The sequence below is a fragment of the Bacteroides sp. HPS0048 genome (assembly GCF_964240755.1).
Taxonomy (GTDB): Bacteria; Bacteroidota; Bacteroidia; order Bacteroidales; family Bacteroidaceae; genus Bacteroides; species Bacteroides nordii.
The window spans coordinates 1-49,012 of record NZ_CAXSVC010000038.1; the positions used below are offsets into that span (position 1 = coordinate 1).

At 38.9% G+C, this 49,012-nt stretch carries 39 protein-coding genes; 6 read left to right on the forward strand and 33 right to left on the reverse strand.

All coding sequences use genetic code 11. From position 1 onward, the window contains the following. Positions 1-254 precede the first annotated feature (254 nt). The 19 genes from ACESQI_RS20785 to ACESQI_RS20875 form a co-directional block, all read right to left on the reverse strand. The gene (locus tag ACESQI_RS20785) at positions 255-3,503 is read right to left on the reverse strand and encodes an efflux RND transporter permease subunit (RefSeq protein ID WP_373127008.1); all 3,249 of its coding nucleotides are present in this window, start codon (positions 3,501-3,503) and stop codon (positions 255-257) included. Between the two features lie 127 nt (positions 3,504-3,630). Further along, positions 3,631-5,070, reverse strand: a complete 1,440-nt coding sequence (locus ACESQI_RS20790; RefSeq protein WP_373127032.1) for a TolC family protein — start codon at positions 5,068-5,070, stop codon at positions 3,631-3,633. A 47-nt stretch (positions 5,071-5,117) separates the two neighbouring features. Next, the gene (locus ACESQI_RS20795) at positions 5,118-8,195 is read right to left on the reverse strand and encodes an efflux RND transporter permease subunit (protein WP_373127010.1); all 3,078 of its coding nucleotides are present in this window, start codon (positions 8,193-8,195) and stop codon (positions 5,118-5,120) included. An 82-nt stretch (positions 8,196-8,277) separates the two neighbouring features. Continuing rightward, positions 8,278-9,378 carry an efflux RND transporter periplasmic adaptor subunit gene (locus ACESQI_RS20800; RefSeq protein WP_373127012.1) on the reverse strand — a complete coding sequence of 367 codons (1,101 nt, stop codon included), beginning with the start codon at positions 9,376-9,378 and terminating at the stop codon, positions 8,278-8,280. A gap of 393 nt (positions 9,379-9,771) precedes the next feature. Further along, on the reverse strand, positions 9,772-10,491 hold the full coding sequence (lepB, locus tag ACESQI_RS20805; protein ID WP_320935186.1) for a signal peptidase I: 720 nt from the start codon (positions 10,489-10,491) through the stop codon (positions 9,772-9,774). A gap of 46 nt (positions 10,492-10,537) precedes the next feature. After that, positions 10,538-11,410 carry a DUF1573 domain-containing protein gene (locus tag ACESQI_RS20810; RefSeq protein WP_373127014.1) on the reverse strand — a complete coding sequence of 291 codons (873 nt, stop codon included), beginning with the start codon at positions 11,408-11,410 and terminating at the stop codon, positions 10,538-10,540. Continuing rightward, on the reverse strand, positions 11,407-12,588 hold the full coding sequence (locus ACESQI_RS20815) for a 6-bladed beta-propeller (RefSeq protein WP_373127016.1): 1,182 nt from the start codon (positions 12,586-12,588) through the stop codon (positions 11,407-11,409). The genes ACESQI_RS20810 and ACESQI_RS20815 overlap by 4 nt, the downstream gene beginning before the upstream one ends. Before the next feature lie 96 nt (positions 12,589-12,684). Next, a complete protein-coding gene (locus ACESQI_RS20820; protein WP_320908457.1) occupies positions 12,685-13,188 on the reverse strand; it encodes a hypothetical protein in 504 nt (167 codons plus the stop codon). A 189-nt stretch (positions 13,189-13,377) separates the two neighbouring features. Beyond that, entirely contained in the window at positions 13,378-13,698 is a 321-nt protein-coding gene (locus ACESQI_RS20825; protein ID WP_373127033.1) for a 6-bladed beta-propeller, read from the reverse strand. Positions 13,699-13,817: 119 nt separating this feature from the next. After that, positions 13,818-15,473, reverse strand: a complete 1,656-nt coding sequence (locus ACESQI_RS20830; RefSeq protein ID WP_320908481.1) for an O-antigen ligase family protein — start codon at positions 15,471-15,473, stop codon at positions 13,818-13,820. A 155-nt stretch (positions 15,474-15,628) separates the two neighbouring features. Beyond that, positions 15,629-16,522: a signal peptidase I gene (lepB, locus tag ACESQI_RS20835; protein ID WP_368107073.1), complete on the reverse strand. Its 894-nt coding sequence runs from the start codon at positions 16,520-16,522 to the stop codon at positions 15,629-15,631. A 35-nt stretch (positions 16,523-16,557) separates the two neighbouring features. Further along, entirely contained in the window at positions 16,558-17,190 is a 633-nt protein-coding gene (locus tag ACESQI_RS20840) for a hypothetical protein (RefSeq protein WP_320908454.1), read from the reverse strand. Between the two features lies 1 nt (position 17,191). Beyond that, positions 17,192-18,382, reverse strand: a complete 1,191-nt coding sequence (locus ACESQI_RS20845; RefSeq protein WP_320908453.1) for a 6-bladed beta-propeller — start codon at positions 18,380-18,382, stop codon at positions 17,192-17,194. Positions 18,383-18,439: 57 nt separating this feature from the next. Beyond that, positions 18,440-18,835 (reverse strand): hypothetical protein, encoded by a 396-nt coding sequence (locus ACESQI_RS20850; protein ID WP_320908452.1) that lies wholly within the window; start codon positions 18,833-18,835, stop codon positions 18,440-18,442. 93 nt (positions 18,836-18,928) lie between these two features. Beyond that, positions 18,929-20,848 carry a transglutaminase domain-containing protein gene (locus ACESQI_RS20855; RefSeq protein ID WP_373127018.1) on the reverse strand — a complete coding sequence of 640 codons (1,920 nt, stop codon included), beginning with the start codon at positions 20,846-20,848 and terminating at the stop codon, positions 18,929-18,931. Between the two features lie 404 nt (positions 20,849-21,252). Further along, on the reverse strand, positions 21,253-22,152 hold the full coding sequence (locus ACESQI_RS20860) for a hypothetical protein (protein WP_373127020.1): 900 nt from the start codon (positions 22,150-22,152) through the stop codon (positions 21,253-21,255). A 14-nt stretch (positions 22,153-22,166) separates the two neighbouring features. After that, positions 22,167-22,544, reverse strand: a complete 378-nt coding sequence (locus tag ACESQI_RS20865) for a DUF3244 domain-containing protein (RefSeq protein WP_025868173.1) — start codon at positions 22,542-22,544, stop codon at positions 22,167-22,169. A gap of 164 nt (positions 22,545-22,708) precedes the next feature. Beyond that, on the reverse strand, positions 22,709-24,451 hold the full coding sequence (locus ACESQI_RS20870) for a hypothetical protein (RefSeq protein WP_195660274.1): 1,743 nt from the start codon (positions 24,449-24,451) through the stop codon (positions 22,709-22,711). Between the two features lie 44 nt (positions 24,452-24,495). Continuing rightward, a complete protein-coding gene (locus ACESQI_RS20875; protein ID WP_025868171.1) occupies positions 24,496-25,224 on the reverse strand; it encodes a DUF4369 domain-containing protein in 729 nt (242 codons plus the stop codon). Positions 25,225-25,454: 230 nt separating this feature from the next. Here ACESQI_RS20875 and ACESQI_RS20880 point away from each other — a divergent pair, with 230 nt between their 5' ends. From ACESQI_RS20880 to ACESQI_RS20890, 3 genes are all read left to right on the forward strand, one after another. Then, the gene (locus ACESQI_RS20880) at positions 25,455-26,681 is read left to right on the forward strand and encodes an anaerobic sulfatase-maturation protein (protein ID WP_002561758.1); all 1,227 of its coding nucleotides are present in this window, start codon (positions 25,455-25,457) and stop codon (positions 26,679-26,681) included. 96 nt (positions 26,682-26,777) lie between these two features. Continuing rightward, the gene (locus ACESQI_RS20885) at positions 26,778-28,943 is read left to right on the forward strand and encodes a S46 family peptidase (RefSeq protein ID WP_002561759.1); all 2,166 of its coding nucleotides are present in this window, start codon (positions 26,778-26,780) and stop codon (positions 28,941-28,943) included. Between the two features lie 105 nt (positions 28,944-29,048). Continuing rightward, a complete protein-coding gene (locus ACESQI_RS20890; RefSeq protein ID WP_002561760.1) occupies positions 29,049-31,211 on the forward strand; it encodes a S46 family peptidase in 2,163 nt (720 codons plus the stop codon). Between the two features lie 91 nt (positions 31,212-31,302). On the opposite strand, the gene ACESQI_RS20895 is transcribed toward ACESQI_RS20890, so the two are convergent. The 4 genes from ACESQI_RS20895 to ACESQI_RS20910 form a co-directional block, all read right to left on the reverse strand. Further along, complete coding sequence (locus ACESQI_RS20895) at positions 31,303-33,969, reverse strand: DEAD/DEAH box helicase family protein (RefSeq protein WP_373127023.1); 2,667 nt, start codon at positions 33,967-33,969, stop codon at positions 31,303-31,305. 77 nt (positions 33,970-34,046) lie between these two features. Further along, positions 34,047-34,229 (reverse strand): type II toxin-antitoxin system HicB family antitoxin, encoded by a 183-nt coding sequence (locus ACESQI_RS20900; RefSeq protein WP_007484904.1) that lies wholly within the window; start codon positions 34,227-34,229, stop codon positions 34,047-34,049. Then, the gene (locus ACESQI_RS20905) at positions 34,226-35,350 is read right to left on the reverse strand and encodes a glycosyltransferase family protein (RefSeq protein ID WP_007484903.1); all 1,125 of its coding nucleotides are present in this window, start codon (positions 35,348-35,350) and stop codon (positions 34,226-34,228) included. The genes ACESQI_RS20900 and ACESQI_RS20905 overlap by 4 nt, the downstream gene beginning before the upstream one ends. Next, on the reverse strand, positions 35,347-36,153 hold the full coding sequence (locus ACESQI_RS20910) for a UDP-2,3-diacylglucosamine diphosphatase (RefSeq protein WP_007484902.1): 807 nt from the start codon (positions 36,151-36,153) through the stop codon (positions 35,347-35,349). Before ACESQI_RS20910 ends, ACESQI_RS20905 begins: the two co-directional genes overlap by 4 nt. Before the next feature lie 168 nt (positions 36,154-36,321). On the opposite strand from ACESQI_RS20910, the gene trxA reads away from it, so the two are divergent. After that, positions 36,322-36,627, forward strand: coding sequence for a thioredoxin (gene trxA / locus ACESQI_RS20915; RefSeq protein ID WP_007484901.1), 306 nt, complete (start codon positions 36,322-36,324; stop codon positions 36,625-36,627). A gap of 2 nt (positions 36,628-36,629) precedes the next feature. Further along, positions 36,630-37,100, forward strand: a complete 471-nt coding sequence (locus ACESQI_RS20920; protein ID WP_002561766.1) for a co-chaperone YbbN — start codon at positions 36,630-36,632, stop codon at positions 37,098-37,100. Between the two features lie 92 nt (positions 37,101-37,192). Here ACESQI_RS20920 and ACESQI_RS20925 read toward each other — a convergent pair whose 3' ends face one another. From ACESQI_RS20925 to ACESQI_RS20935, 3 genes are all read right to left on the reverse strand, one after another. Next, positions 37,193-37,828: a SagB/ThcOx family dehydrogenase gene (locus ACESQI_RS20925; RefSeq protein WP_007484900.1), complete on the reverse strand. Its 636-nt coding sequence runs from the start codon at positions 37,826-37,828 to the stop codon at positions 37,193-37,195. Positions 37,829-37,969: 141 nt separating this feature from the next. Beyond that, positions 37,970-38,527, reverse strand: coding sequence for an NADH peroxidase (locus ACESQI_RS20930; RefSeq protein WP_002561768.1), 558 nt, complete (start codon positions 38,525-38,527; stop codon positions 37,970-37,972). Between the two features lie 21 nt (positions 38,528-38,548). Further along, positions 38,549-38,968, reverse strand: a complete 420-nt coding sequence (locus tag ACESQI_RS20935; RefSeq protein ID WP_085929619.1) for a Fur family transcriptional regulator — start codon at positions 38,966-38,968, stop codon at positions 38,549-38,551. 363 nt (positions 38,969-39,331) lie between these two features. On the opposite strand from ACESQI_RS20935, the gene ACESQI_RS20940 reads away from it, so the two are divergent. Next, positions 39,332-41,260, forward strand: a complete 1,929-nt coding sequence (locus tag ACESQI_RS20940) for an NAD(+) synthase (protein ID WP_007484898.1) — start codon at positions 39,332-39,334, stop codon at positions 41,258-41,260. 90 nt (positions 41,261-41,350) lie between these two features. On the opposite strand, the gene hisB is transcribed toward ACESQI_RS20940, so the two are convergent. The 7 genes from hisB to ACESQI_RS20975 all read right to left on the reverse strand — a co-directional run bounded on the left by hisB (position 41,351) and on the right by ACESQI_RS20975 (position 48,634). After that, positions 41,351-42,475, reverse strand: coding sequence for a bifunctional histidinol-phosphatase/imidazoleglycerol-phosphate dehydratase HisB (gene hisB / locus ACESQI_RS20945; RefSeq protein ID WP_044166212.1), 1,125 nt, complete (start codon positions 42,473-42,475; stop codon positions 41,351-41,353). Positions 42,476-42,567: 92 nt separating this feature from the next. Continuing rightward, positions 42,568-43,605, reverse strand: a complete 1,038-nt coding sequence (hisC, locus tag ACESQI_RS20950) for a histidinol-phosphate transaminase (RefSeq protein ID WP_007484896.1) — start codon at positions 43,603-43,605, stop codon at positions 42,568-42,570. A 13-nt stretch (positions 43,606-43,618) separates the two neighbouring features. Beyond that, entirely contained in the window at positions 43,619-44,911 is a 1,293-nt protein-coding gene (hisD, locus tag ACESQI_RS20955; RefSeq protein ID WP_002561773.1) for a histidinol dehydrogenase, read from the reverse strand. A gap of 553 nt (positions 44,912-45,464) precedes the next feature. Beyond that, positions 45,465-46,322: an ATP phosphoribosyltransferase gene (gene hisG, locus ACESQI_RS20960; RefSeq protein WP_002561774.1), complete on the reverse strand. Its 858-nt coding sequence runs from the start codon at positions 46,320-46,322 to the stop codon at positions 45,465-45,467. Between the two features lie 235 nt (positions 46,323-46,557). Continuing rightward, positions 46,558-47,049: a PaaI family thioesterase gene (locus ACESQI_RS20965; RefSeq protein WP_002561775.1), complete on the reverse strand. Its 492-nt coding sequence runs from the start codon at positions 47,047-47,049 to the stop codon at positions 46,558-46,560. A gap of 14 nt (positions 47,050-47,063) precedes the next feature. After that, positions 47,064-47,654, reverse strand: coding sequence for a hypothetical protein (locus tag ACESQI_RS20970; RefSeq protein WP_373127028.1), 591 nt, complete (start codon positions 47,652-47,654; stop codon positions 47,064-47,066). 23 nt (positions 47,655-47,677) lie between these two features. Beyond that, positions 47,678-48,634, reverse strand: coding sequence for a hypothetical protein (locus tag ACESQI_RS20975; RefSeq protein ID WP_373127030.1), 957 nt, complete (start codon positions 48,632-48,634; stop codon positions 47,678-47,680). Positions 48,635-49,012: the final 378 nt, after the last annotated feature.

Consider the following 49,012-nt stretch of genomic DNA (forward strand, 5'->3'; position numbering starts at 1 on the left):
GACAATATTAAGAAATTTATTCTTATTAACGTTCATAAAGAACTATGTTTTCCATGGCAAAGATAATGGTAGAGAAAAAAGAGGGATAGCTATAACACTGATAGTCAAAACATTACACTCACACAAAAATGTATAATATTTTCAGCCTGCGCACCTCCTGTTTATACCCTCTTTAGATTTCTGAAATAGCTACAAATATTCATCCCTGCCGAATATAATTCCTATCATAAACGGTTGTTTCATAGAATCAAAGATTAGTTACGTAATATAGTTTTCCTTTTCAACGTAAATATCGGCAAGAAAACAAACACCCCTATCACCGACATTATCAACCCACCAATCGTACCCGCAGCCAGCGGAAACCAGAAACCTTCTTTCTCTGCCCCTACCATGAAAGGAACAAAACCTAAAATGGTAGATACTACCGTCAGAAAGATAGGAATAATCTTGGCATTCCAGGCTTTGGTGTAAGCACGCAGCGGAGAGATACGGGGTAGACGCCGACGAATGGAGTTATACTCATTGAGAATATAAATACTGGCATTCACCGTGATACCACACAACAGAACAAAGGAAGCAAAGCCTCCCTGATCAAAATTAAGCCTGAACCAATAGAAAGTTAGAAACACACCGATATAAGAAACAGGAATCACAAAGATAATGGCCAACGGCTGCTTCAGTGAGTTGAATAGGATGCTGGTAGTAAAGAAGATGATAGAGATGACGATCAGCAATAAACTGTACTGTCTGTAATCTTTCTCTCCCCATGACCAGTTGCCTCCTTCTGCAGAAACAGTGTACCCCATAGGTAACTTCTTATTAAACTCTTCCAAATCCTTTTTCAGAATCCGGTTCCCTTGTTCGTATGAGCCAATGTACTCATATTGCAGGCACAATCGGTATTGCTGATTCTCTTTTGCTACCTGTTGGGGCATCTGCCCTTTCTCCACCGTGGCCAGTTCAGAAAGTTTATATTGCTTCCCACCGGAGCCATAAGGGAAATATTGCATGGCCCAAACGTCGTATTCGTCAGACTGACGGGAAGACAACTTGATTCTTTCCACTCCATGCTCCGTCAATACCGAGCCTACATCCATATTCTTACCGAATATCGGACGAATAGATGCAAACAGTGCACCCGCAGAGATGTCTTCCTGCGCCATACGTTCTTTGTTCAGATCAAAATAGAACTCCTGATAATCATCTTTCCACCAGGAGAACTCTGAATTGATAATAACCTCCTTGATACGCCGGTGCGTCAGAAAGAGTTCTTTCAATTGCTCGGCCCAATAATAAAGTTCATCATAATTGTATCCGTACATCTTAACCCGAAAAGAGCCTGCATTTTCACGAACATCATTGCTGAACCCATTGTCTTCCAGTCCATAAACACTCCAGCTACCGCCACCTAATTGCAGTGCCTTACTGATTATATTAGACTTCAACGTATATGGGAAACCACTATGCTGATGTTCTTTTTTAAAGTTGATACTAATGCTGGCACGACGGGCACTGGAAATAGAAGTCTGAAACTGCTTAATCTCTGCAAACTGGCTCAGATAGGCCTCCATCTTCTTCATCAGTACATTCATTTGTTCCAGGGTACTCCCATTAGGCAGAGTTGCATTGGCATTCAGCACCACTTCTTCGTTACGTGTGAAATAACTCCCTTCGTACACCTTCTCGATAAAAAGACGAAGACTGCCCCCAAGTGCCTTATTCACTATGGGTTTCACTTTCTCTTTATAAGTTGTACTTCCCAAAGTTTTGTTGTAAGCCTCTGCTCCCCACCCTTCTCCATCTATCTTTTCGGGAAGAAGAAAAACAGGAAGTCCGAACAACAATACCAGCAGAGCACAAACTACCACACGCCAACGGCATAAGATCTGTATCAGCCAGGTATAAAACCGTGTAAAATAAACCGGGAAGCGATGGGCTAAATGACGCAAACCACACAAACACCGACGAAAGAAACCCATTCTTCTTTGTACAGGCACTTCTCCGTCCCGCGAACTCACGGGAACCAAAGAACGGCGCTTTCGTTTCTTCAACCCTATCTTCTCTATCATAGACGGGACAAAGAATAGGGCTACAAACAAAGATACGGCAAGATTGATGATCACTACCGCAGCAAAATCCTGTAAATTCAATCGTATCTTTTCGTCCAGAAAGAAGATAATGACCAATGCTCCCATCGTAGTCAGAGTAGCAGCCAGTACAGACATAAATGCTTTCAGATTGCGCCGATGCAGAATATGATCCGTCATCACAATGGTATTGTCTATAACCAGATTGAGCGAAACCGTGATACCTGCCAATGAGTAGAGCTGCATTTCCAACCCGAAGAGATAATAAAAAATCACCGCTACTGCTATATTAATACTCAGGCTGACTACTATCAGAAACAGATAACGCGGATTCAATGTGATAAGTAATACAAAAACCAGCAAAATCAATACAGTCAGACCGGTACGCAAGTAAATCTTATTCATCTCTTCATGAATAAATTCCGTAGCGTCATAACTGGTATGAATCTCATAACCTGCCGGAAGTACTTTTTGTATCTCTTCCATTTCCGCATTTACCAGTTTGCTAAGCTTCAGCTGATTGGCACTTTCTTCGGCTGTTATAGAGAGATAGATGGAGTTTAATCCGTTGATGCGGTAATAACTTTGAGGTTCCTGTTCCATCCGGGTTACCTTCACCAGTTCATCCAAACGAATCACTCTTCCATCCGCAACCTTCACCTGAATTTCGGAAGGGTTAAACTGATCTCCTTTATGCTGAGGGGTCAGTGCCAATCGTATCCATTCTTTTCCTCCGGAAGCCGTCTCTCTGTCATACGTCCCCAAAAACTCTTTCTTATAATAATTGCTCACCGCTTGCTGAATATCGCCCAGACTGATGCCCAAATGCTTCAATTGCTCGCTATCATACTCCAGGCGCCACTCCATCGGAGTAGCCCCACTGATATCAATCTTATAAATACCGGGAATCTGTGTCAACTTCGTCTTGATGTGTTCCTCTGCATACTGCTGGATCAGGATAGGAGTAGACGGTGCATTCAAAGTAAATGAAATAAAAGGTCGGGAAGCTTTTGACTCCGAAAGCCTCATCTGAATATAAGGATAGGTTACTCCGTCGGGCAGTTCCGGCCAGGTTTGCCGGATAATAGTAGATGCCTCAAAACGGACAGCATCCATATTGGCATGCTTATCCAATTCGATAGCAATGCTTCCCCAGCCATTGCCCGAAGTAGAATTGATTCTTTTTACCCCTTTGATACGGGCCAGCATCGCCTCCAGTTTGCTGGTTACCTCCATTTCTACCACACGGGCAGAAGTACCCGGCATACTGAAACCTACCGAGAAACCGGGCAACGTCCGCGAAGGATTCAGTTTGACAGGCAACAACGGAATTAGTGCCACGCCAACCAATGCTACACAGATAAAGGCAACAATCAGTGTAAAAGCAGAAGCTCCTCGTTTGGTATTTTGATTCATTATATTATATTTTCTTGAAACGCAGATTAACGCGAATTTGCACAGATAAAAAAGACTGTATTTCTTTCTCGTTCATCTATCTCTTTGCGGAAATTTGCGTTAATCAGCGTTTTAGTAAAACAATTCATTACCTCACCAATTTTCCTCCTGCAAAGTCAAACTTATCGGACAGTGAAAAACCGCTTGCAAAATCATGTAAAGTCAATTTACGTATCTTATAGTAATTCAACCAGTAGTTCTGCAAAGCAGAGATGTAATTCTGTTGTGCGGACTGCTGACGGCTCAACGATAACGTCAGACTATTGATATCCGCCTTACCTATAATAAATCGTTGACGGGTTTCATTGTAAGCCATGATAGACAAGTCCAACGCTTCTTCAGCACTCGCGATCAGATTCTGCTGAATATTAAAATCACCAATGGTCATTATCAACTCTTCTTCAATACTTATCTCACTCTGACGGGCAGAGATTTTGGTTACATTCAGACTGTTACGAGCCATATTATACTTGCCTTTCCGTACCCCCCAGTCCACCAACGGAATAGAAAGACTGACTGACACTAAATCCTGCTGCATGGGGTTATGATACACATCTCCGAAATTATCGGAAGCCTGATTGAAACCGATGCTCGCATTCACACTCGCATTAAAACGGGATTCTTTCTTCGTCCGGTCCACATTTCTCTCTGCCTCCAGAATATTCTGTTTCAACCCAAGCAATTGAGGATTGTTACTACGTACAGATGCCAATGCATCGTCTACCGATATGGTCATCTCCCGTGGACGGGCCGGAAGCTCCAGTTCAATCACCGTATTCTTATCGATGTTCAGAAAGGAAGCCAATGAGAACATGGCACGTTTCAACGCACTTGCCTTATTCTGTAAGGTATTACGGGCATTTACCAGATCCAGCTTCAAAGTCAACAGGTCGGCTTTGGAGATAGAAGCGATCTTCAAACGCTGCATGCCTATGCGATAAAGGGTATCAGAAGAAGCAACATTCTCTTTCGCCAAATCATATTCCGCCTGCGCCATAGCCAGACTGAAGAAATAACCCGTAGCCTTCTCCGATACAGCCTCCACGTTATAGATAAACTCTTTCTTCACCTTATCATATTTCAAAGGCTCAATACGCCGTTCCCACTTGAACGGGTTATATCCCACAAGGCTTTGTGAATATCCCAACCGCACCGGAACACTGGTAAACTGAGTAGAACGGTTATCGCCGAAGTTACGCATATAGCCCAATTTAGACTCTAAGTAGAAGGTACCACCGGTAAGGTCAAAGTTCTGTCTCACAGACAAACCTCCCGAAGCTGAAAAAGACTGCTGGCTACGGTATACATCCAGATTCTGCTCCGAATCATACCGTTTGGTGATATCACGGTAATACTCCGCAGGAGTCATATCCAAAGTTAGGCTTGGCAGGCGGTTAGCCTGATAGGTGCGGTATTCCCAATAACCGGACAAATACATGTTCTGCGTACGAAAAGCTTCCAGTGAACTATCATTTGCCAGAATTATAGTACGCTGCAAATCCAATTTGATCCGTTCCTGTGCCTGCATCTGCCCACAACAGAACAGGCAGAAACAGAAGTATATCATATATCTTTTCATATCTTCTTTTCTTTATAAATAAACCAATAGATCAACGGAATAATAAACAGACTCACCAGTGTGCCGATAAACATAGCCCCTATCATAGCGATAGAGAGCGGTTTCTGCAATTCGGAGCCCATATCGAAAGAGAAAAGCAGAGGCACCATGGCAAAGATAGTAGTCAGTGAGGTCATTATGATGGGACGCAGCCTTCGCCGACCGGCTTCGTGAATGGCATCCATCAAAGGCACTCCTTCTTTGCGTAACTCATTGATGGCATCCAGTTTCAAGATAGAGTCATTGATGATAATACCACAAGTTACTATCAGACCGATGGCAGACATCAGATTCAGCGTATGACCGCATATCCATAACAACAACAGGGCAAAAGCCACATCAACCGGTATCTCTAACAGTACAATCAAAGGCTGTACGAAACTCTCAAACTGTGCAGCAAGAATGAAGTACATCAGCAGAATAGAGATAAACAGAATAACAACCAACTCTTCCAGCATCTTTTTATTGGAGAAGAAACTACCCGAAAAGCCCAGCTCCCACTCCCCCGTTTCACGGACCACTGTCTTCACATCCGTCATCAGGGCATCTGCATTTTTCACATCATAAAAGCTGAAAGGAATATATTCACCATTCCGGCCGGCTGTAATACTCTTTAAATCTTCTGAAGAAGTCACTTTTACCAATTCCCGAAGTGGAACATAGTTTCGGGTACCATCGCTATTATTATCCTGTGTCTGTACCAACGTTTCCTGCAATACCGTATTCACTGTTTTTTCGTCACTGGCAATATTAATAGGCAGATACTGCTGGTAAGAATGTAGCATCGATACATTATTTTCCTTAAAAGCAGTTTTCAATACCCGGTAAAGTTCATCATAAGAGATATTGTATAACAGTAACTTCTCTCTTTCAATGCTGAGGTTCAGTTGATTCTCAAATGCTATGCCTGTGGGAGAAAGACCGGTCTGTTGCTGTAATCTCTGTTCCATGCTTCGCAATGTATCAGCTTCGGGTGCCCTATCTCTGTTACGGGCATACAGCTCGGCCACAACATCGGCTTCACCCGTTACAAACAACTTCTCAAACACCGTTTCCGGAGGTGAGAATGAGATCACTGCCAAAGGATACAACTGTTTCACTCTCCGGAAAATACGTTGTTGCAATGGCATAATCCTATCCGAAGACTCTGTCTTGAAATAAAGTTCGGTTTCTGACGAAGAAAGTTCCTGCTCACGATTCAGGATAAAATCCTGTTGCCCTACAGAAGCTGTCTGTTCCAGCACTTCTCCTTTCAATTCACGAAACAGTTCATCTACCCTCCGTTGATTCTCATCCAGATGGATATTCTCATTCCACTCAATACGGACGATAAGTTCATTTTGATCAATCTCTGGCATACGCTCCTTATCAATAAAATAAAAGAAGAACACACAGAGAGGAAGAGAAACAATACAGAATAAAACGCTAAACGTTTTATGAGCGAACACCCAATTAACTCCTTTATCATAAAACCGGTCAAGGGTATGTTCCTTTATCAGATTATTTACTTTGATAGAAAACCATTTCCATTTCCGGGTCACCAGCCCTGTACGATATACCAACATATATAATACGGGCAATAACATAATACCTGTGAAATAAGAAACCATCAATCCCACTGTTACAGAGAAAGCCTGATCATAGAAGATAGCTCCCGCAATTCCGCTCATGAATATCAAAGGGACAAACACGGCAATAGTAGTGAGCGAAGAACTAAGCATCGGAGTCACTACCTCACTGGTTCCTACTATACACGCCCGGCGAAGTGTATATCCTCTTTCACGATACTGAGAAATATTCTCCGTCACAATAATCGAGCTGTCAATCATCATACCCAATGCCAGAATCAACCCGGAAAGAGAGATGATGTTCAGCGACATTTTGAAAAGATAGAAAAAAAGGAAACTAATAACGATGGAGACCACCATACTCAATCCGATGATAAAAGGCGACTTTATATCTCCTAAAAACAGTACTGCTACGATGCAGATAAAGACAAATCCCAACGAAAGATTCTGTTGCAGATTGGAGATCGTATAATCCAGCAATTCGGTCTGGTTACGGGTGATGCTGAAGTCGATATCCGGATATACCCTTTTGAAGTAGTTCATGGTCTTGGTCAGTGCTGCTTTCATGTTATCCATATTCTCATCGGCTTGCTTAATGATAGCCAACGTCACGGCACGTTTACCATTGGACATAGAAACACCTCGCTCTTTGATAGGCGTCACAGCAATCCGGCAAAACTCTTTCAACTGTATAATCCGGCCCTCTCGGCGGAGATAGATATTCTCCACATCTTCTGCTGTACGCAACAATGTAGAAAACTTAATGTTATATTCATAATAACCATCGCGCACAGTCATGCTTCCCGGCTCTACGTTGTTGCGCGCCAACGCCGACTCTATATCCGAGACAGAGAGTCCCATCTGCACCATTTTATCCATATCAGGCACTATCCGGAGTTGACGATCCAGCAATCCTGTAACATCTACCATAGCCACCTCGGGCAACTGTTCGATACGGCGTTTTATTACTGATTCGGAAAACTCACACAGATTCAGAAACGCCTGTTGATCCGTTGGTGCATAAGCACTATCGTTCTTTAAAGTCAGATTCAGATAAAAAACAGGGATGTCCGTAGCGCTTGCCTTTATCACCTTAGGACGTTCTGTGTTTTTAGGCAGATAATTCATGGCAGCATCTATCTTCTCATTCACCTCGATAAATGCCAGATCGGTATTTGTTCCAAAATCAAAGCCCAACCGGATAATTCCTGCTCCGTCACGGGTTTCGCTTGTCATATCTTTCAGGTTAGACACCTGGATCAACTGTTGACGAATTGGTTTCACTACGGTATTTTCCAATTCACGGGCCGAAGTATTGGCAGCAGAAATCTGCACAGTAATCTCCGGTATAGCGATGTCCGGCAATAGTGAAACCGGCAATGTAAAATAGGTCACCAAACCCACAATAAAGAAAGCTGTAAAAGCCATCAATACCGCAATGGGACGTTGTATTAAAAATTTTATCATACCATTTTAATTTACGATTAGACAATTTACTATTTACGATTGGAGTTACTCTTCCTGTGATAAGCAAAGTTTAATCCAATTGTCAATCGTCTAATAACTGCACCGGAGCCTCATGTGCCAGGTTCACATTACCCGAAACAATCACGACATCGCCTTCTGTGAGGCCATCCGTAACTCCGGCATCGGCTTTATTAGCAACCACGCAACTGTCTATATTCTCAAATCCGGTCTGCACATAGTTCCACTGTGCTTTTCCTTTATCCAATGTAAAGACAACCTGTTTTCCTGAACGCAGTACCACAGCACTCTTAGGGATCACTAATAATTGCCCCAAAGAACGCTGTACACTTATCCGTACATTCATTCCGCTAAACAGTTTTCCTTTTCCGTTCACCCGTGCCCGTACTCTCACCATTCCTTTATCATCTACCAGGGGATTAATTTCCGAAACACTCCCTTCATACACAGAGGTAGCATCGGCATAAGGAATTACCACTACCCTATCACCGTTTTTGAGTAACGGTAATTCACTTTCGAGTACAGTAAAGTCTGCCTCCATCCCTTGTGTATCTATGATTGTACAAAATATCTCCGAAGTATTAGCCATATTATAAGGCTTCGCAAAAAGATTCGCCACTATCCCGTCAAAAGGAGCTGTCAGTGTGGCATGTTCCTCCTCTCTTCTTACCAGTTCGTACTGTGCTTTACTCTGATCATATCCACTCTTTACCTTTGCCAGTTTCATCACTTCTTCAGGCACTTTACTGAAATCTTCCGTGGCATACCCCTGTCCTATCAATACATCCTGTAATTCCAGTCGTGCCCTTTCAAGTGCATCAGCAGATTGTGCCAATCTGTTAGCCAGTTTAAACTTATCGAGTTCGGCCAGCTTCTGCCCTTTCCGCACCCGATCTCCATTCTTCACATAGATATGGGCAATGACCTCACTGCTTTCAAAACGCAGGTTAGCCTGTTCCTTCGCCGTCACCTTTCCATTACTTACCAATTCGTGATGAAAATCCTGCTTCTTTAGCGTCATCACCGACACCTCATCTTTCATGTCAGGTAATACCATCTCCACTCCTTTTTCAGCAGTGTTTTTCTCTGTTTTCTTATCACCGGAACAAGCAGCCAAGGTGACCAATGCCATACAAAAGGCATAGATAGGGTAGTGTTTTTTCATTGTGTCAATGTAGTTTTATCGTTGTTACCCGATAAATATAGTTATATTATTTTATTTCAAAAATATTTTCAAGTGATTTTCTCTAAATAAACAATTTATGATACAAATCATGTGTATTTCTTGAATTTCATTCATATTAATATTTCAATTTATATATGGCTAAAATAGGATTATCATCAAGATTTCCGTATCCTACTTATCAATCAGAAAATCAATTTTACTACAAAAATAGCAGAAGGTAATGAATATGTATATACTGATCCTTGCCAAATACGTATCTGTATGTGCTATATGATTGAAAAATACACATTGGGCAAGAATGGGCACATACAATATAGTGCCATATTATCTTCTTACTTTATTTTATAAAATCAATTGTATTTTTCTCTTCAATTACAATTTCTTGAAAATCCTATCCCAACGTATCTTATTAGTTTTTACATCTTTCGAGAACCAAATGAATTGTCCAACTCCCAAAATAAAATCATCAGGCAATAATCCCCAAAAACGAGAATCATATGAATCAGAGGTATGATCTCCTTGCATAAAGTAATAATCGTGTAGGAAACGATATTCATTTACTATTGAATCATTCAAATATACACTCCCACTCTCTAATTTTAAATTTTGTCCTGTTTCATACTCTATACATTTATGATAGTGTTTATAATTAATAGAATCAATTGCCATGATATCTCCTTTTTGGGGAAGATATATACTGTGTTCTCTATTGTTCCACTGCCAACGATGTGTACTCCCCGGTATTGCGACACATCGTTTGCAATAGAAGGTTTTCATACTAAGTTTCATGCGCCTCTTACTTTCTGAATATGGAAAGTTAAATACAACGACATCATTCGTTTTTATAGAACGCATTCCTTTTTTCCGATGAACAATAAGGCGATCTTCATGTAGAGAATCTGTCATAAACACCCTACGACCAGGTATTTGTAATGAGACACAAATATAATCTCCTATGGACAAAGTAGGAGACATAGAATATGTCGGAATAACACAAGAGACCAACCAATATATTCTAATAAATAGATAGAATTGGAATAGTATAAGTCCCCACAGCAATGTATATCCTACTTTTCTACAGATTCTATTCATCAACTTATTTATTATTGGCTGAATTATTTTTTACTATCCACTATTATTATTCCACGTTCGCTTTAATTATCAATCGAACAGGGTGCTTATATTTGTTAAAAGAGACCATTATAAACTTTGAGTTATATCCTAAAGTTTCAGGAGTAAAGGATATTACTAATTCAGATGATTCTTCTTCTTTCAAGGGCTTCTTATCCCATCGAGGAACCGTACATCCACAAGAAGTATTAATATTCTCAATTATCAGAAGATCGGGAGTTTTATTTGTATACTTGAACTTAGCTTTATAGGTTTTTCCTTTGCTGATCGTTCCCAAATCAATCATTTTCTCATCAAAGAAATCTTCATTGCTATTATTATGGTCTAGTAAATAAAGTATCTCTTTATAATATTCCTCAGAGACTATCGGATGTTGTATGGAAGGAAAAAACAGATATTTAGCGCGAAAGTCTGTATTCATCAAAAACAAATAAGGGCGTCCAAGGCTTTCTTTATCTTCCGGCAATGCTCCATTAGATCCTAATGAAAGAAAATAGATAGGAAATTGGATATTATATTTCTTCTGAGCAAGCTTAAGCATACGAATATTGCTATAACTCGCAAACCCTATTACATGATTGGAAAGGTTCAATTTATTCATTAAATCAATTTCAGACCTAATACATAATTCACAATTTAATTCACTAAATCGAAAAATTAGCTTTGATTTTTTCAAAATACTATCCAACCTGCATTTTGTCCCATTTATATCTGTCAATGGATAATAAAATGGAAAAGAGAAACCTTCTGACTGAAAAATATTCATAACAGTAAATTTTCCATAGTCAGGTTCTACTTTATTCGTATTATCAGTTTTACAACTAATGACCAAAACGATAATAAAGCATACAGAGATATGTTTAAAAATTCCAAGGTTCATTTTAATTTTATTTTTATTATAACCGGATTATCAAACTCTCGCATATTTTCTACCATTCCATCCAAATACGGAGAAAAGTTACCTTTCAACTGTCTTCTTATCAAAGAAGCCGGTTCTACAGATTTATACATATAATTTTCGTCTACAAAATCAATGACCGACGGTAGTGAATTTTGATTAAAATCATCCATCAAAAAATAGCCCATATTATGAATCGTACGATCCTTTTTATTAACATATGCAGATCCAATAATTCCTCTGGCATAATTAAAAAACAGATAATCGTCCGTCTCAAAAAAAGCATTAAACAAGGTTGTCAAATTTCCATTCTTCTTTTCAGATTCCATTCGTTCCAAATCAATCTCCTCATTGAAAGATGGAGAGTAGGTATTTGTCAGAAATTCTATTCGATATTTAGGTCTTAAACGTCCTATACTATCAATAGAATATATTTCAGGTTTCAAATATTCAACTAACAACATAGTATCTTTATAAAACGAAAAGACATTTCTTGATGACGGAATTTGAAGATATTTATCATCAAATATATATTTCAATTGTTCATGTTTAAATTCATCGTTCTCCATTACTACATATCGACATTGTTCTGGAAATGTTTCACTATAAAAATCAGCATTAGGAGTACGACCAAGATAATAATAAGTATAATTACCTTGTATCCCAAAAGAAGAAAGAATGAATGGCGACTCCATTTTCCTAATAAATTCCCCTTTTTCTGTATAAGCATATATTGTTTTAGACATATCTGAATAAATGTAGATATCCCCTGTTGTCATATCCATTGTAAAATCATAAATACGAGGATACTCATCGGGGCCTTTCCCTTGCTTATGGATCTTATGAAGAAACTGCCCTTTTGAGTTAAAACAAAAAATAGCTTCAGTCAATTGATCCCAAATATAAAATTGATCATTCCACACTATCAATTTATTCATTTTCCCCATCAAAACAGTGTCTGCTGTTTGCAAAGGCACATATTCTATTTTCTCCACAATTGTAGATATTTTAAACGGTTCCTTTCGATTGATGTCATCCGGATCTATTGCAATTACCTGGAATAAAGAATCGCTTACTGCAATCTCACGAATATTCACATTTCTCTTACACGAAGAGAAAGAGAACATAGCACACACAAGGATATATAATATTTTTCTCATCTCAATTTATTATAAAAAATAATCAGTTTCATTATATTAAAAACAATTTAACTCAAAAGAATTAATTTGTGTTACTAACCATACAAGCAGTACAAATTATAGTTTACGCCAATTTTCAAGTGGTTCATTGTTTATACGATATGGCAATACATAATCACAAAAACCTTCAAACGAATAATATTTACTCCACTTCCGTCTTCTCCAAGCTTCAAAAGCTAAATCTATATTTTCAATCAACAAATCTGATGAAACAACGGATACATCACTCACATTCTTTATTTTATAGTTTGAGCGTTTCCACCTTTTTTTAAGCGCTTCATCCATTATCCCTTTCTGAGGTATCACAGAACGAAGAGCCGACTTTACACTATCAAGTTCCGAACCGACAGATGAACAACGAAAAGGTAAATTTGCTATCAGAAACTTTGCGGCCCGCAATTTCTCCGGTTCATTTGCATAATGTTTTAGTACCCGCTCCAATTCTACACAATTATCATTGGCCTGTTCTAAACTAAAAGAGACTTGTCTATCCAATGTATCTTTACAAGAGAAAGAAGACATTAAGAATATTGTAATGAAAAAGAATTGTATACATTTCATTTATTCCTGATTTTAAGATTAACAAACATCCATCATTTTCCGATACGCAAAGGTGGAAAAGAAATAAAGGAAATACTTTTAATATTATCTCAGAAGATAGCAATTGCATTCCAATTACGAAAACGAGACATGTGTACAAAAAAACAAGACAGCAGTGACAATTAATTCCGAAAATGTAACAGAGCTATCTCAAATAAGAAGTTGCTGATCTGAAAAAGATAGAATACTTTTACTGATTTTATCAGTAATACAAATCTGGCTATTCTGATAAAATAACTTTACCACCTCTCCTATTATGCAATCGTCCCGGATTTCTAAAGGTATCATTAAAATGCGATCCTCCACCATTGACGAATAGTCAAACCTATCCACGATATTATCCCAGTCTATTTGCAGAACTGTCAGATTACTTTCATTACTATATTTTGATTTTTTTTCACAGCCTACAAGAAAATAATCGAAAAAAACACGTATTTTTTCATATTCATAATCATATTTTATAAGTTCAATTGTATTTGTTCTCTACAACTATAATTTCTTAAAAAATTTATTCTTAGTTCTCAAAACAGAGAAAGTCCCCAAAACACTCCTTTTAGGCATACAATCTTGTATTACTTTTATAACATTAATCAATAATTGAGTGTATCCAATAATACTTTCATCTCCGACCGCATTTCCTCAATAGCTTTAGAATATACCTTCGGCTCTTTTGTGAGTACAGTATTAGCCATCATCTTTAGTTTCTCCGGCTGATAATACCCTTGTTCTGCATAAAGTTTTGCTAATAAATAATAAGGATAAATCCTTCCTGGAAGCCTATAAGAGGAGCGGAGATAGTATTCTTCCGCCAATTCATAACGCTTCAACAGTTGATTGTTTTTTCCCATAATATTAAATATCATAGGATCACAACTATAATCAGATGCTTCTTGCAGTATTTCATTAGAAGCCTCATATTCATTCAATTTATGTAAACAGTGACCGTATTCAAAAAGAAAAGTAGCACGATTTCTCAATACGGGATAAAGTTCCATATAATCTTTTTTCACAGCACTATAAGCACCAACCCGATATAATAGACTACAATCGGCCCATCTTTTACAAGATTCATAGATATTCTCCTTCCATCCCCAAAAACCAACAACACCAACTATGAGAGCAAAAATCCCCCAACCCACTCGAGAGTTTCCAATCAAACATACTGATAAAAAAAGTACCAATGAAATAATAAAAGCAGGTAGCTGCATTGGATAAGAAGAAAAAGAAAATACTAAAAGTGCAACCAATCCACCGCAGAGACTTATTCGCCCACTTTTTTTTCCTCTATAAAAACAAAACAAAATGAACGATAAAATACAAAATGTAACCGGAATCCCCCACTCTATTGCTACTTGTAAATATTCATTAAAAGCGTAGACCGGACTACCAGCTACCAATTCCTCTTGAGGTGAATAATCTCCTTGTGCAAAATAGTTTTCTTGAGTTTTACCAAAAGCAGATGGAAAACCATATGTACCATAACCAGTTAAAGGTTTATCAACAATCGCCTTACTGGCAATTTTCCACATGAACAACCTGCCGTCTGCCGAGTTCTTCTTCAAATTAAAGGCTGCAATTCCTCCAACTATCAAACAAATAAACAATAGTACAATAATTGCAATAACCTTCTTACGATACATCTGCCATACTGTTTGAATCTGGACTTTCCATGAGTAGTGTATTCCATATATCCATAACCCAGAAATAATTGCAGCTAACCAAGCCGAACGACTCATGCCAGCAGGAAGAATACAAATTATCAACAATAGAATCCCTCCTGATAAATAATGCATCACCTTTTCTATATTATTCAAGTTTACAGCTTTATCCTTTAGCGCCAACCATTCATTCAGACAAACAGGAAAGATCATTGCCAAATATCCAGAGTAAGGTCCAGGATTGAAAAAAGTTCCAGTTAACGAAAATAATGAATGGTTGGATGACAATAATCCATATATTTGCCACATTCCCCATACAGATTCAATACCAGCCAAAAGAATAAGTGTCCATACAATAATTGTATCTAGTTCATCTCCTATCTTTATGCTTTTCGATGAAAAAAGTAAAATGGGAAATATAATTACCATAAATAATACACTTACTTTTGATAACCAATACCATTGCCCTGCCATCTCTCCAGGTAGTATTTCTGGAAAAGACAAGATACTAATACATAAAAGCAAAGCTGCTATAATAGTCAATAACAACCGAATTAGTATAAGTTCGTAATTATTTCGCTTGATCATCATTTCTTTAGCTCTCCACAGATTAAGTCTGATATCATAAAAATATCTACATTCATTTATAATACTTCCAGTCCACTCTACTACGATACACCATTCTACTCCAAAGCGATCTATTTTTTCACTTAATAAATACATAACTTTTTTCTAAAATCTTCTTATTGTATTTTTGCTCCTACTCTATCCCATCTAACCTTACCTGTATCCATATCTTTGGACATTCCTATCCAACTTGCTTTACCTACAATAAATTCTTCAGGTAGTAATCCCCAATAACGCGAATCGCAAGAACTTTCCGTTTTATCACCAACTACAAAATAATAACTTTTCAGAAAACGATACTTTGTAATCTTTCTACCATCCAAAAAGATTTTCCCATGACAAAATTCTAGTTTCTTTTTCTGCTCCCATTCTATAACTTGTTTATATAGTATCATATTCATATAATTCATAGGAATGAGTGCGCCCGCATTTGGAATATAGAAAGGTCCAAACGTTTTAATAGTCCATTCAAACAATGAATCATTAGGATAGGCTCGAATGGCAATCCCGACGCCCTCATGATTACTTTCTTCATACTCTAATCTCCCCAACAAAGTTTTCTGAGACTTCACATTACCTAAGGGTATATTACAACCCCGAACTTCATATTGTCCTTTTTTTATAATGAATGTATCCCCTGGCAATGCAACACACCGCTTTACATAATATGAAAGAAGATCGAATCGGATGTGCTTATCTTTCTTTATAGGATAAGGGTAATTAAAGACCACTACATCATTACGTTCTATCTGTCTAAAACCTGGCAGACGCTTTATAGCAAATTCTTTCCCATCTGCAGCATCCCAAAGATTAAATATTCGGGCACCATACACAAGCTTATTCACCCAAACAACATCTCCCGAAATCAAAGTCGGTTCCATAGAACCCGTAGGAACATGAAAAGAAGTAATACAAAATATTTCTAATAATAACCAAATAGTAAAGCAACCACATGCCAATAACAATAATGCAAAGCACCTGTTTACTGCTAATATAAACTTGTATTTCATTCTACTTCTCATTAGCCAAACAACTATGATTTAATTCAAAAGAATTTACCCTTCACCATATTTAGATAAGAAGATGTTAATATAGGAATTTCCTTCTGAGGAATATACATATATTGTACCCTCATTTTTTTATTTGGTGAAAGTACAAACATATATGGTAGACCTATGTCTTTCAATAATTTGTTAGCATCTGCTTTCATATTATAAATAGCAAATTTTATCTTATTCAACTTCTTAAAACGTCGCATATACACATCTGTTTCATAATTTGTAAACAACAATATACGATCAGCGCCTATTGAATCTGCATATATATTCAGGTTTTTAATCTGCTCGTCTATACAAGTTTGGCAGTTTAGCTCTGAATATCTTAAAATAAGTTTGTTTTCATTTATAATATCTCTCAATCTCACCTTTAAGCCATTTACATCTGTCAAGAAAAGACTATCTGATAAAAAATCTCCATTATATTCAAGTTCATACAATCTATTTTCTTTATGCATACGAAGTTCTGTATTTTGAAGGAAACTGACCTCAACCGATTTCATCAAAGCGCCAATCACTTTTTTATCAGTATTATATTTATAAAACCAACACAAATTACTAACTATTACTACTAATAATAATATATAATCCCTCATTTTCGTGGACAACACTCCAATTCCCATTTCATTTCTTTACTTTAGCAAGTACAACAATAGGGTTATCATCCTCTTTGGTACTGTTATAAATTTCTTGAAAACGTTCTTTATCTTGCGGACGGACAAAAGAGGATTTGCTGTAGGTAGACTCCCAAGATGACAAAAAGCTAGCAGCAGGTTCCATCACTATCATTTCATCATTATCTGTAAAGTAATAATGATACATGTAGAAATTACCTAAATCTCCGAGAGTCAACCAATTTCCAACTTTATACTTATCAGTTCGTTTATCATACAAAACAGAACGGACAATTACATCACCATATTTTACAATGAAATGATCTTTCAAATTTACGATCTCATCAAGACCTAGAATATATCGTTTATCCATAGCAGTCATCATAATTTCCATTCCATCCTTTTTCCTAAGTTCAGCTGGCATAGAACGTTTTGAAAAATGGTACACATATCGTGGAGCCGCAGATTCTGATGTTACACTATAAATAGTGTCATTATTAGCAAATAAAACAAGAAGTTCATCATCATACCGACTCAAACATTGTTGAAGCCCCCAAGTTGAATGTTTCTTTGAAAGTTCTTCGTCAAATGGTAAACAAGCAATAATATCATCTGTTTTCATATTATGTTGGAATAAATTAAAGTTACCTATAGAGGAATATCTATTATTAGATAAAAGATACACATACTCATTCATAATATAAAAATCTGAAAAATTAATATTGTCATCAATATCCAATCTTATGCCGATTCGAGTTTTCAAATCATAATCGTACAATTGTCTTACATCATCATCCATTATATATATATGAGAATCTACCACTTGGAAACGTCCTAATCTACTGTATTCTCCCGGACCTTCACCTCGCTGTCCTATTCTCCCGACATATTTACCTGATTCATCAAAGATGAGGATTGCCTGAGAAACTCTATCTGCTATATAAATCAAGCCATTTGCATAATCCACTTGCCGAATGTCAGAGAGCAGGCATTCATCAGTCGTCTCTAGTTTTACAATCTTTACATTATTTTCTATCAATGAAGAAATATCTATCTGCTCAGAAACTTTATCCACATCAATTGTGAAATCCATAACGGCAGGTAAATCTCCACTTTGACTATTGTTTACACTGCTAAGGTGACAAGCAGATAAGATAATAACAGCAACAACTGTATTGATTATTTTTTTTATATTTTTCATCTTTCTTTTATATTATACCATTATGAATAGCCTTTTTATAGGCTATTCATAACCAATTTATTTTATAGTAGGAATTCTTTGATGACAATTATAAGGATCACATCCCGTAGGGTCCTCTCCTTTTTCAGGCTTTTCACAAAAATTTTCCATTCCACGTATCTCGTATTTTTTTCCACCAATATGGATTGCACCTTCTGGTACTGCAACACCAGCATCCAGTTCTATATATATAGTGCATGGTTCGGGATTGTTGTTTTTATTAGGTACAAAATAATCAATTTCCTTAGGGTCATTAGCTGAACTATCTAAATCAGCTAAAGAAAGTAAAACCTTACAACCATTATTTTTTATCACATACATGTTTCCCGCTGCTAATGCCACGGCAAACGCAAACACTAATAAATACTTTTTCTTATTCATTTTTCCTTTTTTTAATTTTAATACTTTTTCCACAAAAACACTTTAAAACAATATACTCTAAATAATATCACCTCCTTTCTTTTTCATTTATGATTCACTCTCATTTAATCAAATTCTTATATTTCTTTAAGGAAACACCTGCTTCCCATTCTCTATATAAAACACCTTCTCTTCTTTTCCCCGGGTTAAATCCCGAAGGTGAAACAAAGCCCCTTTGGGTACTTTATCAAAAATAAGAGTGTCTTTCACAGCCTTTTGTTTATCAACATAAACCCACCCTTCATTTCCAGCTTGATAGCGTAGTTCATAGACATCTCCTATCCGGATAAAATTGTCATCATTACGGGGGATATATACCATGCGGTCTATAAGTACTTCTTTACCGAAGTCCATCGTAATATAGCTTCCCTTTTTTCGCGAGAGAAATAGTGTCAGAGGGTCATGATCCATGCACAACGGTAATTCATCAGCAGGAGGCTGACCCTCATAATCACTTTCATAAATGTCAATGGCTTTGAGAGGCTGATCTTTGTAATAAAAGTTGAGATCGGCAATCTCGACAAAGAGATCGTCGGGAGCAACGTAACGAATATAACGGCACTTTCTTGGAATATCGAAGTGCACCGTGTTTATATTCACTTTCGGTGTATCGACGATGTGATATAATAGTAGTTTGTGTTGAAAATCCTTAGATAAGGAACTGTAAATTTTGGCCCCTACCACTTTCGTCATATGATTGGCTATACGAGGATAGAGAGGACATTTACGTGTCACTATGCTACGTTCACTTTGATTCTTATCCGGAACAAAGGTGATTGACGAATCCCCTTTCAAAGTGAAAGGATGTCCGGTCTGCCGATATCTCTTCCCATCAAAATAAAGAGGTTGGTAGGCGATATCAGATTCTATGTTATGGAATACAGCTCTACCGTCGACTACTTTTGCCATATCTACAGCAACCCATCTGCGGGGACTGAAAATACCAAGATACATATATTCTTCCGATTCGTCTTCCGAAGGAACTTCATACTGAGTCTGGAAGTACTCCTTACTGACATCCAATCTAAAAAGATCTTTAAAATAAGAGGGTACCTTAGGATTATGTATCATTCCTTCATAGGGTTCGGGCTGCATACCAAAACAGGCCCGAAGTACTTTCCCCCTTTTCCTACCATCATCATACCGATCACCTCTGACAGCATCTTTCTCTGTAAACCAAAGCGGGACATAGAGATGTGTAGTATCTAAAACAACATTCCAGGTATGGCTTGCCAAATGATCCGGAGAAAAGGGAAGTTCATCTACTGCAACAGGGATTCCTAAGGAACGTAATACATATACCAGAAAATCACAGGAGTCTATGCACTTACCTACCCGATGTTTCAATAAGAATTGTGCTCCCAGGTGAGGAAGATTCAAATTACGATTGAATATGAATTTTTCGTCTCTCAGGTGTTGCCCAATCACATTGGAGGCTTTTATAACATCAGAACCTGTGTATACCGAATCGAGCAGAAAAGAAAACTTTTCACGATAGATACTTCTCCAGTTCTCTAATGGCTCATTGTCTATTCGATAGGGAAGAATCAACTCACAAAATTCATCAAACGAAACATATTTGTTCCAAGGGCGTTTCTCCCATTCTTCAAAAGCCAATTCTATATTCTCTATCAGATAATCAGTAGTGATAACATGTGCATCATATATTTTAGGGAGGTGGTTATAGGTGAAGCCTTTCAAAGGATCCACCTTTTCGTCCGGTAATTTACCCTCTTTATCCACACTGGCTTTAATAGCTTTTATACTATCCAGTACGTGTCCGGTATAACTAAAGTATCGAGGCATGTTTTCGATAAGGAAACAACAGGCTTTCAATTTAAGAGAATCATCTTTATAATAGGTTAAGACTTTCTCTAACTCCGAACGGTTGTCACCGGCAAAAGCCAAAGCGTATTCCAAACGTTGGTTTGTTTCTTTACACGAACTGAAGAGAAAAGAAAATATCGTGATAAAGACAGGTAGTATTTTAATCATTGCGTCTTTCATAAGTAAATAACTGTTGACGCAAAGATAGGAGAAGACAATGGATACATGTATATCTATCCTCGCCCAATAGGTATGTAATTATACCAAACATCAAAAACATACAAATTAGGCGGAAACAGATATATCATTTTTTCAATATATCGGGGATAGATTCTTTATATTACAAAAGTACGTATTTAAGTATGTGTTAATTACCTATTTAATACATCGTTAAAATGCATACTTTATACACATAAAGTACGTACTTTTTTAACGTATTGTATTACAGACATATATAATAGATTCAGACTCTTTTTATATATTAAAACAAGTGTGGGATACTCACGTACCCCACACCCCAACCAATCGTGTATTAATCTATACAAATCAAATCTAATTACTACAATTTAGAAAACATGTAAGATTTAGGAATTTCGTATTATCGAATAAGATGAAACAATGTTCCATACTTTTCTATTATTCTCTGACATTTCTTTTTTCAATTTTTCTGCAATGGCCTCCAACTCACGTACAGAAAGTTTAGAAGCTGCTGTTATTTCCTTTTGCAATTGGTCCAGAGAAAAGTATTCATCCAATTCTCCACCTATATTGCCCAAGAAGTGGTTATGATATTGTTCCACTACATTGGCAGAAGTCAACAAACCACCTGATCCATAATCACCAATAATGATAACAGGCTTTTTATGTAAAGCTCCTTGCAGAGCCACATATTTATGACCTATTACAAGACTGGCATTTTGTATCAATGTATCTAACTCAAATTCTTCACGTACAGTTACATGAGATGCATATCCTATATCATAAAGTTCCTGTTCTCCCGAATAAATGATATTAATCTTATATTGAGTCAGTGTGTTCAAAACAATAAATGTTCTTAATGCCGAACGCCCATTACCCACTCCAACAAGAATAGCAGGCTTGGAATGCGGATATTTAAGATACCTATCCACTTCTCCGTCCCACGGAAAAGGAAGAGCTGTAACACAACTATCACAGGAATAAGTTTTTTCCGGTGCGATGAGCAGCAAATGTTCATACTGCGTGGCATCTTCTATAAACTCATCTTCATAATCATCTGCCAAGATCGAATAAACAATTGGAATGGCAGGGCGTAATGTCTGTATTTTCTCATAACCTCTTCTATTAAAAGCAAAGGCAAGATTATAAGAAAGCCACATCTCCTTGGCAACATCGCCTGCCATATCCACTTGATAACGTCCATCTTTCAACAGCTTTATCAAACCTTCACAGGTCTTTTGCTGTGTATATGTGTTGCAACAAGCAGAAAATAGAATTTTCCTCATATTATATTTATGGATTACATTAATGTAAAATTGCCATAAACATAACCATCCTTTGAGTTTCTAAATTCTATTGTATAAGTACCAGCATTGTAATCTTCTACAGGAATAGCAAGTGATTGCCCACAAGCAGTTACCTCTATAGAAGAGGTGTACACATTTTGAGTGGCATCCTTTATTACTATATTCACATCACCTACAGGAGCGGTAAATTCAACAATCAAAACATTTCCTTCGAAAGTTGCTTCAATAGGAATAGCAGGATCTAACGAACGACTACCAATCTGAGAGAATTCTCCTTTTAATACTAACCCATCTTCAAGAGGAGTACCTGCAAAAACATTGCTCATCATAAACAATGCTACCAATAATGACATAAACAAACGTGATTTCATAAATATACTGTTTTTTGTTTCTCCAAATGTACGATGTACTGATGAGAAAAGCAAAAAAACGACCCGGACAATTTGAGTTAGTCCAATAAGAAGTAAACAGTTATATATCAAACAATTACAGAAAATAAAAAATTATCGACCCGGACAATTGGAAATTTATTTTCTTAGTATTTTCGTATAAAATGGTCTAAATCCTCCTGAGCTGATATATTTAAGCGTTTTTTCAATCGACCTTTGGCTTTAGTTATAGAGTCAGATGTAGTGAAAAAGACACGTTTTAACGCATCATTAGTAAAACCAAACTTCAATAAACAACAAATTTCAAGATCATGTTTAGTCAATGTAGGATATTCTTCCTGCAGACGAATAAGCATATCCGAATACAAATAATTAAATAAGTCAAACAAACATTCCCAATCCGGACGAGAGAGTTCTCCTTTCACAGCACCAGACTTTAACGAAAGTAACATACGGAATGTAGATATATACCTTGCATCAATAGGCGAACACGAATTATCAATATCACCACCCAATGTATTCAAACGTTCTGTTAGCGTTTTATTCTGTCCTTGCAGAAGCAAAACTTTTCCATTCAATTCTCCAATCTTAGTACGATAGTCCTCTGATTCACTTTGCAATTCCTGGTAATTTACCAACTCTTCCTGATAGAGTGCTATCTCTTCTCTGTTTTCAACAATCTGTTTTTCAATCTCCTGTATTCGTTTCTTATTCTGACGTTGTCTGTAATAAAAATAGTAAGCACCAAGAAAAACCAAAAGGGCCAATAAGAAACAAAGCCAAACAATCGTCTGATTCTTTATCTTCAATTGAAGATTTTCGTTTTGTAACTTCTCATTCTCATATTTCTTCTGTAAACTCGCTACCGTTTCTCTTATCTCTGCTTTTTGAATTTCTCTATTTAATGAATCAGATTTCTCTTTATATTCTATAGCTTCCCAAGGATTCTTACGCATTTTTTCTAATTCAAATAATAATCTATAAGTATCTGCTTGTGTATAAATATTAGTAGCCTCTGTAGCCCTTTTCAAATATTTTTCAGCTTCATCTTTATTATCCATTAAAAGACAATTATACCCCAAAGAAAGATATATCTCTGAGAAAAGAGATGTTTTTCCGTCCAGTTCAAGAGCTTGCAACAAATAATATTCAGCTTTCTGATAATCTCTTTTCATTCGATGTAATAACCCTAATTCCTGAAGAATAGTTAATTCTGATTTACATTTAGAACGATGAGCTAACTCCAAAGCTTTTTGATAATAGGTATACGCACTATCAGAACTGGCACCTATAGAAAGATAATACCGTCCAATACTCCTTAATGCATAGCTCATACAACAAGTATCCTTAATTATACGATAACAACTCAGAGCTTCTTGATAATTCAAAAGAGATTCGTCTGCAAGATCCTGGTTCCAGTTCAATGTTCCCATTTCTTCTAAAATAAGTCCCAATGTTCTGTACTCCTTGCTCCCTTCGAATATACTTCTGGCCTTCAAATAATACCTCATAGCATCTTCCGGGCGATTCAGTTCTTTCATTACTCTACCATAATAAAAGAACGCCTTTCCTTTAGCTATCCAATTCTCATCATGAGAGCCATAATATCCTACTGCAATTGCAATTAAAGAATCCGATTCCGGTTTAATGTAGTTTTTATCCATAGCTTGTGTCATTAACAAGCTATAGTCAGCCTGGGCTTTACCATGTAAAACATCAGGGTTGGGTATACGTTTTAGAAGATTAAGAGCACTATCCGGGGCTACCTCCATGCATTTTTCAACCAAAGATAGTGTTTGAACGACTGAATCGGGAGTCGTCTGGCAAGAAATTACCCATAAGGATAGAATGAGCAAAGATAAAAAATGATAAGTAGTACGTCGTAACATGTCTATATTGAGTTTTGTGCAAAAATACACAAAAAACTCTTAGATCAGTTACTTACAGCAGCGTTTTGTTCCAAGCGTTGGTGTTCCTGGATAAGTTGCATGTTTTCTTTTGCCTTAGATACGAACTCCTTCACCATTTTATTCATTTTAAAAGAATAAGGAGCATCTTTCATTATATCCTCTATTTGCGGAGTCATTACGGGATAAGGAAGATTACTACACAACATTAAAAAGACACTGGGGCCTAACACCGTTTCATAATTATCAGATATAAACGACTTAACATACTGATTCATCTCATTAATCAACGCTTCCCCCTCCTTCGTCAACTGTTCATGAATATCAGCAAGATCAGCACCCTCCATCACCATACGGGCTTCCTTATGTTCTAACTCTTCAATCTTCATATCCATGGCATTTTTCTTATCGATAAACTCATAAAGAGCATCATTAAGAGGAGTACCCTTAGCTGCCAGTTCTGTATTGGTAATTGTTATTTTAATATCACCTTTTTCTATCACTAAAGGCATAATAGCCTCATCATCCATATAGAGAGTAGCCATCATCACAGAATCCACAGTACCTTTCATTGAAAACAATCCATGAATAACCTCTGCCGAATCAAGTTTTATCCATTTCCCTTCCTGCAATGTTTTTATAAACAACATTCTTCCATCAAGGCTGCTTACCGATGACGAACCTTCTATCTTATACTTGCGACCACAGGAAGTAAAGACGAGAAGCAAAAGCAATAAAGGCAAAAATTTACTCACACGCATCTGTTTGTAGGTTTTCATGCTGCAAAGGTACAACGGATTCAGATTTGAATGAAACATTTTATCAATATTTAAAACTTGTAAGACTCTTTTCTTTAATAATCCTTATAAACACCAGTTTTGGGTATGTATTTTCATTTAGTTTACCTAAATTTGCAAGCTATGACTTGACAAATAGTCAACATTAACGATTCTGATTCATAATTTATAATTCATAATATAATAGAATGTCAACTTACGCACCCTTTGCCAAACCGCTCTACGTGATGCTAAAACCCGTTGGAGCAGTGTGTAATCTCGCATGTGATTATTGTTACTATCTGGAAAAGGCTAAATTATATAAAGAGAATCCCAAACATGTAATGAGTGAAGAACTTCTGGAAAAGTTCATTGAAGAATATATTAACTCTCAGACAATGCCACAGGTACTTTTCACATGGCATGGCGGAGAAACATTAATGCGCCCTTTATCTTTTTATAAAAGGGCGATGGAACTACAGAAAAAATATGCCCGGGGACGTACAATAGATAACTGCATACAGACCAATGGTACTATGCTGACGGACGAATGGTGTGAATTCTTTCGTGAAAACAACTGGCTGGTAGGCGTGTCTATCGATGGTCCACAGGAATTCCATGATGAATATCGCAAAAACAAGCAGGGAAAACCTTCTTTTATAAAAGTAATGCAGGGCATCAACCTCCTCAAAAAGCACAAAGTGGAGTGGAATGCCATGGCGGTAGTAAACGACTATAATGCAGACTATCCACTGGAATTTTACCGTTTCTTCAAAGAACTCGATTGTCATTATATACAGTTTGCTCCTATCGTAGAACGTATTTTCAAGCACACTGACGGACGTCATTTAGCTTCACTTGCCGAACAGGAAGGTGGTGAACTTGCAGACTTTTCCATTACCCCGGAACAATGGGGTAACTTTCTATGTACCCTATTTGACGAATGGGTAAAAGAAGATGTAGGAAACTACTATATACAATTATTTGATTCAACACTCGCTAATTGGATTGGTGAACAACCCGGCGTTTGCTCTATGGCCAAGACTTGCGGCCATGCCGGAGTAATGGAATTCAATGGAGATGTATACTCTTGCGACCACTTTGTATTCCCGGAATATAAACTGGGGAATATTTACAACAAGACTCTGGTAGAGATGATGTATAGCGAAAAGCAGAATGCCTTTGGACAAATGAAGCAGAGCTCTCTTCCAACTCAATGTAAAGAATGTGAGTTCTTATTTGCCTGTAACGGAGAATGTCCGAAGAACCGTTTTATAAGAACAGCAAGCGGAGAACCCGGGCTGAATTACCTTTGCAAAGGTTATTATCAATTTTTCCAGCATGTAGCACCCTATATGGATTTCATGAAAAAAGAGTTGATGAATAAACGTGCTCCGGCAAATATAATGGAAGCCATAAAAAAGGGAGAGTTATAAAAGGGAGAAGGGAGAATTGAGATGGGAGAAGAAAAAAACTCTTTGAACATCATTCGTAAATAATAAATCATAATTTATAAATCATAAATCAAAAAGATGAATAAACTAAAACTTTATGTACTGGCGCTAATGGCGCTAATCGTTTGTTCCGTTAAAGCGGACGAAGGAATGTGGCTGTTACAGTTGATGCAGCAGCAAAACTCCATCGACATGATGAAAAAACAGGGATTAAAGCTGGAAGCAACTGATCTCTATAACCCGAATGGAGTATCCCTAAAAGATGCAGTAGGTATCTTTGGTGGTGGATGCACCGGAGAAATTATCTCACCGGAAGGACTTATCCTGACTAACCACCATTGCGGATATTCATCTATCCAACAACACAGTTCGGTAGAGCATGATTATCTGACAGACGGTTTCTGGGCTACTTCAAGAGATAAAGAATTACCAACCCCGGGATTAAAATTCACATTTATCGAACGAATTGAAGATATCACAGATCTTGTAAACCAGAAGATAGAGTCTAAAGAGATCACAGAAGCTGAATCTTTTACTCCGGAGTTTCTTAATAAACTTGCAAAAGACCTCTATGCAAAGAGTGATCTGAATGAAAAGCCAGGTATTGTTCCACAAGCTTTGCCGTTCTATGCAGGTAACAAATTCTACATGTTTTATAAGAAAGTATACCCGGATGTACGTATGGTGGCTGCTCCCCCCTCATCAGTAGGTAAGTTTGGTGGTGAAACGGATAATTGGATGTGGCCTCGCCATACCGGCGATTTCTCTATGTTCCGTATCTATGCAGATGCCAATGGCGAACCTGCTGAATACAGTGCAGATAACGTACCTTTGAAAACCAAAAAGCATCTTTCGATCTCTTTGAAAGGACTGAAAGAAGGTGATTATGCCATGATTATGGGATTCCCCGGAAGCACCAGCCGTTATCTTACTGTTTCGGAAGTAAAAGAGCGTATGAACTCTACCAACGAACCACGTATTCGTATACGTACAGCTCGTTTGAACATATTGAAGGAAGTCATGAACGCCAGTGATAAGACCCGCATCCAGTATGCCAACAAATATGCAGGTTCATCCAATTACTGGAAAAATTCGATTGGAATGAATAAAGCCATTATTGATAATGATGTGCTGGGTACAAAAGCAGAACAAGAAGCACGTTTTGCACAATTTGCCAAAGAAAAAAACAATGCAGCCTACATGAATGTAGTGAAAGAAATTGATGATGCGATAGCCATTACCGCTCCTCTCACCTACCAAGCTACTTGTCTGACAGAAGCTTTCTTCGCTGCCATTGAATTCGGAAGTCCTTATCAGATCATGGAAAAACTGGAAAAAGCACTGGAAGAAAAGAATGATTCTGCCATTAACGCCAATATCGAAATTCTGAAAAAAGTCTTTGCTGATATTCATGACAAAGATTATGACCACGAAGTAGATCGTAAAGTAGCCAAAGCTTTGTTCCCGCTTTATGCTGAAATGATTCCGGCAGAACAGCGCCCCAACTTCTACAACACGATTGAAAAAGAATATAAAGGAGATTATAACAAGTTCGTTGATGCAATGTACGACTCCTCTATTATGGCTAACCAGGCTAACTTTGATAAATTTATCAAAAAGCCAACTGTAAAAGCCATCCAAAAAGATCTGGCTACTCAATATTCACGTGGAAAATATGAAAAACTGATAGAACTCAGATCAGCACTTCAGGCTGAAGATGAAAAGCTGGACTCACTGCATAAAATCTATATCCGTGGCCTGGGCGAAATGAAACTCCCCGTTCCTTCTTATCCGGATGCCAACTTCACGCTACGTCTGACTTACGGTAATGTGAAACCTTACAGCCCAAGAGACGGTGTGTTCTATAAGTACTATACTACAACAGACGGTATTCTGGAAAAAGAAAATCCGGAAGACCGTGAGTTCAATGTGCCTGCAAAACTGAAAGAGCTGATCGAAAAGAAAGACTTCGGACGTTATGCAATGCCTAATGGTGATATGCCTGTCTGCTTCCTTTCAACCAATGACATCACCGGTGGTAATTCCGGAAGCCCTGTGCTGAACGAGAACGGTGAATTGATCGGTTGTGCTTTTGACGGCAACTGGGAATCATTGAGTGGGGATATCAATTTCGATAATGACCTGCAACGCTGTATCAACCTGGATATCCGTTATGTTCTCTTCATCCTCGATAAACTTGGCGGATGCGGACACTTAATTGATGAAATGACAATTGTAGAATAGTTATTCTATTTGCCAATATGCCAATGTGCCAATTGCTCTTCAGCATAACAGCGCAACCAATTGGCACATTGACATATTGGCAAATTAGCACATTATTATATATAAATGAAAAAACAATTATTAATAGCTGCCCTCTCTCTTGTGGCCCTTACAGCACATGCCGACGAAGGTATGTGGATGCTGACCGACTTACAGGCTCAGAACGCTGCTGTTATGAGAGAACTCGGACTAGAAATTCCGATTGAAGAAGTATATACTCCTAATGGAATTGCCCTTAAAGATGCAGTTGTCCACTTTGGTGGCGGCTGTACCGGAGAGGTGATCTCGGCAGAAGGATTAGTACTGACTAACCACCACTGTGGATATGGTGCTATCCAGCAACACAGTAGTGTGGAACACGACTACCTGACAGATGGTTTTTGGGCAATGAACAGGGATGAAGAACTTCCTTGCGAAGGACTGAAGATCACTTTTATTGACCGTATACTGGACGTCACACCATACGTCAACGAACAATTGAAGATAGATAAAGATCCCGAAGGCACCAATTACCTGTCTCCCAAATACCTGGAGAAAGTAGCCGATCGTTTTGCCAAAGCAGAAAATATCGAAGTAACCCCGGCAACCAAACTGGAACTGAAAGCCTTCTACGGAGGCAACCGTTATTATCTTTTTGTTAAAACGGTGTACAGTGATATCCGCATGGTAGGTGCCCCTCCTTCTTCCATCGGTAAGTTTGGTGCTGATACAGACAACTGGATGTGGCCTCGCCATACCGGTGATTTTTCTTTGTTCCGTATCTACGCTGATAAAGACGGTAAACCCTCTGAATACTCCAAAGACAATATTCCATTGAAAGTGAAGAAACATCTCACAATCAGCCTTGCAGGAATACAGGAAGGAGACTTTACTTTTGTAATGGGATTTCCCGGACGCAACTGGCGTTATATGATTTCCGACGAAGTAGAAGAACGTATGCAGACCACCAACTTCATGCGTCAGCATGTACGCGGTGACCGTCAGGAAGTATTAATGGAACAAATGTTGAAAGATCCTGCCGTGCGCATTCACTATGCCAGTAAATATGCTTCATCCGCCAATTACTGGAAGAATGCTATTGGCATGAACGAGGGATTAATCCGTCTCAAAGTACTGGATACAAAACGTGCACAACAAGAGCAACTATTGGCTCGCGGACGTGAAAAAGGAGATGATTCTTATCAGAAAGCATTTGACGAGATACGTTCCATCGTTGCTCATCGTCGTGACGCTATGTATCACCAGCAAGCTATCAACGAAGCGTTGGTGACAGCTCTAGACTTTATGAAGATACCGTCAACTAAAACACTGTCAACGGCATTACAGAAGAAAAATAAAGAAGAAATTCAAAAGGCAACTGAAGAACTGAAAATCGCAGGTGAAAAGTATTTCGCTTCTGTACCTTTCCCCGAAGTAGAGAAACTGGTAGGCAAACAAATGCTGAAAACTTATATGGGCTATATACCCCAAGAACAGCGAATCAACATATTCAAAGTGATAGACAGCCGTTTCAAAGGAGATAGTGATGCATTTGTAGATGCCTGCTTTAAGTATTCTATCTTTGGGAATAAAGAAAATTTTGAGAAGTTCCTTCAAAAACCCAGCCTGAACAAAATAGACAAAGACTGGATGATTCTGCTCAAACATTCTATCACCGACGGATTGATGCAGACAGCATTGGCAATGCATGATGCTAATACAAACTATGATGCTGCCCACAAAGTATGGGTGAAAGGAATGATGGATATGCGTCAGGAAGCAGGTATTCCTATTTATCCTGATGCCAACTCTACACTGAGACTGACATATGGTAAAGTAGCCTCATATGAACCGGCGGACGGCGCTGTATACAAATATTATACAACGCTGAAAGGTGCTATGGAAAAAGAAGACCCTAATAACTGGGAATTCGTTGTACCTGCTAAGTTGAAGCAACTATACGAAACAAAAGATTATGGACGCTATGCTATGAAAAATGGTGAGATGCCTGTTTGCTTCATTGTAGATACTGACAATACAGGAGGAAATTCCGGTAGTCCGGTATTCAATGGCAAAGGTCAACTGATAGGCACCGGCTTTGACCGTAACTATGAAGGATTGACAGGAGATATCGCCTTCCGGCCTTCTTCCCAGCGTGCCGCTTGTGTAGATATTCGCTATACTCTCTTCATTATTGAAAAGTATGCGGGAGCTTCACATATAATCAAAGAGCTGGATATTAAAGAATAATTATATAATGTGCCAATATGCCAATTGGCTGCGCTATTACACTGCACAACTTATTGGCATATTGGCATATTAGCATATTGAACCATTATTACTACCGCCATTTACTCACCGTCTCCGACTTATCAGCGAATTGTGCTGCCAAAGATTTCATACGAGCCTGCAATAAAATCTTCCTTCCATCTTGTATACGAGTATACATCAACTCGTTATTTCCAACCAATCTCCTCCATTGAATACTCAAATAAGCAGCCCACTCTTTTTTACGTCCTATCAATTCGGGCACAGAGTGATAATCTACCTGAGCCGTGTGAAACAAAGAATGACTTTTACGAATGATAAGATAACGGGGACTATTCACAACAGAAACAAGTTCCGAGAGTGCATTAATAAACATCGATTTTTCATAACGTGTACCTCCTTCCAAGTGGCAAAGCACGGCACCATCATCATCGAGTTCCGAAACGACAGTCACTTTCTCTGATTTTATCACGCCTGCCCTGGCAAGTGCCAAAGCTAATGCCTGCCCTATCTTATGAATATCTTTTGATATATCCCGATAACGGATGTACAGCCAGAAAGCCTTCCACATTTCACGTCCGAAAAGAAACAATCCGGCAAGTCCTATAATCACCAACACAAATTGTAACTCTTCTACCCGCCGAAAACGTATTTTGAACAAACCATACAAGACTTCCTGGCCAAACATCAATAAACCGGAAGCAAGACTGCTCAATAAATAAGATATAGTACGGTTCAGGTACAAATGCTGCAATTCATGTGTATGCCTGCATTCTGTGTCACGTGGTATCTTTATTTCCTCTACCAGACTGACACCATTGCCCAATGCCCGCTCCCACTGGTCTTTCAATTTTTCACGCTGAGAAGCACGTAGAAAAGCCCTGTCATTGGCTGCATCTATAGCTTCTGCATCGGAAAAGTCAGCAGGCAATCCCAACCGGCTAATTCCATTTTCGATACCTCCTGTTTCGAGATAAGATATTCCCACAAAACTGCGAAAACGCCTTTTCAACATTTCTACATCATTTCCCCCATCTGAAGCTGTGGGATCTACACAAACCAAATGCCAGATATTACTCGCTTTCTCCCTGTTTCCCTTCTCCACGCGAATAGCACGGCCACGCATCTGATTGGACAACACAAAAGAACCGACAAAGCTGGCCAATACCAATGAATTCAGAACCGGTGCATCCCATCCTTCTCCTAACAACGACTTAGTACCTATCAATATCTCTATACCACCTTTCTGAAACACATCCGTCACTATTTTCACAACATCGTTTTTCAGCCCTTCAGTCAGCGCCACTTGTATGTATCCGGTATCGTAAGGTAATGGATTATAAGTAAGTTTCGTCACTCCCCTGCTTTCTGCACAAGCCTCAAACAACTCGCAGGCAGAAACAGGCAGAATAATAATACTCCCTGTCAGCACTCCTATTTTCATGTGTTCAGAGTTCGTTCTGCGAAGTTTCTCAAAAATGGGTATTACTCCCAACTTATTTAGTTCAAGGGTATTCTCCCCGGCATTGACAAGAAACTCTTTACGAATAAAATCAGTGAGTACTACCAATCGTAATCCTTGTCCCAACTGACGATATTCAAAATTCACAATCTGATAAATACTATTCAGCTTTTCAATACTGGTGCCCAACAATGAGGTGATCTCTTTGTTTTGCAAAAAAGTTATCTGCCTATGTTCCATTACCCCATGACGTAGTAAGCGGTGTTCAAGTTTTTCCTGGTGTTTCTCAAATCCGGTGAACCTACCTCTTTCTTTCAGCAGATAAAACTCAAGTAATACTTGTGCCCATTGATAGTCAAAGACTGGAAAATCAGGATGTTTGTCTCCCAAAACGTCAAGATGTTCGGACGAAACAGAAAGCCCGGCAGTATTCAGAAATATAAGTAAAGAAGAGTAGTAAGGCATATTACTGTAAATCCAGTCGAGATTCTTATTCGGCTCAGTCCATACAGACAGAGAAGTCATGGCACGAATCAGTTCTTCATCCTGCTTTATCTCCTGAAAAAGCGCATATACCTGATTGCGATATTTATTGATCACTTTATACTCTTCGGCAGAAGGACGCGAAAAACAGACACAATCCTGATGAGGGCATAAGTCTCCTTCGATAATCAGTTCCGGAACAGTAATCTCTGTATCAATCGGACCATTCAACTCAATATAACGTTGCCATTCATTGGCAGATACATCATAAGGTGGAGTAGCGGTCAGTCCCACAAGAGTCGGCTTCAATTCTTCTTTCAGACTAATCAATGTAGTCCACCATTCATTTTTCAGATGATGGGCTTCATCCACAACAACGGTCTGTACTCCCTGTTCACGAAGTAGTCGGACAATCTCCTTCATACAACCGTCCGAACGACAATTATCTTTAAAATCATTACAGGCTGCATGCACCCCCTGATAGGTTGAAACGGTAAGAAATGAAGGAGATTTAATATCATATGATATCCACTCCGGCGTAATCTCTGTCTGCAGAAAAAGTTCACAGAAACGATCGATCCACTGATTGCGTACTGCAATAGTGGGTGCTAAGATTAAAGTAGGCTTATTGATTCGTAACATCACCTCAAGTCCGAGTACTGTTTTTCCTGAGCCGGGAGGTGCTACTACATGCAAAGCGTTGTCATCCAGAAAGTTTTCAAGTTCAGCAAGAACTCTCGCCTGATAATTCCGCCATGGATATTTAAATTTAATTCCGGAAGGAAATGTATTCATAATGCCGCTAACCCCTATTTTGTATAATGTAATGCCCCAAAGGTATACTTTTTTAAGGAGTAACAGGTAATGAATCGTCAAATAAATTCTTCTACCAAATACATCTCATCAAGTAAATCTTCCATTGATTGCTGCAAATTATCCACTGCCTCTTCAGGAGAATCTCCATACGCATTACATTGAATATTCACGGCAAGCCAGGCGTAATAACCGCCATCGGATGTGCGCTCAAGCACATAATCTGTTTTATTCAGTTTCATATCGGTAAATAATTAGTAAATGTTGGTATATTTACAACTGACTGATGATCAATCAGATTTTCGAGTTCACAGATAATATGGCGTTCACTACTACGTGCCCAGTAAATAAACTCACGGCTGGGACAATACTTGCCGGCAAAGCGAAGCAAGGGTTCAAGTGCAAACGAGTCACTCACAATACCGGCACCCGCACGAACTGCATCATAAGCGTTGCAATCTTGTTCAATATGGGCTGGCACCATCAATACGGGTTTACCCAAATACATGGCCTCGCAAATAGACTCAAAGCCTGCGGTACTGGCATAAGCACGACATCCTGCCATATAATTAAGAAATTTCACATCATCGAGTTGATGAAAGCTCAACGTCTCATCCATCCGAGTCACCTCCGCTGTATCCGCCTTGTCCCAGAAAAAATGTAAGGGTACTTCCGGATGAACAGAATGAAAAGCTTTCACACTATCAGAGAAACCGGCATTGACCATATAACCATGAATATAATTACCCGCTTCGGGACGAATAGCAGTAACCTCCTGTCGGAGCAAAGGAGGAACTACAACAAGATTGTTTTCTCTGTCTTCGGACATCTTGCGAAAAGAAAGAGCCAAACGCTTCTTTGCTTTCAAGCTTGTCATTCGTGTAAAGAGGCGAAGCATAAACAGTTGAACTGCATCTTTCTCCGGAAATTCAAATTCCCGGTGCAAAAACAAATACTGATGCCCAATACAAACGTACGGAACAGAAGGGCGGAAGAACATATAGGTAAGTCCGGTTAAAAGTTCGTAGAAGTTGATTACTACTTCCGCCCCTGTTTTCCTGATCCGTTGGTTTATATAACACATACTACGGACATATTCCGGTAGGTGTATAAGATTGTAAGCAAAGCTTTTTTTCAAATTAGCACGTTTATTATCGGGCGAAGGTAAGAAGTTAGGGCTGAGAAAACGCTTCACCGGAGCCTTTATATTCCGATTGAAAAAGCCCGGTAAAGTACGCGACGAGCTTTTACCCACAAGCACTTCTACTACCTCGTGCCCATTGCGCTGTAACATATCTTCGAGAGTCAACGCTTGTGTAAGGTGACCTCTCCCTTCTCCCTGAACAATAAATAAAAATCTCATGAGGCTATTGTTATTTGTTTGGTTTCCCCCTTTTCCTGCTCTTTTTCTGACATCAGCACATTATCAAAGTAACGTACACTCCAATTTCCTTCCTCATCTTCTGTCAATGCAGAAAGTGACTCTACCCAGTCACCGGAATTCAGATAATGAATTCCATCATAACAAGTATTGGCAGGATGATGAATATGCCCACAGATTACTCCGTCACACTTTCTGGCCTTTGCCAGTATTACCAGTTCTTTTTCAAAATCAGAAATATAAGAAACGGCTGATTTCACTTTATTTTTGATAGACTGGGATAGTGAATAATAAGTTTTTCCCTGTTTCATTCGCCGGGCATTATACACTTTGTTAAGCCAAAGTAAAAATGTATATCCGGTATCGCCCAGTTTAGCCAACCACTTCATTTGGGTAGTTATTCTATCAAAAACGTCACCATGCGTCACATAATAACGTCTACCGTGACTTTCGTAGATGCAGTCCTTAACAATCTGTATATTAGAAAAGTTCAGTGGTGCCAGATTATCAAGAAAATCATCGTGATTGCCACGGACATAAATAACCTGTGTACCGAAATTCTCCATCATCTTCATGATAACTTTGAAAAAGTCTGTATGCTTAGCCTTCCATTTACTTAAACCGCTTTTTTTCAGATGCCACCCGTCGATAATATCTCCATTCAATATCAGACGGTCACAATTGATTGATTTAAGGAAGCGGGTCACCTCCTCTGTTTTGGAGTGCTGAGTTCCCAGATGAATATCTGAAAGAACAACTGTAGGATAATACGTGCGTAAATGCATAACATTTCAGTTTTTCGATATGCAAAAGTCCGTATTTCACATTACAAGCTGATGTCTTTACAGTTACTATTTTATGAACAAAATCAGCTTTTCGGCGTTATATATCTAAAATAGTAATTATATTCGCAGCCCGAAGAGGCTGGCAATTTATTTTAAGAAAGGAAAATTATGGAAAAATTTGATGAATTAATACAGTCACCGGTCCCGGTTTTAGTAGATTTTTTTGCAGAATGGTGTGGTCCTTGCAAGGCTATGAAGCCAATTCTTGAAGAAGTAAAAGCTAAGATAGGAGATAAAGCCCGCATCGCTAAGATTGATGTGGACCAACATGAACAACTGGCAGCAAGATTCCGTATACAGGCCGTACCTACATTCATACTATTCAGTAATGGAGAAGCTGTGTGGCGTCACTCCGGAATGATACATGCCAGTGAATTAACAGGAGTTATCGAACAGTATTCACATAAAAATTAAGAATGAAGAAGGTATTAGCTATGGTAGCTTTTGTCATGGTCAGCGTAATTGTTTATGCTTTCAATGATGGAAGCAAGATAAATGCAGATCAACAAGGTAAAGAGGTAAAAAGCGGTGAAGTAATCGTAATGAATAAAGATATGTTCATTAAGGATGTATTTGATTACGAGAACACCAAAGAATGGAAATACAAAGGTAATAAACCTGCCATCATTGATTTATACGCTGACTGGTGTGGGCCTTGCCGAATGACAGCTCCTATCATGAAGTCACTGGCAAAGGAATACGACGGCAAGATCGTAATTTATAAGGTTAATGTGGATAAAGAAAAGGAATTGGCAGCTTTATTTAATGCAACAAGCATTCCCCTTTTTGTATTCATCCCAATGAATGGAGAACCACAGCTTTTCCGTGGTGCGGCAGATAAAGCCACCTACCAAAAAGCAATAGACGAATTCTTGTTGAAACAGTGATAAATGATTAGTGATAAGTGATTAGTTAGTTGCGCTTAAGCCGCATGGCACCAATCACTTATCACTAATCACTTATCACTAATCACTTATCACTATTTATGATATCCCACCGGATGGTTCATCAATGGTAACTGAGTATCGGTCAGTTTCAATACACTTTTCAATTTAGCTGTGTCCATTGAGGCCCTTGGCACAGTAGCTAATTTGGCAGCAGAACAAAAGATTGAAATATTCTGCGAAACGATGCCTGCATCCACAGCCCCCATCAACTGAGTATGAGTATTCTTGGCATCACCTAAACGAGACAAGTCACTAACCAACAATAAAGAAACAGGTGCCGACTTTACAAAAGCCTGTCCTCCTGCCACTGCTCCCCGATGATCTCCTTCAGCCACCAGATTCAGCTGGTGTGCTTTCGCATCATACAAATAAGTAGCTTCGGGCAGTACTACATAAACATCTACATCTTGTTTGTTCATAGCCGAAGGGGCTGTACGTTTCCCTTCTTCCGGACGATTTATACCATTGGCAGCCCAGAGTAAATCTGATAAATCAGTAAGAGCTAATGCTTTTGCAGCATATTCACGCGTAGAATGGCGGTTGGCAAATGCTTCCATCACTTCACTATTGCGATTCAAATTCGGTTTAGGCAATCGGATCACTTTATCAGCAGCAAATGTAGCTACTGAGATAAACAGGCACAATAATAACAGTTGTACTTTCCTCATAATCTGTGGTTTTTAAAAGTTTATGCGCAAATATAACCGTATCTTAGTGATTCCAATCTTTTTCTAAGAAAGTTTAATAAAAAAGGCCTGCATCTGTTAAACAGACACAAGCCTTTTCTTCATTTGTGAACTATATATTTATTATTTCTTTCCGAAATAACGGTTGTAAAGTCCTTCAAAACCTTTACCGTGACGTGCTTCATCTTTACACATTTCATGAACTGTATCATGAATAGCATCCAGATTCAATGCTTTAGCACGGGTAGCAATACGTTTTTTATCTTCGCAAGCACCAGCTTCGGCGTTCATTCTCTTCTCCAGGTTAGTCTTAGTATCCCATACACAGTCACCCAGCAGCTCAGCAAATTTAGAAGCGTGTTCTGCTTCTTCCCAAGCGTAACGTTTGAAAGCCTCTGCTACTTCAGGATAACCCTCACGATCAGCCTGACGGCTCATAGCCAGGTACATACCAACCTCTGTACACTCGCCCATGAAGTGATTGTTCAGATCCTTAATCATTTCGTCATCGCAACCTTTGGCAACACCAATTACGTGTTCGTCAACAAAAGTAAGTGCACCACCTTCAGTTTCAACAACTTCTACAAATTTGCTGGCAGGTGCTTTACACAATGGACATTTCTCAGGAGCTGCGTCACCTTCGTAAACGTAACCGCATACAGTACATCTAAATTTCTTCATTTTGTCTTTAATTTTAATTAATTAGTCAATACGTATATTTTTCAAGCAATTCTTACAAATTCCTTTATAGTAATAATGCATTTCAGTTATCTCGTGCCCATCCATTTGAAGTCCTATAACCTCTTTTATTTCAATAGGAAGTTCCAAATCATATATATTTCCGCATCTCTTACAAATAAAATGCGCATGCGGTGAAGTATCCGCATCAAAATTGGCATTACGTTCATCAATAGTAAGCATCAGGGCTGCTCCCTGCTCTGCAAATAGTTTCAGCGTATTATACACTGTTGTCTTTGAAAGCGTTGGCATTGAGGAAGATAAAGCTGTATATATTTCATCAGCCGACGGATGTGTACGATGCTCCATCAGATACTCCATAATGGCAATACGCTGCATGGAAGGTTTTATGTTGTACTCTAATAATCGGTTATATGGCTTCATAGGCTCTGCTTATACAAAATTGTAATGATTACAACTTTAAATTCGAAGCAAAGATAGGAGTTTCTTTTATTTCTGCAAATAATTAGCCAATAAATTTTATAAAAAATAGCTACATCTTTTGTAAGTAATCAGATTTTAGTAGTAGGTAGTCAGAATATACCAGTTTAAATGTACTCTGGTTATTTACCGGAAGAGGTATATAGACTACGCCTTGCCTCCTTGCAGGCAAAGCGTAGTCTGCAAGCATTAGATTAATTAGAATATCCTTTTAGATACTATCAAACGAATATATCAAAACAATTTCCTAATTTTGCAACGCAAATAATAATGTGTTAATATATCACATTTTAATATTTATCAATTATGAACTACGGATTTGTAAAAGTAGCAGCAGCAGTACCGCGCGTTAAAATAGCGGACTGTAATTTCAATGCCAAACAACTCGAAAGCCTGATAGCAGTTGCAGATGGCAAAGGAGTACAGATTATCACTTTCCCCGAAATGTGTATCACTGCTTATACCTGTGGCGATCTTTTCGGCCAACAGCTCTTGCTGGAAGAAGCAGAAATGGCGCTAATGCAGATATTAAATAATACCCGCCAACTGGATATCATCTCTATTTTAGGAATGCCGGTAATCGTAAATTCTACTGTTATCAATGCAGCCGTAGTTATCCAGAAAGGTAAAGTACTGGGTGTAGTCCCCAAAACCTATCTACCCAACTATAAAGAGTTTTACGAACAGCGTTGGTTCACCTCTGCTCTGCAAATAGCAGAAACCAGTGTACGACTTTGCGGACAAATCATCCCAATGGGTACAAATCTGTTATTCGAAACATCAGACACTATTTTCGGGATTGAAATATGCGAAGACTTATGGTCTACCATACCTCCAAGCTCAACACTTGCGCTACAAGGGGCTGAAATCATATTTAATCTTTCTGCCGACAATGAAGGGATAGGTAAAAACAGTTACCTCCGTTCGCTTATCAGCCAACAATCTGCACGCTGTATTTCGGGATATGTATTCTCTTCCTGCGGATTCGGAGAGTCTACTACCGATGTAGTTTTTGCCGGAAACGGACTTATCTATGAAAATGGTAACCAATTGGCACACAATGATCGCTTCAGTTTTGAAGAACAATTGATTATTAGCGAAATAGATGTAGAATATCTGCGCGCCGAACGGCGTATTAATACAACATTCGCAGCAAGTAAAGGAAATATTCCGGCAGATAAAAAGCCTGTGCGTATTGCTACGGAGTTTGTAAACAGCAAAGAACTAAATCTGACACGTACATTTAAGAGGCATCCATTTGTCCCACAAGGAGCAGCATTGAATGAACGTTGTGAAGAAGTTTTTTCAATACAGGTAGCTGGACTTGCACAACGCCTTGTGCATACCGGAGCTAAAACTGCCGTAATTGGTATCTCAGGAGGGTTGGATTCTACACTTGCCTTACTTGTCTGCGTCAAAACCTTCGATAAATTAGGTTTATCCCGCAAAAATATTATTGGTGTCACTATGCCGGGTTTCGGTACAACCAACCGCACTTATCACAATGCCATCTCTCTTATGAACTCACTCGGCATTACCTTACGGGAAATCAGTATTAAAGAAGCATGTATTCAACACTTCAAGGACATTAACCATGACATCAATGTACACGACGTAACTTACGAAAATGCTCAGGCACGCGAACGCACACAGATATTGATGGATATAGCCAATCAGACAGGAGGAATGGTAATCGGAACAGGCGATTTATCAGAACTGGCTTTAGGGTGGGCTACATACAACGGCGATCACATGTCGATGTACGGTGTAAACGGAAGTATTCCTAAAACCCTGGTGAAATATCTGGTAAAGTGGGTAGCAGAAAACGAAGTAGACGAAACATCATGTATTACTCTACTCGATATTGTAGATACACCTATTAGCCCCGAATTAATTCCGGCAGATGAAAATGGAGATATCAAACAAAAAACAGAGGATCTGGTAGGTCCGTACGAATTGCACGACTTCTTCCTCTATTATTTCATGCGTTTCGGTTTTCGTCCGTCAAAGATATTCATGCTGGCTTCATTGGCATTCAAAGAAGTATATGATGAAGAGACGATCAAGAAATGGTTACTCATCTTCTTCCGCCGCTTCTTCAACCAGCAGTTCAAACGTTCCTGTTTGCCCGACGGTCCTAAAGTAGGAAGTATCTCTATCAGTCCACGTGGCGACTGGCGCATGCCAAGTGATGCTTCGGCAGCAGCATGGCTGAAGGAAATTGAAAAAGAGTAATAAGTGATTAGTGAGTAGTGATTAGTACGATGCGGCGTAATAGCGCAGCCCACTAATCACTACTCACTAATCACTAATCACTTATCACTACTACAACACCCCTTTACTTGAGGGAAGTTCAAAATGATAAATATCCCGCTTCAAAGCCATTTTCAGCGCACGAGCCAATGCTTTGAATATTCCTTCAATCTTATGATGTTCATTTTGCCCTTCGGCTTTGATGTTTAGATTCATCTTTGCAGCATCACTCAGAGATTTAAAAAAGTGGAGAAACATTTCAGTAGGCATCTCTCCTATTTTTTCGCGTTTAAACTCTGCATCCCATACCAGCCAGGGACGTCCACCAAAGTCAAGGCATACCTGACAAAGGCAATCATCCATAGGAAGAGCATAACCATAACGTTCAATTCCCCGCTTGCTTCCTAATGCCTGATAAATACATTCACCCAAAGCAATAGCCGTATCTTCGATAGTATGGTGTTCATCTACTTCAAGATCCCCTTTCACCTTAACCGTGAGGTCCATACCGGAATGCTTACCTATCTGCTCCAACATATGATCAAAGAAGCCAAGTCCTGTAGAGATATCACAAGTACCATTACCGTCCAGATTCAGAGAAACAAAGATATCCGTTTCCTTTGTAGTACGCCTTACCTCTGCTTTACGTTCTCCGGCAAAAAGAAACTCGGCTATTTTATCCCAGTCAGTAGTAGCCAGTACACAGACATCTTCCAACCCCTTCTCTTTCAGTAACTCTGTAGAATCTTGCAGATAAATAGCACGACATCCCAAATTCCTGGCCAGTTCGACATCGGTAGGGCGATCACCAATCACAAAACTTCCTGTCAGGTCGTAATCCGGATTATCAATGTATTTAGTCAACATTCCGGTACGCGGTTTACGAGTCGGGGCATTCTCTTCGGGAAAGCTACGGTCTATCAGGATATCATCAAAAGTAATACCTTCACCCTCCAGAGTTTTCAACATAAGATTGTGAGCCGGCCAAAAGGTAGCTTCCGGGAAAGAATCGGTCCCCAAACCATCCTGATTGGTGATCATAACAAATTCAAAATCGAGCTTGCTACGAACAAAGCCAAGATTGCGGAACACTTTAGGATAAAACTCCAGTTTCTCCAATGAATCAAGCTGATAATCTACAGGAGGTTCAATAACAAGCGTACCATCACGATCAATAAATAATATTTTTTTCTTCATGGAAATGATAATATAATAATGTGCCAATTGCCATGCGGCCTATTTCTATAGTGCAGCCAATTGGCACATTGACATATGGGCACATTGAATAATTATTTGTATTTCTTTAACGCCTCTACTAGCTTTCCGTTTTCAGCACGTGTACCTACCGTCACACGAAGGCAATTGCAACACAGTGATATATTATGGCGATTGCGAACAATAATACCCTCTCCTACCAGATAATTGTAAATCTTCACAGCATCCGTCACACGGGCCAGAAAGAAATTTGCATCCGAAGGGAACACTTCCAGCACACAAGGCAATTCCGCAAAAGCATTTTCCAACTCTTTTCGTTCTTCCTTCAAAGCCTTCACCCAACGATCTATCTCATAATGTTTATGTAACATTTGTATAGCTTGTTGTTGTGTCAGTTGATTGACGTTGTACGGATACTTGATTTTATTAAGAATAGAAATAATTTCCTCTGAAGCAAAAGCCATACCCAGGCGAATAGCAGCACATCCCCATGCCTTAGAGAACGTTTGAAGTATTACCAAATTGGGATATTCTTTCAAACTGGCAAGAAAAGAGGGGGCCTCCGAAAAATCACTATATGCCTCATCCAATATTACAAGTCCTTCAAAGTTGTTCAACACCTTCTCTATCTCCGAACGCAGCAGGTCATTGCCAGTCGGATTATTGGGCGAACAAAGAAAAATCAGCTTTGTCCGGTCATCTGTGGCTGCCAACAACTTATCGGCCGAAAACTGAAAATGTTCGTCCAACAATACCTTACGATATTCTACATCATTCACCTCGGCACATACCTGATACATGCCGTAGGTAGGATCAATAGCTACTGCATTGTCTTTGCCCGGCTCACAAAAAGCACGAAATACAAGATCAATAGCCTCATCACTACCATTTCCCAGAAAGATATTCTCCGGGGCTGCTTTTTTAAGCTTTCCCAGATCTTTTTTCAATTCGTACTGCAATGGATCCGGATAACGATTATGGGGCAAGTTATATGGATTCTCATTAGCATCCAGAAACACAGAGGCAGCGGCCCCTTTATATTCATCCCTTGCTGAAGAATATGGCTTCAGCTTCCAGATATTCGGACGGGTTAATTCTTGCAATGTTTTCATGCGGATATTTATTTTACGATTTACAATTGATATCTCTCAGGCGGACAGATACAGCATTCTTATGAGCATCCAGTTGTTCATTGGCTGCCATTATTTCAATAGCCGGCCCAATAGCCTTCATACCTTCCGGACGGATTTCCTGAAACGTAATCTTACGGATAAAACTATCCAGGCTTACACCACTGTATGCTTTTGCATAACCGTTGGTCGGTAGCGTATGGTTGGTTCCTGAGGCATAATCTCCGGCACTCTCTGGCGAAAATGATCCCAAAAACACAGAACCGGCATTGATTACACGTTCTGCTATCTCCCTATAATTTTCCGTCTCTATAATCAGATGTTCAGGAGCATATTCGTTAGTCAATTCTAATGCTTCATCCATATCTTTCACCAGAATAAGTTTACTGTTGGCAAGAGATTTTTCCGCAATTTCACGACGTGGCAGTTCCGCTAACTGTCGTTCCACTTCTTTCATCACATCCCCCTGTAACTTTTCAGAAGTCGTGATCAGTACTGCCTGGCTATCTACTCCATGCTCTGCCTGTGAAAGCAGATCGGCAGCCACAAATACCGGATTAGCAGAATCATCTGCCAAGACCTCTACTTCCGAAGGACCTGCCGGCATATCAATGGCAACATCACGCAAGCTAACCAACTGTTTGGCTGCTGTGACATACTGATTACCCGGACCAAAGATTTTATAGACTTTAGGTACGCTTTCCGTGCCATAAGCCATAGCTGCAATAGCTTGTACTCCGCCGGCTTTGAATATTTTACTTACTCCCGCCATTTGCGCTGCAAAAAGAATAGCCGGATGGATTTTTCCATTCTTATCAGGTGGAGTACAAAGCACAATCTCTTTACAGCCGGCAATCTTGGCCGGAACTGCCAGCATCAATACAGTAGAGAATAACGGTGCTGTACCTCCCGGAATATATAGACCTACTTTCTCTATGCCTACCGCCTTCTGCCAGCAAATCACCCCTTCCATTGTCTCTACTTTATGCCCCACAAAACGTTGTGAAGCATGAAAGGTCTCAATATTCTTTTTAGCTAAAGAGATAGCTGCCTTCAACTCTTCACTGACCAAAGCAACGCCTTCTTCCAACTCCGCCTCCGTCACAGCAAGTGATGTCAGAATTGCTTTATCAAAAGTAGCTTCATACTCTATCACGGCTGCATCTCCTTCAGCACGAACACGATTGATAATGCCGCGCACCGTATCAAAAAGGCTCTCCGTGTTGAGTGCAGGACGTTTCAATATGTCGGTCCACTGCTCTCTTGAAGGATATTTTATTTGTTTCATATTTATTAGTTTATTAATGTTATGTTGTCTTGGATGTACTTTTCTTTTGCCTTGATACAAAAGAAAAGATACCAAAAGAAAAAATCAAGGCTGCATTTCCTCCGCTACTGCACTACGGTGAAAAGCTAAAGGGGCTCGAACTCGCTTCGCTCAGACAATCGCCCCTTCTTACGCTTTTCACCTCCGTTCCGTTTGACGCTGCGGAAATGAGGCCGGGGAACCCATTCGGATAATAGCATACAATACTTGTTGTGACTAAGGAAGTATGCTATATTACATTAATCATATTGCAATATGCTTACTTTTTAATATCATATATCTCTTCCCCTTCCTAAACCTCAGTATCCGTTGATGAACGGCCTCCGGCCTCATTTTTTCTCCGTCAAGCGAACGCCCGCAGTGAAGCGTCAAAAAGGGGCGATTGTCTGAGCGAAGCGAGTTCGAGCCCCTTTAGCGGAACGAAGGAAGTGAGTAGGAGAAAAAATGCAGCCTTGATCCTTTCTTTTGGTATCTTTTCTTTCGCATCAAGGCGAAAGAAAAGTACACCACCCCATCATAGTATCATCTTCTCTATCGGCAACACCAATATTCCCTCAGCTCCCAATGCTTTCAGTTTTCCGATAATCTCCCAGAAACGTTTTTCATCAAGCACCGTATGCACGGAGCACCAACCCTCCTGAGCCAATGGCATCACCGTCGGACTCTTCATTCCAGGTAGTACAGCTACAATCTCCTCCAACTTATCCTTCGGAGCGTTCATCAGCACATATTTCTTATCCTCTGCTGTTTTCACAGCATTCATACGAAACAGTAGCTCATTCAAAATCTCCTTCTTCTCATCACACATGTTCTTGTTACCAATCAACAGTGCTTCTGATTTCATCACTACTTCCACTTCTTTCAAGCGATTGCTCACCAGTGTAGAGCCTGAGCTAACAATATCAAAAATAGCATCTGCTAACCCAATGCCCGGAGCTACCTCCACCGAACCGGTAATGACATGTACTTCTGCACTTACCCCTTTCTCCTTCATATACTTCTCCAGAATCACCGGATAAGAAGTGGCAATCTTCTTGCCATTAAACCACTCCACACCCGGATAATCTATATCCTTTGGCATAGCCAGTGACAAACGGCATTTACTGAAACCGAGGCGTTTAATAATTTCTGCTTCCTCTCCCTTTTCAGCAAACTCATTCTCTCCTACGATACCCAAATCTGCCACCCCCGTAGCTACCGACTGAGGAATATCGTCATCCCGGAGGAACAACACCTCTACTGGGAAATTGGATGACTGCACCAACAATGTACGTTTTGTTGCGCTCAATTTAATGTCTGATTCTTCTAAAAGAGCCATTGTCTCTTCAAACAAACGCCCCTTAGCTTGTACTGCAATTCTTAATAAACCCATAATTTTATTTGTTATTTTACGATTTACGATTGAAACAAAAAAAGGCTCACCTCATCGGCAAGCCTCGTTTTTATATTATATATACACAATATCATACACGCCCACCGAGTTATTCGTTAGGAAAATGATGATGATGATGTGTAGTATATTTCATATTTTTGTTCTTTACAGCGACAAAAGTAAAGCATTCCATTCAAACCTCCAAACAATTATCACAAAAAGTTCGATTTTAATTTCAAATTAAAGGAAGGATCTCTTCAGGTTCTACTTCACACGCCAGAAAATGCATTTCATCTCTCGACTTCTCCTGTGAGAAAGTGAAATATGTACAAAGTGCTTCCGTACACAGTTCGCCTGCCTCATTATAGAGTTTTGCATCTACCAATACAATATTGCGCTTTACTTCACGAATAGACGCCCGCAGTACCACATGTGAATCTTTTGTACTGATTGACTTGCGATAACGTGTCTCCATCTTCGAAGTTACTCCCGTCGTTTGTAACTTCCGAAGAATGACCCAGGCACATATTTCATCCAGTAATACGGATTGAATTCCTCCATGCAGCGTATCAATCCAGCCCTGGTATTCCGGACGAGGCTTCCAAATACTCACTACTTCATCACCATCTTCATAAAACTCCATTTTGACACCTGCTTCATTATTTGGAGCACAGCCAAAACAATTATACCCTTCCAGCCCCTTCCATGGGTTGATAATCTTCTTCATATTATTTATCCTTATTATTTATAGTATACATACTCACGTTCTTCATAAAGTACTGGAACATCATTAAAAAATTTCACCCGCTTTTTCCAGTTACCATGCTCATCATTATAAAACTTATAGACATATTCTACATCTGCCTGTCCTTGGACAGGTTCAGTTCCTGAAATCACTTCGCCGCGGACACTATATTTATAAGTATAGTGTTGAACATTCTGAGGTAATCCTCTCCATTCCTCTGCAATACGTCCACGGCTGTTCCACTCATACTTCAACGGCTCATATTCTTCCCCCGCTTCCTGATGAAAAAGGACATCTTTGGCAATCAGCTGACCGGCAGAATCATATTTATAACGAAACTCACTAAACTTAGTCCCCTCTTTGCTGAACCACATTTCACTAATACAATTTCCTTCTATATCATAACGGAATACACCCTTACGCAATACCTCACCATTGATATCCTGCAATGATTTGCTCTTCAAATGTCCCTTCGAATCATATGCCCACCGAACTGTATTCAATAATTTCCCTGTTGCTGATTTTCTTATTTCTTCAAGAATATTGCCTTCTTCATCATAATTGTACTCTGTAATTTCACCTGCCACACCTATGTCTGAGTAAGATTGGTCTAATATTTTTCTACCCTCATTATTAAATTCACAACGGAAAAAGTACCCTGTTTTTTACCTTTATCAATACTACCAGGTCCTTTGGGTATAGCCACATAGGAAGTCTGAGATACTGATTTCACCTGACCATTCAGCAACATCTTCTCCCAATCCGTATCTTGTCCGGCATAGTCAATCGTACGCACAATAATAAATTCCGGATTTACTCCGTCATATTCCGTACGTTTTACCCAGTTACCATATGCATCATAATCAAAATCTACCTTTTTATTCTTCGGAACTTTGGGTTGCATCGAACTTCCTTCAGAGAAACGTTTCAAAGCAATCGTATCTCTTTTATCAAATGGACGGCTTTTCTTACCCACCTTTGGAAAAGCGGAATCATCTTCCATTACTTCTTTTATTCGTCCATCTTCATCATAAACAATTTCCGTCACACAACGGTTTTTCGTTTTCTTTCCATCATTCATTCTTGTTGATATACCTTCGGAGATCCGCTTCACTATTTTATCATTTTCATTACGCAAAATAACAGTCTCACCAACTACATTCCGATCGGCATCCAATGTTACTTTCCGGTTTAAGCGGCCCTCCCCATCATAATCATACTGATAAACTCTCGTTACCCCACCCTGCTTTACGGAAGCTGTTATCTCCTCTTTTATCTTCCCATCATTATCATATATATAAAGAAGTTTATTTTTAGCACTTCCATCCGGATTCAACAGGTTTTCTACCACTTTCCGTCCCTGATTATCATACCTCACAAAGTGAATCTGAGCAACAATGGGACCAGCAGTCCATGCCGTATCTTTAAGAACAGCTTTATATGTGGAAGTACGGGTAGACTTAATGAGTGGAACTTCCTGCTGCGTTTGTGCCAAAGCCGGCAATACAACCATTCCTGAAAAGAGAAAGAATACCCCCCTCCGATATAAGGATACTTGATTTTTCATGTGGTATTATTTTGACTAGATCCTCATCGCACCAACGATGAAGCGTTACAAATATAAATGATAATCCCGAAAAAATACTATTATAGGGATTAAAAGTGTTTCCCCCAATAGAAGAGTACACCCAAACAAGATTCATTAATGATTCAAATAATAATGCGAATCAGTAGTTGAAATCAGTTAAGAATCAGTTTTGTTCATATCTATATCGTTTTACGCTAAATGTTGTCTACCATTACTATCTATCTCTTTCTTCGGTATCGATAAAGCTCTATCTCGTAGAGTAACGTATGAAGCCTCGGTGCAGGGCCGACGCATTAAATAAATTACTATTGCATATGTACTTTTCTTATTGTTATTTAATTGAATATTAATTGTTTA

Excerpts from the sequence above, each read along its gene's own strand:
- ACESQI_RS20785 (WP_373127008.1), bottom strand. The coding sequence starts at position 3,503 with ATGAATCAAAATACCAAACGAGGAGCTTCTGCTTTTACACTGATTGTT.
- ACESQI_RS20790 (WP_373127032.1), bottom strand. The coding sequence starts at position 5,070 with ATGCAGGCACAGGAACGGATCAAATTGGATTTGCAGCGTACTATAATT.
- ACESQI_RS20795 (WP_373127010.1), bottom strand. The coding sequence starts at position 8,195 with ATGATAAAATTTTTAATACAACGTCCCATTGCGGTATTGATGGCTTTT.
- ACESQI_RS20800 (WP_373127012.1), bottom strand. The coding sequence starts at position 9,378 with ATGAAAAAACACTACCCTATCTATGCCTTTTGTATGGCATTGGTCACC.
- lepB (WP_320935186.1), bottom strand. The coding sequence starts at position 10,491 with ATGAATAGAATCTGTAGAAAAGTAGGATATACATTGCTGTGGGGACTT.
- ACESQI_RS20810 (WP_373127014.1), bottom strand. The coding sequence starts at position 11,410 with ATGAACCTTGGAATTTTTAAACATATCTCTGTATGCTTTATTATCGTT.
- ACESQI_RS20815 (WP_373127016.1), bottom strand. The coding sequence starts at position 12,588 with ATGAGAAAAATATTATATATCCTTGTGTGTGCTATGTTCTCTTTCTCT.
- ACESQI_RS20820 (WP_320908457.1), bottom strand. The coding sequence starts at position 13,188 with ATGAAATGTATACAATTCTTTTTCATTACAATATTCTTAATGTCTTCT.
- ACESQI_RS20830 (WP_320908481.1), bottom strand. The coding sequence starts at position 15,473 with ATGATCAAGCGAAATAATTACGAACTTATACTAATTCGGTTGTTATTG.
- lepB (WP_368107073.1), bottom strand. The coding sequence starts at position 16,522 with ATGAAATACAAGTTTATATTAGCAGTAAACAGGTGCTTTGCATTATTG.
- ACESQI_RS20840 (WP_320908454.1), bottom strand. The coding sequence starts at position 17,190 with ATGGGAATTGGAGTGTTGTCCACGAAAATGAGGGATTATATATTATTA.
- ACESQI_RS20845 (WP_320908453.1), bottom strand. The coding sequence starts at position 18,382 with ATGAAAAATATAAAAAAAATAATCAATACAGTTGTTGCTGTTATTATC.
- ACESQI_RS20855 (WP_373127018.1), bottom strand. The coding sequence starts at position 20,848 with ATGAAAGACGCAATGATTAAAATACTACCTGTCTTTATCACGATATTT.
- ACESQI_RS20860 (WP_373127020.1), bottom strand. The coding sequence starts at position 22,152 with ATGAGGAAAATTCTATTTTCTGCTTGTTGCAACACATATACACAGCAA.
- ACESQI_RS20865 (WP_025868173.1), bottom strand. The coding sequence starts at position 22,544 with ATGAAATCACGTTTGTTTATGTCATTATTGGTAGCATTGTTTATGATG.
- ACESQI_RS20870 (WP_195660274.1), bottom strand. The coding sequence starts at position 24,451 with ATGTTACGACGTACTACTTATCATTTTTTATCTTTGCTCATTCTATCC.
- ACESQI_RS20880 (WP_002561758.1), top strand. The coding sequence starts at position 25,455 with ATGTCAACTTACGCACCCTTTGCCAAACCGCTCTACGTGATGCTAAAA.
- ACESQI_RS20885 (WP_002561759.1), top strand. The coding sequence starts at position 26,778 with ATGAATAAACTAAAACTTTATGTACTGGCGCTAATGGCGCTAATCGTT.
- ACESQI_RS20890 (WP_002561760.1), top strand. The coding sequence starts at position 29,049 with ATGAAAAAACAATTATTAATAGCTGCCCTCTCTCTTGTGGCCCTTACA.
- ACESQI_RS20895 (WP_373127023.1), bottom strand. The coding sequence starts at position 33,969 with ATGAATACATTTCCTTCCGGAATTAAATTTAAATATCCATGGCGGAAT.
- ACESQI_RS20900 (WP_007484904.1), bottom strand. The coding sequence starts at position 34,229 with ATGAAACTGAATAAAACAGATTATGTGCTTGAGCGCACATCCGATGGC.
- ACESQI_RS20905 (WP_007484903.1), bottom strand. The coding sequence starts at position 35,350 with ATGAGATTTTTATTTATTGTTCAGGGAGAAGGGAGAGGTCACCTTACA.
- ACESQI_RS20910 (WP_007484902.1), bottom strand. The coding sequence starts at position 36,153 with ATGCATTTACGCACGTATTATCCTACAGTTGTTCTTTCAGATATTCAT.
- trxA (WP_007484901.1), top strand. The coding sequence starts at position 36,322 with ATGGAAAAATTTGATGAATTAATACAGTCACCGGTCCCGGTTTTAGTA.
- ACESQI_RS20920 (WP_002561766.1), top strand. The coding sequence starts at position 36,630 with ATGAAGAAGGTATTAGCTATGGTAGCTTTTGTCATGGTCAGCGTAATT.
- ACESQI_RS20925 (WP_007484900.1), bottom strand. The coding sequence starts at position 37,828 with ATGAGGAAAGTACAACTGTTATTATTGTGCCTGTTTATCTCAGTAGCT.
- ACESQI_RS20930 (WP_002561768.1), bottom strand. The coding sequence starts at position 38,527 with ATGAAGAAATTTAGATGTACTGTATGCGGTTACGTTTACGAAGGTGAC.
- ACESQI_RS20935 (WP_085929619.1), bottom strand. The coding sequence starts at position 38,968 with ATGAAGCCATATAACCGATTATTAGAGTACAACATAAAACCTTCCATG.
- ACESQI_RS20940 (WP_007484898.1), top strand. The coding sequence starts at position 39,332 with ATGAACTACGGATTTGTAAAAGTAGCAGCAGCAGTACCGCGCGTTAAA.
- hisB (WP_044166212.1), bottom strand. The coding sequence starts at position 42,475 with ATGAAGAAAAAAATATTATTTATTGATCGTGATGGTACGCTTGTTATT.
- hisC (WP_007484896.1), bottom strand. The coding sequence starts at position 43,605 with ATGAAAACATTGCAAGAATTAACCCGTCCGAATATCTGGAAGCTGAAG.
- hisD (WP_002561773.1), bottom strand. The coding sequence starts at position 44,911 with ATGAAACAAATAAAATATCCTTCAAGAGAGCAGTGGACCGACATATTG.
- hisG (WP_002561774.1), bottom strand. The coding sequence starts at position 46,322 with ATGGGTTTATTAAGAATTGCAGTACAAGCTAAGGGGCGTTTGTTTGAA.
- ACESQI_RS20965 (WP_002561775.1), bottom strand. The coding sequence starts at position 47,049 with ATGAAGAAGATTATCAACCCATGGAAGGGGCTGGAAGGGTATAATTGT.
- ACESQI_RS20975 (WP_373127030.1), bottom strand. The coding sequence starts at position 48,634 with ATGAAAAATCAAGTATCCTTATATCGGAGGGGGGTATTCTTTCTCTTT.